Here is a 57671-nt window from a genome sequence, read left to right on the forward strand (position 1 = left end):
TCCGGCGACAAGTGCACATAGCGCAGCATGTCTTCGATGGTGTCGTGAGTCTCGATCCCGGCGCTGTACACCGAACCGTCTTCACGCTGGTAGATGTTCACCGAGTCGGTGTCACCGAACAGGTTGTGCATGTCGCCCAGGATTTCCTGATAGGCGCCGACCAGGAAGATACCCAACAGGTAGTCCTCGCCTTCGTTCAAGCCGTGAACCGGCAGGCTGGTTTCGATGCTCTGCTCATCGACGTATTGCTTGATCTTGCCGTCGGAGTCGCAGGTCAGGTCTTGCAGCACGGCGCGGCGCAGCGGCTCTTCGTCGAGGCGGTGCAGCGGCAGGATCGGCAAGACCTGGCCGATGGCCCACGTATCCGGCAAGCTCTGGAATACCGAGAAGTTGCAGATGTATTTGTCGGCCAGCTTGTCGTTGAGTTCGTCCAACACCTGGCGGTGCGAGCGCTGGCGGGCTTTCAACGAGTTGTGCAGGCGGCGGCACACCGCGAAGTAGCACTGTTCGGCCAGGGCTTTTTCGGCCAGGGTCAGCTTGCCGTCGGCGTACTGGGTGGCCACGTCGCTCATGTAGTGGGTGGCGCGCCAGTAGGTTTCGGTGACCATCTCGATGTCGGTCGGGCCCAGCAGGTCCACCAGCCATTGCACGGTTTCCGGCAGGCTTTCCTTGTTTTCGATGGTTGGGATTTCGTCGTTGTGCTTCTCGACGTCCGTCACCTGCACCACCAGCATGGCGTGGTGAGCGGTCAGGGAGCGGCCGCTTTCGGAGAAGATGTTCGGGTGCGGCAGGCTCTGCGCGTCGCAGAATTCCTTGAGCATGCCCACTACCACGCCGGCGTAGTCGTCCATGTCGTAGTTGATCGAACTGGCGTTGCGCGAGTGCGTGCCGTCGTAGTCCACGCCCAGGCCACCGCCGACGTCGATGTGGTCCACCGGCAGGCCGAGGTTGCGCAGTTCGCCGTAGTAACGAATGGCTTCCTTGAACCCGTGCTGGTAGTCGGCCAGGTTGGCAATCTGCGAGCCCATGTGGAAGTGCAGCAGGCGGATTCCCTGGTCCAGGCCGGCTGCGCGGAAGCGCTCGACCACCGACAGCAACTGGGCTGCCGACAGACCGAATTTGGATTTCTCGCCACCGGTGTCCGCCCACTTGCTCGATGCCAGGGACGACAGGCGCACACGCAGGCCCACCTGCGGCTTGACCTTGAGGCTCGCTGCCTCTTCGATCACCAGCCCCACCTCGGACTCTTTCTCGATCACGATGAACACGTTGTGGCCGAGCTTCTGGCCCATCAGCGCCAGGCGGATGAACTCACGGTCTTTATAACCGTTGCAGACGATGGTGCCGCCCTTCGGCGCCAGGGCCAGCACGGCCAGCAGCTCAGGCTTGGAGCCGGCTTCCAGGCCGATGGAAACGTTCTGGGTGGCAATGATGTTCTCGATCACCGCTTCCTGCTGGTTCACCTTGATCGGGTACAGCGCGGTGTACTTGCTCTGGTATTCCAGGCGCTCGATGTTGGCATCGAAGGCACCGGTCAATTGGCGCACGCGGTCTTGCAGGATATCGGGGAAGCGCACCAGCAGCGGCAACGACAGGCCGCTTTTGCGCAACTCATCGACTTGCTCGTACAGGTCGACGGGCGTGCTGTTCGGGCCGTTCGGACGGACTTCTACGCGACCGGCTTCATTGATCGCGAAATACCCGGCCCCCCAATGGCGAATGCCGTAAACACTGCGGCTGTCCGCAACTGTCCATTGGCTGCCATCGTCTTTGCGTGTGCGTCGTACGGACATCGAAGTCCCCTATAAATAAGTCAAATAGCCCAGCCTGAAAGCAGGCTGGCGCAGTCTAAGGCGTGAATATGAAGATTCGTCTGTAAAGGGGTAGACCCTGACAACAGCACGGAGTTTAGAAACCTGCGGTAACAGGCTCTGTGAAAACCATGGCCAGCCGTGGCTGTCAGCCTTCAGAGGGGGCGACAGCCGGGCTTAACGGTGGTTTTCACAGAGGCTGCTAGCCGCCGGACTTCTTGGCCTTGAACCCACGCTTGACCAGCTCTGCCAGCAACAGCTCGACGTGGTCGCCCTGGATCTCGATGATGCCGTCTTTCAGCGCACCGCCTGTACCACAGCGTTTTTTCAACGCCGTGGCCAGTTCCTTGAGCGCGTCTTCAGCCAGCGGCACGCCGGTGATCGTGGTCACCGTCTTGCCGCCGCGGCCTTTGCTTTCGCGACGCACGCGCGCAATGCCGTCACCTTCAGGGATCAGGGTTTGTTTGCAGGTACAGGCGTCTACAGGCTGACGACAGTCCGGACAGTGACGACCTGCGTCGGTGGAAAATACCAGGCCACCGAGGGCGGCGAAGGATGCGGCTTTTTTGGCCACCGGCAATCCTCAAATGGAGGACAATAAACTGGCCGGTGCATGGCGCGCATGCGCCACGATGAACCGACCGCGAAGCCCCACTCTGGCAGGGGCAGCGCAACTCAGGCGGGCAAACCGCTTGAGCCTGAAAAAGGTCGCGCAGTGTAACGACAAATTCGCTGCATCCCAATAGCCAATCGGCGCAAAAATCAACGCAAACGTAGTAGCCGTGTCGAAGGAACGCTGCTAGACCTCAATCCCGGGTCAAACAGGGGCACCGCATCATGCCGGACGTAGCCTCGCAAGGCTCGTTACCGATTACAGGCCAGGTAACGCCTCAGCGCATCCAGCGAATCCGGGCAAAAAGGCTGCTGTTCACTCAGGTGCAAGGCTTCGGCCACCGGCATGAACTGCGCACGCTGGACTTCTTCGGGCTGAACCTGCAAAGGGCCATCCCAGACACCTGAAAACACCCCGCACCACAGGTGGTTCTGCGGCCCTTCAAAGTAAAAACGTTCATGGGCGGTCAACTCGATACCGCTGACGCCCAATTCCTCTGCCAGCTCTCGCGCTGCAGATTCGGCGTAAGTTTCTGCCGCGCTCACCATGCCGCCGGCCGCCACGTCCCAGTAACCCGGGTACAGCGCTTTGCTCATGGTGCGCTGATGCACACACAACTCACCCGCCGAATTGAACAGAAGGATAAAGGTGCCGCGCCCGATCAGGCCGCGTTCGCGCAGTTCATGGCGGGGCAAACTGCCCAGCAACACGTCCTGACGGTCGACCCAGGCCACCCGCTCGACGTCAGAGGCCGCCCGGTGGGCGGCCTCTTGGGCTGAAATAGCCATCGCTTAGCCTTGCGACAACAGTTGGCGCAAGTCCATCACCGCCGCATTCGCGCGGGAAATGTAGTTGGCCATGACCAGCGAGTGGTTGGCCAGCATGCCGTAGCCGCTGCCATTGAGAATCATCGGGCTCCACACCGGTTCCTGGGCCGCTTCCAGCTCACGAATGATCTGGCGCACGCTGACCGTGGCGTTCTTTTTCGCCAGAACATCGGCAAAGTCGACTTCAATGGCGCGCAGCAAGTGCGACAGCGCCCAAGCCTGACCACGGGCTTCGTAGAACACGTTGTCGATCTGCATCCACGGGGTTTCGACGATTTCTTCTTCCACCACCGGCACCTGGCCCGGCTGCAGGCTCTCGGTTTTCAGCGCGCTGTTGAGCTTGACCCGGCCCACGCTGGCGGACAAGCGCTGGGACAACGAGCCCAAACGGGTACCCACATCGCCCAGCCAGTTGTTCAGGTTGTCGGCACGGGCGTAGAACAAGGCGTTTTTCTGGCTGGGATCACTCAGGCGGGCCTGGTAGCGGCTCAATGAGTTGATGCCCTCCTGATACTCAGACTCACTGGAAGGCAGCATCCAGCTCTTGTTGTCAAAGTTGAAACGCGGCTCGGCCTTGGCCAGGTCCGCATCTTCGGCCGATTGCGACTGGGAACGGGCGAAGTCTTTGCGCAGGGCGCGTGTCAGGTCACGCACCTGGACCAGCACGCCGTATTCCCAGCTGGGGATATTGTCGAGCAGCACACCCGGCGGGAAACGGTCATTGGACAGGTAGCCCCCCGGCTTGTCGAGCAACGTGCCGGCAACGGTTTTGAGGGTTTCGACAGTGGTAAAGCCAGGCACCATTTGCTTGCCGTCTTTCTCGGCCGCCAATTGGGCGTTCTGCTGCACCGGGAAAAGGTCAGGCTCCTGGCTCCAGTACCAGCCCAGCCCCAGGCACACCAGTGCATAAACACCCAGCAGCACGGCAATCGAACGGCTCAGCAAGATGCTTTTGAAATAGCCACGCGGCGCGGCGTGGGTCTCTTTGGCCGATTCGCGGGGGCTGCCCTCTCGTTTCTTCCAGTCCAGCATGGCTATGTCCTTTTAAATACTTGGTTCAACGATTCGACCTCAACCCTACCTCATCGTGCTGGCGAGCACATTTTATAATCGAGGCGACGTTGGCCGGCGAAATCGAGGAGGTCACATTTGCCGGGCACTATAGAACATGCGCGCCGCCACGCCTATGTGCAGGGATCGCACCCCAAACATGCAGCTCATCTGTTTATTTGAAGACGAAACACATTCAGTCGAAGGGGAGGTGCTAGCATAGAGCCACCAGTCGACCTCAGCATGCCCCTTTACCCAGCAGCCAGGATATGACCGAGCACGAAGACCTCAGCCACGAGCGCCTCAAAAACCACTTTGCTCAGCGCGTCACCCATCAGGCACGACAAATCCTTGAGATTTGGCAACGCTTGCAAGGCAATGAATGGTCCAGCGCGGATCTCACTGAACTCAGCGAAGCAAATCTGCGTCTGCTGCGCTTTGCCGAGCGGTTCGAGCAACCCGAGCACACCGAACTGGCGCAGTCCATCGAGGCTGCGCTCAAGCGGGTGGTCGCCAACCGCAACCGCCTGAACAGTTCGTCCATCACCGAGCTCAACCGTTTGATGCAGCGCCTGTCGCGCACCGGCCTGCGCCACAGTGACCAGTTGGCCCACACCTTCCTGCCGCCCCTGCGCAAGCCCGTCTTTATCTTGCTGCAAGACCTTGAGCGCGCAGACCGCCTGGCCAAGCAGTTGGCGTTTTTCGAACTCAGCGTGCAAACCTTCGACAGCCCCGTTGCATTCCGGCGCGCCATGGCAGAACGTCATCCTGCGGCCATTGTGATGGACGTCGACTTCGACGGCGCGGGCAAAGGCCTGGTGCTGGCCGCCGAAGCTCAGGTCGGCCTTGAGCAAAAACTGCCGCTGCTGTTTTTCAGCCTGCATGAAACGGACACACCCACGCGCCTGGCCGCTGTGCGCGCAGGGGGGCAAGCATTTTTGACCGGCACCCTCGAAGCCTCCGGCCTGATGGAAAAGATCGAGGTGCTGACCTGCGTGGCGCAGTACGAACCCTACAAAGTGCTGGTCATTGACGACTCACGCGCCCAGGCACTGCACACCGAGCGCCTGCTCAACAGCGCCGGCATTGTTACCCGCACCCTGATTGACCCGATTCAAACCATGGGCGAGTTGGCGGAGTTCCAACCCGATCTGGTTATCCTGGACATGTACATGCCGGGCTGCACAGGCACGGAACTGGCCAAGGTGATTCGCCACAATGACCGCTACGTGAGCGTGCCGATCATTTATCTGTCGGCCGAAGATGACATGGACAAACAACTCGACGCCATGAGTGAAGGCGGCGATGACTTTTTGACCAAGCCCATCAAACCGCGCCAGTTAATCACCACCGTGCGTAACCGCGCGGCCCGGGCACGCCATCTCAAGGCACGCATGGTGCGTGACAGCCTGACCGGGCTGTACAACCACACGCATATCCTGCAGTTGCTCGAAGACTGCACCTTTCGCGCCCGCCGCGAAAAGCGCCCGCTGAGCTTTGCCATGCTCGACATCGACCACTTCAAACGGGTCAACGACTGCTATGGCCACCCCATGGGCGACCGCGTGATCAAAAGCCTGGCGCTGTTTCTCAAGCAACGCCTGCGCAAAACCGACTTTATCGGGCGCTACGGCGGCGAAGAGTTTGCCATTGTGATGCCGGACACCGACCAAGACGCCGCCTACAAGGTGCTTAACCTGATTCGCCAACGCTTTTGCGACCTTCATTACCCCGCGCTGCCCAATGACTTGCAGTGCTCGTTCAGTGCCGGCGTGGTGCAAATGCAAGGCGAATCAGACAGCCTGATCATGGCCTCCCAGGCCGACGAGGCGCTGTACCGCGCCAAGCACTATGGTCGCAATCAAGTGCAGTTCTTCAATCATCCAGGGCAAAATGCCATCACTTCATTGGAATTGACCGAGCCCGTCATACCGCTGTAACAAAAAAGCAATAACTTCTGCCGCTTCTTACCGCGTTATAGGCAAAACCCTACATGCGCCTGAAGCTGCTCACTAACCTCAATACCCTGTTGCTGGTCGCCGTGTGCCTGGCACTGGGCATCACCCTGTGGTGGTCACAAAAAGCGCTGGAACGCCCCTTCGTGCTGATGGAGCGTTACCTCAGCCTGTCGCAGCAGTTTCAGAACCACGTGGCCCGCAATATCGAGGACTACCTGGCCAGCGGCGATGCCGTACGCCTGAGCCAGGCCAATAGCGCCCTTGAAACCCTGAATGACGAACTCGCCCCACTGCCACCGGCCCTGACCGAGGCCGTGCGCCCCAGCCTTGAGGGCCTGAGCGCCTTTAGCAACACTGACCTGCTGGCCGCCGGCAAACTCGCCGGTGACCCACAAGCCCTGCTGTTACAAGCCGAGCGTGAATTGGCCGCCAGCCTGGAACAACTCAGCCAGTACGCCAGCAATGCCAACACCCCTGAAGCCCGCCCTTACCTGCCGCTGCTGATGACCGCCTCACTGCACCTGGCCAAGTTATCAATGAGCCGCGACAAGTTGGTCAGCAGCGGGCGCAGCGAATTGGCCGGTGATGTGGAACGTGAACTGGCCGCCATCCAGGCCGTGGCACAGCAACTCGATGCCTTGCCACTGTTGGGTGTCAGCAGCAAAAACACCTCTGACAGCGACGACTTTGCTTCGTTGATGGGGCTTGAAGCCCAACAGGCCACACAGGTCGAAGACGCGGGCGTGGGCCTGAAACGTGAGCTCAACAACCTGCTAAGCCGCTACCCGGCCGAACTCAAGCGCACCCAACTGCAAATCGAGCAACGGACTCAACTGAGCACCACCACCCACCTCAAACTGGAAGCCGTGCAACACGCCATCGCAGCACTGGAGCCGCAGGTACGCGCCGAGCACGGCCAGATTCAGAGCGAAGTCCGGCTGATCCAGGGCCTGATGATCGGGTTGATTCTGTTGATCGCGCTGCTGATCGACACCCTGCAACGCAAGCTGGCCCGCGTGCTGACCCACCTGGCACCGTTACTGTCCACCTGGGCTGAAGGCGACTTCAGCCGCGATATTCAACTGGGCAAGACCAACCGCGAGTTACATGACATCGAAGCATCCCTCAATCGCCTGCGCGACTACCTGGTGAACCTGGTGGGCACGTTGCGCCTGAACGCCGAGCAAGTGGCGGGCAGCAGCCAGACACTGGCCGAACTCAGCAGCGGTTTACACAGCGGCGCTGAACGCCAGGCTGGCGACACGGCGCAAATCCGTGATGCGCTGGGCGAACTGGAAGCGACGATTACCCAAGTGGCAGGCGACGCCAGCCATGCGGCCGATGCCAGCCGCAGTGCTGGTTTGGCCGTCGCTCAAGGCCAGCAGGTGATTGGCCAGAGCCTCACCGGGCTGCACGCGTTGGTTGGTGAAGTTCAGGGCAACGCGCAGACCGTCGAGCGCCTGGCCGAAGAGTCGGCCACCATCGGCGGCGTGCTCACGGTCATTCGTTCCATTGCCGAGCAAACCAATCTATTGGCGCTAAACGCCGCCATTGAAGCCGCACGGGCCGGTGAAATGGGCCGGGGCTTTGCCGTGGTCGCTGAAGAAGTGCGCTCGTTGGCGCAACGTACGGCAGGGGCCACCCGCGAGATCCAGACCCTGATCGCCGGGCTGCAACTGGCGGCGCGCCAATCGGTTGAAGGCATGCGTGTTCAAGTGGAGCACGCCCAGGCCACCGCCCAGAAGGCTCAGGATGCCGACGGCGCGCTGGACGAAATTGTCGAGGCCATTACCACCATTTCAGACACGGCCATCCGCATCGCAGACGTGACCGCCCAGCAAAGCGCCGCGGTCAGCGAGATTCGTGACCACAGTGAGCGTATTCACCACTTGGGCGACGACAACCTGCAACGCATCGCCATTGCACGGGATCAAAGCCAGCAACTGCTCGCCCTGGGCGGCAAGCTGAATGCGTCGGTGCAAGCGTTTCGCGTTTGACAGGTTGCCGCGCGAACCCGCGCCCTGTCAGTTCTGACAGTATCCAGCGCCACCCTGACTGTTATTAACTTTGAGGCACACAGTCAACAACAGGTGGCCCCATGCGGGTGGCATTGCTTTGCATGTGCGTCCTGTACGCCCCCTATGCCGGCAGCGCCTCGCTGCAGATCGACAATCAATCGGGCTTTATCGCGGTGATCATCGAACGCCAGAACGCCCCACCCTGCAGTCACGCCACCAACGCCACCCGGCAATGCCTGGTGCCCCCGCAGACGCGCTTTGTCGACGACTTCCCCACCACCCTCGCCGCTGAAGTCTCATTGCGCCTGGTGTCCATGCCTGCTGGCCACCACGCCAGCACCGAACCGTTGCAGGCCCATGCCTTCAAGGGCCAGGCCACCGTGACCTACCAACCCATGGGGCCCTTGAAATATGAACAACTGACGTGTCATACGCCCATCAGTGAAGGGGTCAGCATCAGCCTGGGCCTGCAAGACACGGCCCCCACGGCATGCGAAGGCTCAAATGCGCGACGCATGACCTGGGTCTACAAGCGCAACGACCTCAATTTGAACGTGACCGTGAAAGACCTGCCGCCCGCCAGGCACAAGCGTCACTGATGTGCCGCCAAGGTGGGCCGTGCGGTGTATCGTCGCCCTTCTGCACGCCCCTGCTCACTCCGTTATCATGCCCGCACGTTTTATTAGCGAGACTCTTATGCGCCGCCTGTTATTCACCTTATGTGTGCTGATGGCCCTGCCCGCCCTGGGCGCGGGGCTACTGGACAACCGCCCGAGCGCAACCTTGGGCGCACTCAATAACAGCCAGGATTTCCTGCCGGTACGCGAAGCGTTCAAGCTGAACCTGATCGAGGCCACGCCCGAGACGATCAAGCTGCGGTTTGTGCCCACCGAAGGGTATTACCTGTACAAACACCGTTTTTCCTTCAAGGCCGAGCCGGCCGATAGGGCGCTGGAGGCCGTGCAACTGCCGCCCGGCGAGCAAAAGCACGATGAGTTCTTCGGCGATGTCGAGGTCTATCACGGCATTATCGACGTCGATATCCCGCGCCCGGCCAACGACCCGCGCCCGTTTACCCTCGTGGTGGGCTACCAGGGCTGTGCCGACAAAGGGCTGTGCTACCCGCCGGAAATCGAGCGGCTGGCCATTGAGGGCACCGCCGCGACGGTGGCCATTACCCCGCCCGAGCCGACTGCGGCCTCGTCGTGGAACTGGCGCGACCTGGCCTTGTTCTTTCTCGCCGGGCTGGGCCTGACCTTTACCCCGTGCGTGCTGCCCATGTTGCCGATTTTGTCGGGCGTGGTACTGCGCGGCCAGGTCGGCGGCCTGCGCGGTTTTAGCCTGTCGCTGGCGTATGTGCTGCCCATGGCCGTGTGCTTTGCCGTGCTGGGCGCGTTAATGGGCCTGTTTGGCGCGCAGCTCAATCTGCAGGCACGCCTGCAATCGGTGTGGGTGCTGGTGCCCTTTGCGCTGTTCTTTGCGGTGTTTGCGCTGGCGATGTTCGGCGCATTCGAACTGAAAATGCCACAGGCCATCAGCACCCGTCTGGACCGTATCGCGAGCCGCACCCAAGGCGGCTCACTGTGGGGCGCGGCCGTGCTGGGCGTGGTCTCCAGCCTGCTGGTGTCGCCGTGTGTCTCAGCCCCGCTGGCCGGTGCGCTGCTGTATATCAGTGCCAGCGGCGATGCGTTGGGCGGCGGCCTCAAACTGTTTGCCCTGGGCCTGGGCATGGGCGCGCCGCTGTTGCTGGTGGCCACCGGCGGTGCCGCCTGGCTGCCGAAAAGCGGCCCATGGCTGGTCAGCGTCAAAAATGCCATTGGCGTGTTGCTGCTCGGGCTGGCCATCGGCTTGCTCAGCCGCGTGCTACCGGGGCCGGTCACGTTGCTGCTGATCGGCGCATTGGCCGCCGGGGTCAGTGTGTTTCTGGGCACCCTTGAGCTGGTCAGCAAACCCCCGCGCCAGCGTCTGGCGCAACTACTGGGCCTGTTTTTGCTCGTGTATGCGCTGACGTGCTGGTTCGGGGCCCTGAGCGGGCGCAGCGACCCGTTCAACCCCATCGGCCCGCCTCAGGGCACGGGCAGCCCGGCGGCTCTCAACGTGCAACCCGCCAGTGACTGGCTCACCGTGAGCACCCCGCAGGCACTGGACGCCGCGCTGGCCGACGCCAAAGCGGCCGGCCAACCGGTGTTGCTGGACTGGTACGCCGACTGGTGCATCAGTTGCAAAGTGATCGAGCATGAAGTGCTCAACAACCCCCGCGTCATAGCGCTGCTCAAGGGCTACCGGCTGGTGCGGTTTGATATCACCGCCAGCAACCCTGAGCAACGCGCCCTGCTCGACCGCTACCGGCTGTTCGGCCCGCCCGCACTGATGTTTTTCGGTAAAAACGGCCTCGAAATAAGTGACCAACGGGTCATCGGCGAGATCACCGCAGCGGACTTCGCCGAACGTGTCGTCATCGCGAATGACCGGATCTAGAGCGCCGGTCATAAACTTTTCGCGAACATCGGTCATCGTGCTGGCTATTGCAGACAACTGGACACTGATTCCTCTTTTCGGCATAGTCGCCCGGCACCGATAACGGCATATGAATAACAAGGAACAGCAGATGGCGACTTTTCTGGTTCTGCACGGCCCCAACCTGAACTTGCTGGGCACCCGTGAACCGGGCGTCTACGGGGCGACTACCCTGGCGCAAATCAATCAGGACCTGGAGCAACGTGCCCGAGCAGCCGGCCACCATTTGCTCTACCTGCAAAGCAATGCCGAGTATGAGTTGATCGACCGGATTCACGCGGCACGCGATGAAGGCGTGGACTTTATCCTGATCAACCCGGCGGCTTTTACCCACACCAGCGTGGCATTACGTGACGCGCTGCTGGCGGTGAGCATCCCATTTATCGAAGTTCACTTATCGAACGTGCATAAACGCGAACCTTTCCGCCATCACTCCTACTTCTCCGACGTTGCGGTAGGGGTGATCTGCGGCCTTGGCGCCAGCGGTTATCGACTGGCCTTGGAGGCCGCCCTGGAACAGCTTGAACTACAAGCTAAACGCCCCTGACAGACCTATTGGGAGTTGACGATTCATGGATATCCGTAAAGTTAAGAAATTGATCGAATTGCTGGAAGAGTCCGGCATCGACGAGCTGGAAATTAAAGAAGGCGAAGAGTCTGTACGCATTAGCCGTCACAGCAAAACGCCCGCTCAGCAGTTCTACGCACAGGCTCCGATGCAAGCTCCGGCGGCCGCTGCGCCTGTCGCAACCACGCCAGTGGCGACCATCACTGAAGCGCCTGCTGCCCCTAAACTGAACGGTTTTGTGGTCAAGTCGCCGATGGTGGGTACGTTCTACCGCACCCCGTCCCCGACCTCGCCAGCCTTCGTTGAAGTGGGCCAGACCGTTAAAGTCGGCGACACCATCTGCATCGTCGAAGCGATGAAAATGATGAACCACATCCAGGCAGAAAAAGCCGGTGTTATCGAATCCATCCTGGTAGAGAACGGTCAGCCGGTTGAGTTCGACCAACCGCTGTTCACCATCGTTTGAACCACGGGGAGCCCATGATGCTGAAGCCTCAGAAGCTGGAAAAAGTCCTGATCGCCAACCGCGGCGAGATCGCCCTGCGTATCCTGCGGGCGTGCAAGGAGCTGGGCATCAAGACTGTCGCGGTGTACTCCACTGCCGACAAGGAACTGATGCACCTGGGTCTGGCAGACGAAACCGTCTGCATCGGTCCGGCACCCGCCAACCTGTCTTACCTGCACATTCCGGCCATCATCGCAGCGGCCGAAGTCACAGGTGCCACGGCGATTCACCCCGGCTACGGCTTCTTGGCTGAAAACGCCGACTTTGCCGAACAAGTCGAGAAATCCGGCTTTGCCTTTATCGGCCCGAAAGCTGACACCATTCGCCTGATGGGCGACAAGGTATCGGCCAAGCACGCCATGATCGCCGCCGGCGTTCCGACCGTTCCAGGCTCTGACGGCCCGCTGCCCGAAGACCCGGAAACCGCGTTGCGCATCGGCCGTGAAGTCGGCTACCCGGTGATCATCAAAGCCGCTGGCGGCGGTGGTGGTCGCGGCATGCGTGTGGTCAACCGTGAAGAAGACCTGATCGAAGCGGCCAAGCAAACCCGTGAAGAAGCGGGTGCCTGGTTCAGCAACCCGATGGTCTACCTCGAAAAGTACCTGACCAACCCACGTCACGTGGAAGTGCAGGTGCTGTCCGATGGCCAGGGTCACGCCATCCATTTGGGCGACCGCGACTGCTCGCTGCAACGTCGTCACCAAAAGGTACTGGAAGAAGCACCGGCACCGGGCATCGATGAAACGGCCCGCCAGGAAGTACTGGCGCGCTGCGTTCAGGCGTGTATCGATATCAACTACCGTGGCGCGGGCACTTTCGAGTTCCTGTACGAAAACGGTCGTTTCTACTTTATCGAGATGAACACGCGCGTACAGGTTGAGCACCCGGTATCGGAAATGGTCACCGGCATCGACATCCTGAAAGAGATGTTGAGCATCGCCGCTGGCAACACGCTGTCGTTTACCCAGGATGACGTGAAGATTCACGGCCATTCGCTGGAGTGCCGGATCAACGCAGAAGACCCGGCGACGTTCATGCCGAGCCCTGGCATGGTCAAGCACTTCCACGCACCGGGCGGCAACGGCGTTCGCGTCGACTCGCACCTGTACAGCGGCTACAAGGTTCCGTCCAACTACGACTCCCTGATCGGCAAGCTGATCACCTGGGGCTCGACCCGTGACGAAGCCATGGCCCGCATGCGCAATGCACTCGACGAAATCGTGGTCGACGGGATCAAAACCAACATCCCGCTGCACCGCGACCTGGTGAATGACGAAGGCTTCTGCAAAGGCGGCGTCAACATTCACTACCTGGAACACAAACTGGCTAACCAGTAAGTTTGTATTCTGATCAACAAAGCCGCTTTCGAGCGGCTTTGTTGTGTCTGGGGTGCCGAGTTTTTGGGTACCCGGCTACAAAATTGATTCAGGCCGCGTAGAAGCGATTGGTGGAAACATGGCTTTCATTGCTTGCGCCTTGTTTTTCCGGGTACATCACCGATGCAGTCAGGCAGGTTAGGGCCAATATCAATCAAACCTGCCATAACATGACCTGAGCCTTCACCCCAACTCAACCTACCTCCTGCCGACTCCAGATCATAAATTTTCGTTTCTGAAATCAATTCATCTTTGCGGTGGTCGAACAGCCGGTAAAACCCAGGATATCCCCACCATGGAAACCACTCTGGCGATTGGTCCTCATTAGGGTCTGAACGTCGATGAAAGGTGTTGGGCAACACCCAAAAAGGCTTGAAACTCTCAACTCGGTAACAACCATTTGGACTGACTATTGGGGCAATAAGTCTTGTGGCAAAACCCTTTTCCCACCATTGCGAAGCAGCCCACAACCCGCCCGCGATGGTTACATAGGTCACAAAGAAAGCAATTCGCCGTGAGGCGGGCTTCACGACCAATTTCCCAGATCAATGATCTGCCCAGACTTTTTCCACAGTACATCGGAATAAATGATGAAGTCACCGCCCTTGCCCGTCATATCGCGATAGTCGCGAAAGTCGCCATTGGTGACTGCGGCAAAAGGCCCCTCTTTAAGACGCAGTACAACTTGCCCATGAAGGCTTAGCGTAAAAGCAGTCTCAGCCTTGGTCAGCACCCGATCTTCGGTCCAGGTGCCCAAGTATTGCAGGCCATTGAAATCGTAATGATCGCGAATATAGAAGCCCATATGCGCGACATGAAACAAAACACGAACTTGATTTGTCTCTGGGTTTACTTCAGTAAATGCTTCGCCTACTACTCCGATTTTTAGGCTTGCACTGCCTAAAGCTCCATACATGTCATCCAGAATATCCCACGCGCTACCAAATACTGCGAAGTTCACCTGAGAGACAGCTTCCATTTGTAAAGCCGCCATAGGGTACTTACCCAATAGTTGCGAACCTCTTCCCGACCATCCGGCTTTTTTTAATAGATCTATCAAACGTTTAACGCCATTCGGCGTAGTCAATCTTGACTCTGCTACCTCCACAGCCTTGCGACAGCGCTCAAACCCCATAGCCCACTCCATTTTTACAATATTTTCATCGCGCTGCATGGGCTTGATACTCAAAGGATCTGGCTGAGTTTCTTCTTGCTTCCACGCCTCCGGCATCGCCCAAGCTGGGCTGTCAAACCAACGCTGCATCAGCGCCGCTGCCGTGTTCCATCCCATCTTGCGCATGGCACCCGGCAAACGGCTGAGTGCCAGGGTTTGGATCACAACTTTTTTCGGAGGTGTCTGCGTCGGGGCGTAGGTCTGTGAGGCCGCTTGTGGCAGGGCGAACATCACGTCAGGCCCCACGGCATCGGTACGCTGAAAATCATTCAAAGACATGTTGATCACTCCAGAACGGGGGACGGGGCGCTGAAGACGATGTTCAGCGGTGTCGGGCTGGCACTTTTGCAGATACAGCTTTGGCCTTGGGCGTCCAGCGAGCCGCGCGCAACGCACTGGCCGTTTTGCAGCACGGCGTAACCCAGCAAGCCGAGCGGCACGCCACGGTGATTGAGCAAGCGAAAGCGTTCGTCGAATCCGCCACTTTGTGTGACGTGACTCTGGGTCGATACCTGTGAGAAAGGCTCCGTTTCACTAAGCGTAGGCGTGGATTGATTGCGATAAGTGGCCGTGAGAACCGAGGGTATCAACCGGGCTTTGCAGCCACAGCCGCTGATGCTGTCCAACGTGCCAGCGACGCGCCTGCCATGACTGACAACATGCGAAAGCCCTCCGAGGACTTGATACATTTTGCCGTCACGGCCGCAGGACACCGCGTCGCCTTCACGCGCATGAGGGATGCCAAACATCATGATGCGATGATCCCCCTCCAATACCGTGCCGTTGCAGGTGGTTTTGTCACCCACACCAATGAAATACCCGATAGCCATTGCGCTTCCTTTTGTCTGCCCCCTTAACCCGGAGGTCGCCGCTGATAATCCTGGCAGGCACCCGCAAGAATGCGTTTGCCGTGCGCAGTAACCGGGAAGAGAGTGGACAGAATGGCGTCGAAGGTATGTAGGAGCGCTCTGCAAAAAATCACGGATGGATATCAAAGCCATGTGCGTAATGGGCCGTACAACACCTCACTCGCCATGCGTCCTGGCGACAGGGTTCGAACGTTTCATCGCTTTTTGATTACCCGCCGCCTGCACGCTCGCGTAAACTGGCGCGCTTCTCGCAACCCTCCCGTTGCACACTCCTCATTTTCAAAGGTGCCCGCCATGCCTTGGCTGCAAGTACGCCTCGCCATCAGCCCGGAACAAGCCGAAACCTACGAAGACGCGTTCCTCGAAGTCGGTGCCGTTTCGGTCACGTTTATGGATGCCGAAGACCAACCGATCTTCGAGCCCGAACTCAATACCACCCCGCTGTGGTCGCACACCCATTTGCTGGCGCTGTTCGAAGGCGGTACCGAAGCGGAGCTGGTGCTCTCTCACCTGGAACTGCTGACCGGCGCGCCGCTGCCGGAACATCACGCCGAAGTCATCGAAGACCAGGACTGGGAACGCAGCTGGATGGACAACTTTGAGCCGATGCGTTTCGGCCAGCGCCTGTGGATCGTACCCAGCTGGCACGCCGCTCCGCAGCCTGAAGCGGTCAACCTGCTGCTCGACCCGGGCCTGGCCTTTGGTACCGGCACTCACCCGACCACCGCGCTGTGTCTGGAGTGGCTGGACGGTCAGGACCTTAAAGACTGCAATGTGCTGGACTTCGGTTGCGGCTCGGGCATTTTGGCCATCGCGGCCTTGTTGCTGGGTGCCCAGCAAGCCGTAGGCACCGATATTGACGTGCAGGCGCTGGAAGCTTCGCGTGACAACGCCGGGCGCAATCACATTGCTCCCGAGTTGTTCCCGCTGTACTTGCCCGAAGATCTGCCGCAGGTTCAGGCCGATGTGCTGGTTGCCAACATCCTGGCCGGGCCGCTGGTTGCACTCGCACCACAATTATCGAGCCTGGTCAAACCAGGTGGTCGCCTGGCACTGTCGGGCATCCTGGCCGAACAAGGCGAGGACGTTGCCGCCGCCTATGCCAACGACTTCGACCTGGACCCCATCGCCAATCGCGACGGCTGGGTGCGTATCAGTGGCCGTCGGCGCTAGAATGCACGCCTGCCTAATCCGGATGGCCGCATGAGCGATAGCTTCGTTACCCAGTGCCCACATTGCCACACCAGTTTCCGCGTCAACTCCGCTCAACTGAGCGCGGCACGCGGCGTGGTGCGCTGTGGTTCTTGCCTGCAAGTGTTCAATGCCGCACAGCAACTGCTGAACAAGCGCACTGAAAACGAGCAATTGCCTACGCAAGTAGTGCCGGAAGTCGTACCGCCAGCGGTCACCGAACCGCCGGTTATGGCCAAGGCCGCCGACCCGGCACCTTGGCCAGCGAACGATCTGGACCTCGACCATCTGGACCTGGACGAAGAACTCGCCAGGCTTGAAGAGCGTGAAATCCAGCCCAGCCAGAGTTTCGGCCAGCCGCACAAGGCCAAAAACACCGCGCTGAGCGCCCGTCGTGACGCCTCTGAGGCCGAGGAAAGCGGGTGGTCTGACAGCCTGTTCAGCGACTCTGCCGCCGAACGCGCCGAAACCTCAGCGCTCGCGGCAAAGGCGCAAGAACCCGAGGTCGAGCCAGCCAACACCGGGCGGACCGAGCCGTCACTGTCCCTGGACCTCGATGAGCCCGACGACACCCCGCCACTCCAGTTAGGGCCGGACGAAGAGCCAGAACCGCCGCTGATGAAATTGTCTGCTGTGGATGACGATGACGAGCCTCTCGCAGCACCGCCACTCGCCAAGGACAAACGCAAATCGCGGGCACGCAGCGAGCCCGGCCTGCGTGAGGACGTCCTGCAAGACCTGGTGGATGACCCGTTGCAACTGGACTGGCAAAAACGCCGTACCCCGTGGGGCAAACGCTTGCTGTGGGGGTTGCTGGTGCTTCTGGCCGCCGCGGCGCTGGCCGGGCAATACATTGCCAGCCACTTCGAAGAACTGGCGCGCCAGGATCAATACCGCCCGCTGTTTCAACAACTGTGCCCGCACATCGGCTGCACCGTGCCGTCAAAAGTCGACATCGACCGCATCAAAAGCAGCAACCTGGTGGTGCGCAGCCACCCTGAGTTCGCCGGTGCGCTGGTGGTAGATGCCATCCTGTACAACCGGGCACCGTTTTCTCAACCCTTTCCCCTGCTGGAACTGCGCTTTGCCGACCTCAACGGCAAAATGATTGCCAGCCGTCGCTTCAAACCCGGCGAATACCTGAGCGGGGAGATCGCAAAAGCCGAAATGCCGCCGCAAACCCCCATCCACATTGCACTGGACATCCTCGACCCGGGGCCGAAAGCAGTGAACTACAGCCTGAGTTTTCATTCTCCGGAATGAGTGCGCTGCGCTTTTAGCGATAAGCGGCAAGCCGCAAGTGAGAAGCCAAACGCAAAATGCGACGTGTTGCAGCTTGCAGCTCGAAGCTTATAGCTGGCCGAAAGCTAGCTTTCACTCCCCATTGTTCAAAAATCATCCAATTTCGTCTTTATCCGGTCATCGAGAGCGGGTATCATGCCAACCCTTTTTCGAACTCCCAAGATCCGGCCCCACAACAGGGAAGTCCTATGTCGGCGGTACGCATCGGCCCATACACATTGCACAACGGTTTGATTCTCGCCCCTATGGCGGGCGTCACCGACCAGCCCTTTCGTCAGCTTTGTCGACGCATGGGCGCGGGCCTGGTTGTGTCGGAAATGGTCACCAGTGACATGAGTCTCTGGAACAGTCGCAAATCGCGCCTGCGCATGATTCACGACGGTGATCCCGAGCCCCGCTCGGTGCAGATCGCCGGCGGTGATGCGCAAATGCTGGCAGACGCCGCCAGGGCCAATGTGGAACTGGGCGCACAGATCATTGATATCAACATGGGGTGCCCGGCCAAAAAGGTCTGCAACAAGGCCGCCGGCTCCGCATTGCTGAAAGACGAAGTCTTGGTGAACGAGATCCTGCGGGCCGTCGTGGCTGCGGTTGATGTGCCGGTCACCCTGAAGATCCGTACCGGCTGGGACCGGGACAACAAAAACGGCCTGACCGTGGCAAAAATTGCCGAACAGGCCGGGATCTGTGCCCTGGCGGTACACGGCAGAACCCGTGCCGACCTGTACACCGGCGAAGCCGAGTACGACACCATCGCCGCGATCAAGCAGGCGGTGTCGATACCGGTGTTTGCCAATGGCGACATCGTTTCACCCCAAAAGGCCCGCGACGTGCTGGACGCGACCGGAGCCGACGGGTTGTTGATTGGCCGGGCCGCTCAAGGGCAGCCCTGGATTTTCCGCGAGGTGGATCACTTTCTGCGTACCGGGCAATTATTGCCGGCACCGGAAATGAGCGAAGTGGAACGTATTCTGCTAGAGCATCTGGCCGCGTTGCATACCTTCTATGGGGAGGTGTTGGGGGTGCGAATTGCCCGCAAGCATGTCGGCTGGTATCTCGCAACCTTGCCGGGCGCCAAGGAGTTCCGCGCCCACTTCAATCGTTTGCAAGATACGGAAGCACAATGCGCCAACGTTCAGGCGTTTTTCGCCGAACGACACAAGAGCCTGGCAACAGGGGACGAGGGATGGGTGGCCGCATGACGATGATGACCGAGACTTTAGTGAGTGGAACAACGCCCGTGAGCGACAACGTCAACTTGAAACAGCACCTCAATACACCCAGCGAAGAAGGTCAGACCCTTCGCGGGAATGTCGAAAAGGCGCTGCACAATTATTTCGCCCACCTGGAAGGCGCTGAAGTCACGGACGTGTACAACCTGGTGCTTTCCGAAGTCGAGGCCCCTCTGCTTGAGTGCGTCATGAACTATGTCAAGGGCAACCAGACCAAAGCCTCCGAACTGCTGGGCCTCAACCGCGGTACCTTGCGCAAAAAGCTGAAACAATACGATCTGCTGTAAGCATTCAATCAAACCTGAAAGGCGTCCTGGTAAAACAGGTCGCCTTTTTTGCTGACTCCTTTGCTTTTGATGGAAATCGAGATGACCGATCAGACTACCCGCCTGCCGATCCGCCGCGCTTTAATCAGCGTTTCCGACAAAACCGGAATCCTTGATTTCGCCCGTGAACTGGAAGCCCTCGGCGTCGAGATCCTGTCCACCGGCGGTACGTTCAAGCTGCTGCAAGACAACGGCGTTGCCGCTGTTGAAGTCGCGGACTACACCGGTTTCGCAGAAATGATGGACGGTCGGGTGAAAACCCTGCACCCGAAAATCCACGGGGGCATTCTGGGCCGTCGCGGCATCGATGACGCCATCATGAGCGAGCACGGCATCAAGCCGATCGACCTGGTAGCGGTCAACCTCTACCCGTTCGAAGCTACCATCTCCAAGCCGGGTTGCGACCTGCCGACAGCCATCGAGAACATCGATATCGGCGGCCCGACCATGGTTCGTTCGGCAGCCAAAAACCACAAAGACGTTGCCATCGTGGTGAATGCCAGCGACTACGCCAACGTGCTGGAAAACCTCAAGGCCGGTGGCCTGACCTACGCACAGCGTTTCGACCTGATGCTCAAGGCGTTTGAACACACCGCCGCTTACGACGGCATGATCGCCAACTACCTGGGCACCGTGAACCAGGCCGCCGAGACCTTGAGCACGGAAGGCCGCAGCCAGTTCCCGCGCACCTTCAACAGCCAGTTCATCAAAGCGCAAGAAATGCGCTACGGCGAGAACCCGCACCAGAGCGCGGCGTTCTATGTTGAAACCAAGCCAGCCGAAGTCGGCATCGCCACCGCCACCCAACTGCAAGGCAAAGAGCTGTCGTTCAACAACGTGGCCGACACCGACGCCGCGCTGGAGTGCGTAAAAAGCTTCGTTAAACCGGCCTGCGTCATCGTCAAGCACGCCAACCCGTGCGGCGTGGCGGTCAGCCCGGACGCTGAGGGCGGCATCCGCCAGGCCTACGAACTGGCTTACGCCACCGACACCGAATCGGCATTCGGCGGCATCATCGCCTTCAACCGTGAACTGGACGCCGAAACGGCCAAGGCCATTGTTGAGCGCCAATTCGTTGAAGTCATCATCGCCCCGTCCGTGAGCGAAGAAGCCCGCGCCATCGTGGCCGCCAAAGCCAACGTGCGCCTGCTGGCCTGCGGCCAGTGGAGCGAAGACCGTGCCCCGGCCTGGGATTTCAAGCGGGTTAACGGTGGGCTGCTGGTACAAAGCCGCGACATCCAGATGATCGGCAGCGAAGACCTCAAAGTGGTCACTCAACGCGCTCCGACCGAGCAAGAGATCAACGACCTGATCTTCGCCTGGAAAGTGGCCAAGTACGTGAAATCCAACGCCATCGTCTACGCCAAGGGTCGTCAGACGATCGGTGTCGGCGCGGGCCAGATGAGCCGCGTAAACTCGGCACGCATTGCCGCGATCAAGGCAGAACACGCCGGCCTGCAAGTACAGGGTGCGGTAATGGCCTCGGACGCGTTCTTCCCGTTCCGTGACGGCATCGACAACGCCGCCAAGGCCGGTATCACCGCCGTGATCCAGCCGGGTGGCTCGATGCGCGACAGCGAAGTGATTGCCGCCGCTGATGAAGCCGGGATTGCGATGGTGTTCACCGGTATGCGCCACTTCCGCCACTGATTAGCGCAGCCTTCCTGTAGGAGCGAGCTTGCTCGCGAGCTTTTAAAGATCGCGAGCAAGCTGGCTCCTACCGATAAATTGAATTCAGCGTCATCCGAGGTTTTTGAAATGAATGTTTTGATCATTGGCAGCGGTGGCCGTGAACACGCACTGGCCTGGAAAGTAGCGCAGGACCCACGTGTCGCTAAAGTATTCGTTGCTCCGGGCAACGCCGGCACCGCCATTGAAGCCAAGTGCGAAAACGTCGCTATCGACGTGCTGGCCCTTGAGCAGCTGGCTGATTTTGCCGAGAAGAACGTGGCCCTGACCATCGTTGGCCCGGAAGTGCCGCTGGTTGCCGGTGTGGTGGATCTGTTCCGCTCCCGTGGCCTGGACTGCTTCGGCCCGACCGCGGGTGCCGCTCAGTTGGAAGGTTCGAAAGCGTTCACCAAGGATTTCCTGGCCCGCCACAAGATCCCGACCGCCGATTACCAGAACTTTACCGAGATCGAGCCAGCACTGGCTTACCTGCAAAAGGTTGGCGCGCCTATCGTGATCAAGGCTGACGGCCTGGCCGCGGGCAAAGGCGTGATCGTTGCCATGACCCTGACCGAAGCCGAAGACGCCGTGCGTGACATGCTGGCCGGCAATGCCTTCGGCGAAGCCGGCTCGCGCGTGGTGATCGAAGAGTTCCTCGACGGCGAAGAAGCCAGTTTCATCGTGATGGTCGATGGCAAGAACGTGCTGCCAATGGCCACCAGCCAGGACCATAAACGCGTTGGCGACGGCGACACCGGCCCCAACACCGGCGGCATGGGCGCTTACTCGCCGGCACCCGTGGTGACCGCCGAGGTTCACCAGCGCGTCATGGACCTGGTGATCTGGCCAACCGTGCGCGGCATGGCCGAAGAAGGCAACGTGTACACCGGTTTCCTGTACGCAGGCCTGATGATCGACAAGGCCGGCAACCCCAAGGTGATCGAGTTCAACTGCCGCTTTGGCGACCCGGAAACCCAGCCGGTCATGCTGCGCCTGCAATCAAGCCTGGTGCTGCTGATCGAGGCTGCTCTGGCTCAGGCGCTGGACAAGGTTGAAGCACAATGGGACCCACGCCCAAGCCTGGGCATTGTTTTGGCCGCAGGAGGCTACCCGGGCGACTACACTAAAGGCGCAGTGATCAACGGACTGGAAGCCGCCGCTGCATTGGAAGGCAAAGTGTTTCACGCCGGTACCGCGCTGAACGCGGCTGGCCAGGTCGTCACGGCGGGCGGGCGCGTACTGTGCGCAACCGCCATGGGCGACACCGTTGAGGCCGCTCAGCAACAGGCTTACGCGCTGGCGAAAACGATCGATTGGGACGGCTGTTTCTATCGCAATGACATTGGTTACCGGGCTATTGCACGCGAACGAATTGAGTCCCAGGAATAAATTATCCCTATGGACAGGCAAGGTTTTCGAATCTTGCCTAACGATTCCTACCCCGCGCATAGTGGTCCAAAGCTTCAACTTACGAAGGGATTTCACCGTGCGCTGGCTCAGGATCGCCATAAGTATCACCGTCAGTTTTCTGATCGCCTTGCTTTGCGTCATGCCGTTACAGGCGGCGCACGGCAATGGCTGGTCGGTGTTTTCAGACCCCCAGGGCGACCTGCAACTGAGTGATATCCGCTCGGCCCGGTTCGCCAGCCAGTTCAGCCCCATCGACCTCGACCATCTCAGGGCCGCAGAGCCCGGTGAAGCGTTGTGGCTGCGTTTCCAACTGCAACCCGACAAACATGAGCAAATTCTGCGCGTGTTTGCACCCGACCTGTCGCGCCTTGACCTGTTCGTGGTGGATGAGCAGACCGTCATCAACGAAGTCAGCACGGGCAATGCCGTGGGGCAAATCGCCAAGCCATTGCCCAGCAGTGACTACCTGCTGCCATTGCCACAAAGCGATCGCCCACTGGATGTTTACCTGCGCATGGTCTCTGACCATCAATTGCGCCCGCATATCACACTCAGTTCCGCCGTCACCGTCGCCGCCAATCACAGCATGCCCTTGCTGTACGGCTTGCTGATGGGGTGCCTGGCCATGCTGGTGCTGCATAACCTCATCAACTTTTTCTCCGCCCGCTCCGTCACCAGCCTGTGGCTCGCCCTCTGCGAAGCCCTGCTGTTGACCAGCTCGGCCCTGTTTTTGAACCTCCTCGGTCCCTGGCTCCCGTCATGGAACAGCGCCCAGCCTCCCGGCGCTTACCTGGCGCTGCTGCTGACGGCCCCTTGCGGGCTGATGTTTACCTACAGTTTCTTCAGGCACCGAGGCCCTCACAGGCTGCATAAACTGCTGCTCGCGGACCTGGTGATCGTCACCCTCGGCAGCCTGATCTTGCTGTTTACTGACCTGTTACCCCTCAACCTCATCACTTACGGCCTGGTCGTGCTGTCGAGCTTGAGCGTGCTGCTGGTCTCGGCGTATCACTGGCAGGCCGGCTACGGCCCTGCCCGCCTGTTCGTGGTCTCAATGCTGATATTCACGGGCGGCACCCTGCTGATTCTGCCCGCCCTGCTTGGGTTGAGCCTGATCGCACCGCAAGCGCTCATTTTGGCGCTGCTGGCGGTGGTGTGCCTCAGCGGCCTGCTGATGAGCATCGCCTTGAACGAGCGCAACCGCAGCATCACCCAAGACCAGTTCAGCATCAGCCGTGACTTGGCGGCCAGTAACGCCGAGGTCAACGCCAAGGCCGAGTTTCTGGCCAAAATCAGCCATGAAATCCGCACGCCCATGAACGGCGTGTTGGGCATGACCGAACTGCTGCTCGGCACGCCTCTGTCCGTCAAGCAACGTGACTACGTGCAAACCATCCACAGTGCTGGCAACGAACTGCTGACACTGATTAACGAAATTCTGGATATTTCCAAACTCGAATCTGGCCAGATCGAACTGGATGACGTGCAGTTCGACCTTAATGCGCTCATCGAAGACTCTCTCAATATTTTCCGCACCAAAGCCGAACAACAAAACGTAGAGCTCATCAGCTTTATCCAGCCGCAAGTGCCGCAAGTGATCAGCGGCGACCCGACACGCCTGCGCCAAACCTTGCTGAGCCTGCTCGAAAGCGCGTTGAAAAAAACCGACGAGGGCGAAATCCTGGTGGTCGTGGCACTGGAGGAACGCAGCGGCCAACCGCACCTGCGTATCGCCATCCAGGACTCCGGCCAGCCGATGGATGAGCAAGAGCGTGATGCCCTGCTGCACGCTGAACTGCACAGCAAAAACTTCCTCGCCGCCACACGCCTGGGGGGGCACCTGGGCCTGGTGATTGCGCGCCAGTTGATCACGCTGATGGGCGGCGAATTCGGCATTAAAGCCGGGCAAACCAAGGGCACCAATTTCTGGCTGACCCTGCCCCTCGACCCGAAACACCTTGAACGCACCACGTCAGACCTCGACAGCCCGCTCAAGGATGCCCGCGTGCTGGTGGTTGACGACAACGACACCTGCCGCAAGGTGTTGGTACAGCAATGCTCGGCCTGGGGTTTGAACGTCAGTGCCGCCGCTTCCGGCAAGGAAGCCCTGGCCTTGCTGCGGACCAAAGCTCACCTGCGCGACTACTTTGATATCGTTCTGCTGGACCAGAACATGCCCGGCATGACCGGCATGCAACTGGCCGCCAAAATCAAGGAAGACCCCAGCCTCAACCACGATATTTTACTGGTGATGCTGACCGGCATCAGCAATGCGCCCAGCAAGATCGTTGCGCGCAACTGCGGGATCAAACGTATCCTGGCCAAACCCGTGGCCGGCTACACCCTGAAGACGACACTGGCCGATGAGTTGGCACAGCGCAGTGACGGCCGTATCGGCACACACACCCTCACCAGCGGCCCGCCCACGCCCATAAGCGTGCCCGAAGATTTCCGCATTCTGGTGGCCGAAGACAACAACATTTCGACCAAAGTCATTCGCGGCATGCTGGGCAAGCTTAACGTGCACCCCGACACCGCCTCCAACGGCGAAGAAGCCCTGAAAGCCATGAAAGCCCAGCGTTATGACCTGGTGTTAATGGACTGCGAAATGCCGGTGCTGGATGGCTTTTCAGCGACGCAGCAATTACGCGCCTGGGAAGTCAGCCATCAGCGGGTACGCACGCCGGTGGTCGCCTTGACCGCGCATATTCTGGCCGAACACAAGGAGCGCGCCCGGCAGGCGGGCATGGACGGCCACATGGCCAAGCCCGTGGAGCTGTCGCAACTGCGCGAGCAGGTTGAATTTTGGGTGATGCAACGCGAGCAGCGGCAATCTCCGGGTATCAGGCCGACAGACAACGAACCGCCTGATAGACTTTCGCCGCCCCCTTCTGCGATGTGAGCCCAGACCATGCTGCATGTCTTGTTCAGTGTGTATTTGAAAATGCTGGTGCTCTACAGCCCGTTTTTCGTGCTGTCGTGCTTTATCAGCCTGACGCGCGGCTATTCGAGCAAGGAACGCCGCCACCTGGCCTGGAAAGTGGCCCTGGCCACGTTGATCTCAAGCGTATTGCTCTATCTGTTCGGGCGCACGATCTTCAATGTTTTCGGTATTACCGTCGACGCCTTTCGCATCGGTGCCGGTAGCGTGCTGTTTATCTCGGCCTTGGGCATGGCCCAAGGTAAATCCGTCGTGCAGACCGACAACCTGCAGCAAGATGTCACCATCGTGCCCTTGACCATCCCGCTGACGGTTGGCCCCGGCACCATCGGCGCGCTGCTGGTGATGGGGATCAGCCAGCCTCACTGGGACGACAAACTGATGGCCATTATCAGCATTGCCCTGGCCAGCCTGACCGTGGGGGTGGTGCTGTACCTGTCGAACCGGATCGAGCGCATTTTGGGGGAGCAGGGTTTGCAGATTGTCAGCCGCTTGATGGGGCTGTTTGTCTGTGCCCTGGCGGCACAAATCATCTTCACCGGTGTACGCGGTTACATGGTGCCCTGAGCGCCATGCCCCGGTGCCTGCCTTGAGTCACGCTTAGGGCTGGGCATTACCCGCCCTTAAACAACCAAGCCGATTGCAACCTCGCAGGGTGCAATCGGCTTTTGGCTGACACGACAGCACCCGAACTCAGGGCTTGGTGCCATACCAGCGTGGTGTGTACACCCACTCGCCGCCATCGGCACGGGGGAAGGTGCAGGTGGTGGACGAGCCGATCAGCACCATGGTGCGCATATCCACCTGGTCCGGCGTCAGTTCGCCCAGAGTGGTGACGCGCAAGGTCTGCCCCGGGCGACCGATGTCGCGCCCCAGCACCACAGGCGTGTGCGGGGTGCGATGGTGGGCGACGATTTTCAGGGCCACGCCCAACTGCCACGGCCGCGAGCGCGAAATCGGGTTGTAAAAGGCCAGGGCCAGGTCCGCTTCGGCGGCCAGGTCGAGACGCTTTTCAATGATGCTCCACGGCTTCAGGTTGTCGGACAGCGACATCACACAGAAGTCATGCCCCAGCGGCGCACCGGCCTGTGCGGCTGTCGCCAGCGAGGCTGAAACGCCGGGCAGCATCTCCAGGTCGACGCTGTGCCACAGCGGGTCATCGGACTCGTGCAAGGCCTCCAGCACCGCCGCCGCCATCGCGAAAACGCCCGGGTCGCCCGAAGACACCACCACCACCGACCGCCCCTGAGCCGCCAGCTCGAACGCATGCCGCGCACGCTGCATTTCTTCGCGGTTGTCGGTGCAGTGCATCACTTGGTCATCACGGAACGGCCCGGCCATGCGCACATAGGTTTCATACCCCAGCACATCGTTGGCCCGCGCCAGCTCAGCCTTGACCGCAGGCACCATCAAATCGGCAGCGCCGGGGCCCAGGCCAATCACCGCCAAACGACCACGGCCACGGCCGATTTGCCGGGTGTCCAGCGGGGCAGTCGCCACGCCCAGCGCCACGCCACCCTGAGCGTCACGCCAGGCCACAGTGCCGTCACCCACCGGTTCATCCGCGCGCACAAAACGCAGCGGTACGCCCAGTTCGGCGGCCGCCTCGTGCAGGTGCGCGCAGGCCATCAAGGTTTCGTCAGCGACCACACAGGCCAGTGATTGCTGCGCCAGCTTCGCCGCCTGCAACGCCTCGCCAATCGCCTGCGTCGTCACTTCGCCAGTCACCTGGGCCAGCACACAACGCGGGTAGATCCGCAGCTCATTGGCGTCCGGCTCCCGGGCATCAGGGCTGACCTGGATCGCTAGCCGCGCCTGCTGATCTTCAGGCAATTGCGCACGGGCCAGCCACGGCGCGTCGCCTTCGATGCGCACCGATTCGCCCGCCAGCAAGTCCGAAACGAAGCGTTTGCCCAGCTCCAGATCGCCCAGCGCATAACCCGCCGGCGGGTTGAGCAGGCAGGTGCCAAAGCGCAACTCGCCGCTGGTGGTGATGGCCGGGGCCACGCCTAAACCAGCCGCGATCACCCGCGCCATGTCATTCACCCCGCCCAGGCCACCCAGCAGCGGCACCACGGCGCTGGCGTCCTCGGCCACCGCCAGCACGGGCGGCTCGGCCCCCTTTTCCAGCAGCAGCGGTGCCAGCGTGCGAATCACAATCCCCGCCGCGCACAGCGCGATGATCGGTGTGTCCTGTTGGTACAGCTGGCGCAGGGTTTCGCCAAAATCGCGGTAGGTACGGTCGGCACCGTCCACCCGCGCGGCCAGGCCGTAAATCAGCGACGCGGGGTACAACGCCTGAATGCGCTGCGCCGTGGCGAGGCTGCCATTGCCTAGAATGACAATGGCGGGCGTCAGGCCGCTCATCCTTGCCACCGTTCGCCCGGCACGATGATCAGCGAGAAGTACGGCGACGACATCGGCTCCACCTCGCTCAGCGGTACGATTTTCTGGTTGCCCATGGTCGCGCGCTCCACGTACAGCGCTCGCTCGGCAAGGCCCAGCTCGGCCAGCACTTCGCGCACTTTAGGGAAGTTGCGGCCCAGCTTCATGATCACCGCCGCATCGGCATCGCCCAGGCGACGCTTGAGTTCGTCGTGGGGCAGCACCCCCGACAACACCGACAGGCTCTGGTTGCGGTACACCAGCGGCACCCCCAGCACTGACGCGCCACCCAGCATCGAGCACACACCCGGCACCACCTGCGCCTCGTAGCGCTCGGCCAAACGGTCGTGCAGGTACATGTAAGAGCCGTAGAACATCGGATCGCCTTCGCAGATCACCGCCACATCGCGGCCGGCATCCAGATGCGCGGCCACCTCCAACGCGGCCTGATCGTAGAAATCGCTGATGATTTGCTCATACGACAGCGGCGCGGGCAGCACTTCGGTGGTCACCGGGTACACCAGCGGCAGCAGCGTTTGCGCGTCTGTCAGGTGGGCTTCGATGATGCCGAATGCGTTGCCCTTTTTGCCCTTGGCCACGAAGTAGCCCACCACCGGTGACTCGCGCAACAGGCGCAAGGCTTTAACGGTAATCAGCTCGGGGTCACCGGGGCCCACGCCCAGGCCCAACAGACGTCCACGTTGCGTCATCATTCGATCTCCGTGGCCAGGGCGTTGACGGCCGCTGCGGCCATGGCACTGCCACCACGACGGCCCTGCATGATCACAAACGGCACACCACGGCTGTCAGCGGCAAGCATGGCCTTGGACTCAGCCGCGCCGACAAACCCCACCGGGAAGCCCAGGATGAGTGCCGGTTTCGGCGCACCGGCGTCGATCATTTCCAGCAGGTAGAACAGCGCGGTCGGCGCATTGCCGATCACCACCACACTGCCTTCCAGGTACGGGCGCCACAACTCAAGGGCCACCGCCGAGCGGGTGTTGCCCTTTTCCAGGGCCAACTCGGCCACGCCGTCTTCCTTGAGGGTGCAGATCACCGGGTTATTGGCGGGCAGACGGGTGCGGGTCACGCCTTCGAGCACCATGCGCGCATCGCACAGAATCGGCGCGCCAGAAGCCAGCGCATCGCGCCCGGCCTTGCCCGCACCCGGCGAGAAGCGCAGATCTTCAATCGCATCCACCATGCCGCAGGCATGAATCACGCGCACGGCGAGCTTTTCAAGGTCGGCCGGGATGCTGTCGAGGTTGGCTTCGGCGCGAATAATGGCGAAGGAGTTGCGATAGATCTCTTGACCGTCGCGGATGTAATCAATCATCGGTGTTGCTCCATTGGCGGGCCTCAAGCCAGGCACCTGCCGCTTCAATAGTAAGGTTGCGCTCACGCAGAACACCGAAACCGGGCTGTTCTGGCGCACGTAAATAGAGGTCGTAATGACCGGGCGACACGGCCAGTAACGTGACGGGCGCGTCATGGGCGGCCGCGCACGCACGCGGGCAGCCGGTGAGGTGAATGTTCAGCGGTTGCGACAAGCACGCCGCCAGTTGGCGGGCATCCTGTTTGGTGTCGGCCAGGCCTTTGGCACAAGCGCTGGCACCGGTGCACGCGACCAGATGCGCCAACGGGTTCGCCGCCTCGCACAGCAACCCCAAGGCCTGCAGTTGTTGCGTCACGTGCGGCGCATCGCTCGCTGCCACCTGCGCCAGCAGCACACTTTGCCACGGGGTAAAGCGCAAGGTGGCGTCACCGTAGGCCTGCGCCAGGTCCGCCAGCGCCCTCAACACCGAAGCATCGAGACGCCCCAGCGGCACCACTGCGCCGACGGCGACGTACCTCGCATCGCGCTGTGGATAAGTGCCGATATGCAGCGCCGCCGCTGAACGGCGTTGGCGTTGCCAGCCGTTCAAAGGCGTTAGCGCGACTGGTAGGCGCTGCGCCACATACTCGACGAACCGGGCCACCGGCATTTCCTTGAGCAGATGACGCAGTCGCGTGTGTTCCGGGCGGGCGACATCCAAAAATACCGTCAGCACCGCCAGCACCAGGGCATGACCGTGCTCGACCGGCACCGCCGCCAGCGCCGTATCGTGCGCCGGGCAACCCGCCAGGCCGAACGCCAGCAGCGGTTGGCCCTCCTGTTCAAAGGCCGACAGCCACAGGTCGTGATGATGTTCGAGCATCGCCAGGGCTTCGCCGCCGTCCAGTTGCACGGCGAATTTGGCCGACAACTCGGCCAGTCGCGGGGTGGTTTCAAGGCTATCGAGGATTTGCCGGGCCAGCGGCCATGTGTCGATCACGGCGTGCGCATCAAAACCGGCACTCGGGCTAAGCATCAGGTTGCGCACGTCATCGCTGGCCGCGTTACGCGGGCCCAGCCCTGCGGCCAACAAGGGCGCAACCAGCGCCGCGTGCTCAGCGCCCACGCCGCGAATCTGTAGATTGCCGCGGTTGGTGGCTTCGATCACTGCGCTGGCGTAGCGCTGTGCCACGTCCGCCACTGCCCGCGCCTGCACCGCCGTGATGACGCCGCCCGCCAGCTTGACCCGGCAGATGCCGCCATCCATGGCCTGGACAATACGCAGCAACCCCGGGCAAGCCGTTGGGCGCACGGGCGTCGTGACAGGTAACTCGGGTGGCAGGGTCAAAGGTCAGTCCAGAGAAGGCAAAGCGCTATTGCGGGTGCGCATTATGCCTGCATTGAGCAACGGCATGAAAAGCCTGCCGGACGGAATGTCGTCGGCCCGTCGGCAGCGCCCACATGCACCCCGGCATCACGACGCCAAGGCGCGTATCATATGGCCTGTATCTGCAGGCCTGTTGCGCCACCGCGCAGAAGGACGTTTATCAAGAGGATCGGCATGTCGCCCTGGCTAACAGTTGTGGGAATCGGTGAAGACGGCTTTAGCGGCTTGGGCAAAAATGCGCGCCGCGCCCTGCTCAATGCGACGCAGGTGTTCGGCGGCCAACGCCAGCTTGATTTGCTCCCCGCGTGCATCCGCGCCCACCGTCAGACCTGGCCGAGCCCGTTTTCCCTGACCCCGGTGCTCGACCTGCGCCACCAACCCGTGTGTGTGCTGGCCAGCGGCGACCCGATGCTGTTCGGCGTGGGGGCCAGCCTGGCGCGGGTGGTGCCGCGCGAAGAGTTGCAGGTGCTGTCGGCACCGTCGTCCTGCTCGTTGGCCGCAGCCCGGCTGGGCTGGGCCTTGCAGGACGTGGTCACGCTGTCAGTGGTGGCGCGCCCGGTGGCGGCCCTCAACGCGCACCTGCACAGCGGCGTGCGCTTGCTGGTGTTGAGCAACGACGGCAGCAGCCCGGCCGCCATGGCCGCGCTGCTGCGCGAACGCGGCTTCGGCCCCAGCCGCCTGTGCGTGCTGGAACACCTGGGCGGCCCCGCCGAACGCCGTCTTGAAGCCCGCGCCGATGAGTGGAATGACCCGACCGTGGCCGCACTGAACCTGGTCGCCATCGAGTGCGTGGCCGAGGCCAGCACCCGGCCGCTGTCGCGGGTGGGTGGCCTGCCGGATTCGGCGTTCAAGCATGACGGCCAATTGACCAAGCGTGACGTACGCGCCATCACCCTCGCCCGCCTTGCCCCTTTGCCCGGCGAACTGCTGTGGGACGTGGGCGCGGGCAGCGGTTCCATCGGCATCGAATGGATGCGCGCCTACCCCAGTTGCCGCACGCTGGCCATCGAGGCCGATGCCGGGCGCCAGGCGTTGATCGAGCACAACCGCGACGCCTTGGGCGTGCCCGGTTTGCACTTGATTCGCGGCAAGGCCCCGCAGGCCCTTGAAGGCCTGGAGCGCCCGGACGCGATATTTATCGGCGGCGGCGTCACCCGCGAAGGCGTGCTCGACACCTGCTGGCAGCAGCTCAAGCCCGGCGGTCGGCTGGTGGCCAACGCGGTCACGCTGCAAAGCGAAATGCACTTGATGCACTGGCGCGACCGGCACGGCGGTGAACTGACCCGCATCCATATCGCCCAGGCCCAGCCGCTGGGCGAGTTCGACACCTGGCGTCAGGCGTTGCCCATTACCCTTCTTGACGTGACCAAACCCCTCGATGCGTGACGAAACCGCCGAACAACCCGCGCCGCTGCGCAGCGGCCTGACCACCGGCAGTTGCGCCACCGCCACCAGCCTGGCCGCCGCTCGCCTGCTGCTCGGCGGTGCCAGCGACGACGCGGTGCATATCACCCTGCCCAAAGGCAAAGTCGTGACGATGCGCCTGGAGTTTTGCCGCCCATACCAAGACGGTGCCGAAGCCGGGACGATCAAAGATGCCGGCGACGACCCCGACGTCACCCATGGCGCGCTGCTGTATTCGCGGGTGCGTCTGACCCCGCTGCCCGGCATTCACTTTGTGGCGGGCCAAGGCGTGGGCACGGTGACGCGACCGGGGCTGGTGCTGGGGGTTGGTGAGCCGGCGATCAACCCGGTGCCGCGCAAAATGATGACCGAGCACCTGCTGCGCCTTGCCGATGAGCACCATTACCGCGGCGGTTTTGAAGTGACCGTCAACGTGCAGGACGGGGCCGCGCTGGCCCTGAAAACCATGAACCCCAGGCTGGGCATTCTCGGCGGGCTGTCGATTCTGGGCACCAGCGGTATCGTGCGGCCGTTCTCGTGCGCGGCCTACATCGCCTCGATCCACCAGGGCATCGACGTCGCCAAGACCAACGGTTACCTGCACATCGCTGCCTGCACCGGCAATGCCAGCGAAGACACTATGCGCCGGGTCTATGACCTGCCGGAAATTGCCCTGATCGAAATGGGCGACTTTGTCGGGGCCGTGCTCAAGCACTTGCGCAAAGTGCCTGTGGATAAGTTGAGCCTGTGCGGCGGCTTCGGCAAAATCAGCAAACTGGCCGCAGGCCATATGGACTTGCACAGCCGCCATTCCAGCATCGACCTGCCCCAACTGGCGCAGTGGGCGGCAGACATCGGTGCCAGCACCGAACTGCAAGCCGCCATCTGCGCCGCCAACACCAGCCAGCAAGCCCTGGCCATGGCCAGCACCGACGGCATCGCGCTGGGCGATGCGGTGTGCCAGCACGCGCTGGACTTCGCCCGCAGCGTGGTGCCGGCGCAGGTGCAAGTCGAAGTGTTTGCCATTGACCGTCAGGGCGGCATCGTCGGCCACGCGGGAGGGTTTACATGAAGCGAGTATTACTGCTGGGCGGTGTCACCGAGGCGCTGGCCATTGCCCGCACACTCGGGCCGCAACACGTTTACAGCCTGGCGGGCGTGGGCCGCGTGCCCACCGATTTGCGCTGCGAAGTGCGCGTCGGCGGTTACGGCGGGGCCGAGGGTTTGGCCGAGTACCTGAGCGCACAAGGTATCGACCTGCTGCTGGACGCCACCCATCCCTATGCCGCGCAAATCAGCCAGAACGCAGCGCAGGCCGCCGCCCTCAGCGGCGTTGCATGCTGGGCCTTGCACCGCCCGGCCTGGCAGCCACGCCCCGGTGATGACTGGCGCGAGGTGGCGGGCTGGGCCGAACTGGTCGAGGCGCTGGCACCCTTCAAGCGGCCGTTGTTTACCTTGGGCCGCGAGCCGCTGGCCCACCTCGATGAAATTCCCGCCCATCAACACTGGGCCCTGCGCGCCCTCGACCCTTACCCCGGCAACGCGCGCTGCGACGTCATCGGCGCACGCGGCCCGTTCCTGATCGACGACGAACGCGCACTGTTCGCCCAGCGCGACATCGACGTCCTTATCAGCAAAAACAGCGGCAGCAGCGCCACCGAGCCCAAACTCGACGTCGCCCGCGAACGCGGCGTGCCCGTGTTGATCCTTAAGCGGCCAGAGTTGCCGGCGGTAGAGCGGGTGTTTTGGACCGAGAAAGCGCTGATGGACGCGCTCCAGCAGGGTGGTTATGTGTGAATGTGTAATCACAGGCGATGAGGTATCCCCAACGATACGACTCGCCGTATGACCTATTTAAAGCACAAGGCATGACCCACCGGCCGGGGCCGCGAAAGCCTGTATAAGCCGCTGGGCAGCCTGGGCAGTCCAGAGTTCACGACGATCATCAACGTCATGAAAGCCTTAGGACTAAAGCTGCATGCAACGGCGGCATAATTGCGCTAATCCCTGATTGCCGCGACATTTCGCCACACAAATGGCCTTTTTACTTACGCGGATCCTTCAGGCTAAATAGGCGGCTTGATCGCTTCGCTCACGGAATTCGTTATGTCCCGACAACGGTTTGCATTGGCCTGGATCGCCTGCTTCGCAGTGCTGTTCAACCTGCTCGCCATGTCGTCGATGCCGCAGGCCCGTAACGCGCCGACCGAGCAGTTCATGATGAGCAGCTTTTGCACGTCCATGGGCACGCAGATGGTGAAGGTGTCGCTGGGCACGTTTGAGCCGGCCGACAGCCAACCGGATAATCACTCAACTATGCAGCACTGTTGGTGCTGCTCGGGCTCGGCACCGCTGGTAGCCTTGCCGTCCTCGGTGGCCGAACTACATTTTGCGGCCATCCGGCACGGTCACAGCCAGCTCCCCGACCACCTCAAACACCCGACCCCGCGCCAGCAATGGCCCAGCCTCAATCCTCGCGCCTCCCCTGCGGTCTGATTTCGCCTCGCAACCCCTTTGCGTTTTGAATCGTTCCGGAGAATGACCATGTTGAACCTGTCACGGGGTTTTCACGCCCTGATTGCGGCTGCCTTGTTGCTGCCTGCCTGCTTTGCCAATGCCCACGAGTACAAGAGCGGCGCACTGGAAATCGCTCACCCGTGGTCGCAAGCCCTGCCGCCCAATGCCCCCACTGTCGCGGCCTATTTCATCCTGCATAACCGCGGTGAAAGTGCCGATCGCCTGCTCGGGGCCGACACGCCGATTGCCGAAAATGCCGAGATCCATGAGCACGTCATGCAGGGTGACCTGATGAAAATGCAGCACGTGCCCACCCTCGACCTCCCGGCCGGTGCCACGGTGACGTTTGCCCCCATGGCCTACCACGTGATGCTGTTCAACTTGAAAGACCGCAGCCTCCTGCAAGACGGCAAGCGCTTCCCGCTGACCCTACACTTTGAAAAGGCTGGCGATGTAAACGTGGAAGTCGCGGTGCAAAAACAGCCCCCTAAGGCCAGCACGGAACACGCGCACAGCCACTAAACCCTCAGGTTTTTGACGCCCGTGCGCGCACCTCGCGCCAGGCCCGCCATGACGCCGATTCGCGGCAGTTGGCTGAGCCTGTTTGCCATGCTGATGATTTTTATCGGCCCGCTGATTTCGCAAGCGGTGCCGATGGATCATCACGCCGGCATGTCTATGCCCATGACGATGGACATGGGCATGTCAGCCCATGGCGATCATCACGGGCCTCAAGAACCGAGTGCCGACCACCACGCCCTCTGGGAAAAATGCGGCTATTGCACGCTGCTGTTCAGTTGCCCGGCCCTGCCCCACACCGCTGACCTGACCCTGCTGCATGCGCCACGCGTACCCGTGTATCGGGCGTCTCTGCCGCGCCTGGGCCATGCCCGCCAACCGGTCTTTCCCGGTGCTCGCTCACGCGCCCCGCCGACCTTCCATTAAGCCAACCGCACACCCTTTTCACCCGGCTCACCTGCTGGCGCTGATTGCGCCATGGCAGGCGTATGGCCGTGTTGTATTCGCTTGCTTAATGGAATGTTTATGTCCCGCTTGACTGCTAAACCCCGCTTGCCGGATGCCCCGGCGGCTTTTGGCTTTGCCCTGAGCGCGCTGTGTTGCGCATTGCTTGCACCCGCCGCGCTGGCCGCCGCCCCTGGCAACGAGCACGCTGACCACGCCCGCGAGCTAAGTCCCACCGTGGTCACCGCCGTCGCCCCCAGTTCGCCCCTGACCGTGGTCACAAACCCCAAGGATCCGCGTCAGCCGGTGCCGGCCAGTGACGGCGGCGACTACCTGAAAACCATCCCCGGCTTTGCTTTGATCCGCAACGGAGGTACCAACGGCGACCCGGTGCTGCGCGGCATGTTCGGCTCACGCCTGAATATCCTCACCAACGGCGGTGTGATGCTCGGGGCCTGCCCCGGCCGCATGGACGCGCCCACCGCCTACATCTCGCCGGAAACTTACGACACCCTCACCGTGATCAAAGGCCCGCAAACCGTGCTGTGGGGGCCGGGGGCCTCAGCGGGTACGATTCTGTTTGACCGCGAACCGGAACATTTCGGTGAACTGGGCACGCGGGTCAATGCCAGCCTGCTGGCGGGCTCCAACGGCCGTTTTGACAAAACCGTGGATGCCGCGGCCGGTGGCCCGCTGGGTTACGTGCGCGTGATCGGCAACACCGCCCGCGCCGACGACTACCGGGACGGCAACGGCGACACCGTGCCGTCGCGCTATGACAAATGGAACGGCGACATCGCCCTGGGCTGGACCCCCAGCGCCGACACCTTGCTCGAACTCACGGCGGGCAAGGGCGATGGTGAAGCCCGCTCGGCCGGGCGCGGCATGGACGGCAGCCAGTACCAACGCGAAAGCCTGGGCTTGCGCTTTAAACAATCCAACCTTGGTGAAGTGCTCGACAGCCTCGAAGCCCAGGTCTACTACAACTACGCCGACCATGTGATGGACAACTACAGCCTGCGCACACCGTCCGGCACCGGCATGATGAGCGGCCCGATGGCGTCAAACGTCGACCGGCGCACACTCGGCGCACGCATCAAGGCCACGTGGCGCTGGGCCGATTATGCGTTGATCAGCGGCATCGATGCCCAGACCAACGAACACCGCAAACGCTCCGGCATGGGCATCGACACCTACAAGGAGCAGAACTGGAGCAAAGACGCCGACTTCCACAACTACGGCGCGTTTGGTGAACTGACCTGGTACGCCGCCGAACGCGACCGGGTCATTGCCGGCGCACGGCTGGACCGCGCCTCGGCCAAGGATTACCGCGCCACGCTCGGCTCCGGCATGATGGCTAAACCTAACCCCACGCAAGATAAAACCCGCGCCGACACCTTGCCCAGCGGCTTTGTGCGCTACGAACACGACCTGCAAGACAGCCCCACCACCCTGTATGCAGGCCTGGGCCATGCCCAACGCTTCCCGGATTACTGGGAATTATTCTCCCCTTCGTCGGGTCCCGCCGGCTCCGTTAATGCGTTTGATGCACTCAAACCCGAGAAAACCACTCAGCTGGATGCGGGATTGAACTATAAGACCCAAACCCTTGAAGCATGGGCCTCGGTGTACGCCGGAGAGGTTCGCGACTACATCTTGTTTGACTACACTAAAGGAGCGTCGCAAGCACAGAATATAAACGCCCGTGTGATGGGCGGTGAGGTGGGGGCAGCGTATCAGCTCACTCCCAACTGGAAGGCCGATGCAACGTTGGCCTATGCCTGGGGCAAGAACACCAGCGATGGTGCGGCACTGCCGCAAATGCCACCGCTGGACACTCGCCTCGGGCTGACTTACAGCGAAGACAACTGGAGCGCCGGTGCGCTGTGGCGTGTTGTGGCCCAACAGGACCGCATTGATCGCAACAAGGGCAACGTGGTCGGCAAGGACTTCTCCAAAAGCGCCGGGTTTGGCGTGTTTTCACTCAATGGTGCGTACCGCGTCAACAGCAACCTCAAGGTCAGCGCCGGGGTCGATAACCTGCTGGGTAAAAACTACAGCGAACACCTGAACATGGCGGGCAACGCGGGCTATGGCTACCCGGCCAATGACCCGACCCCCATCAACGAGCCGGGCCGCACGCTGTGGACCAAGGTTGATGTGAGCTTCTAAACCCTGACTGTTCCCTGTAGGCGCGAGTGTGTCTGCGATTCTTTAACGATTCAAAAGATCGCAAGCACGTTCGCTCCTACAGGCTCTTAAAATCCTTGTGGAGCCGCTCATATGAGCCAACCAACACCGTCTTTCTACAACCTGGCCTGGCGCTGGCATTTTTATGCCGGGTTGTTTGTAGCACCGTTCATGATTCTGCTAGCCCTGACCGGCATCATTTACTTGTTCAAGCCTCAGCTTGACCCGCTGATGTATGACCACCTGATCAACGTCAAACCCGGGCATCACAGCCTCAGCGCCGATGAGTTGCTTAACCGCACACAAGCCGCCTACCCGCAAGGCCATATCAGCCAGTACCTGCCGCCGATAAGCCCTGAGCGTAGCGGGCAATTCGTGGTCGGCAATGGCGGTCGCGAATTAAATGTCTTTATCAACCCGTACAGCGGCGAGGTATTGGGCGAGCAAGACGCCAAACTCAACCTGCAAGCCGTGGCCCGCGCCCTGCACAGCGAGTTGATGATCGGCACCCTGGGCGACCGGTTGATCGAACTGGCCGCCGGTTGGGGCATTGTGTTGATGGTGTCCGGTTTGTACCTGTGGTGGCCACGCGGGCAATCGGCCGCAGGCATCCTGTGGCCACGCCTGAGCCGTCGCGGCCGGGTGTTATGGCGCGACCTGCACGCCGTCACCGGGTTCTGGGGGGCCGCGCTGTTGCTGTTCATGCTGCTCAGCGGCATGACCTGGACCGGGTTCTGGGGCAAGCAATACGCCCAATTGTGGAACCAGTTCCCGGCAGCCATGTGGACCACCGTGCCCACGTCCGATGTAGAAGCCCGCAGCCTCAACACCGCCGCTCGCCAGACCGTGCCCTGGGCGATGGAAAACACGCCAATGCCGGTGTCCGGTGCCCATGCCGAACACATGAACCACGGTGCCTCTTCAAGCGGCCCGGCCGCACCGGGCATCCGCCTGCAACAGGTGGTCGACACCGCCACCGCACGCAAGGTCGAGCCCGGTTACAGCATCACCTTGCCCACCACCGCCGAAGGCGTGTTCACCATCGCTGTGTTTGCCGACGACCCGCGCAACGACGCGACCCTGCATGTCGATCAATACACCGGCGACGTGCTGGCCGACGTGCGCTGGCAACACTATGGCAACGTGGCCCGCGCCACAGAAATGAGCGTGATGCTGCACGAAGGCAAGCTCTTCGGCCCGCTGAACCAGATTGCCATTTTGCTGGTGTGCCTGATGATCCTGCTCAGCGCGGTCAGCGGCCTGGTGATTTGGTGGAAGCGCCGCCCGCAGGGCCAGCTCGGGGTACCGCCCTTGCGCCATGAACTGCCCACCTGGAAAACCGGTGTGGTCATCATGCTTGCGCTGGCCGTGGTGTTCCCACTGGTGGGGGCGTCGTTGCTGGCCGTTTGGGTGCTGGATCGCGTGCTGATGCTGACGCGGGCCAAGCCGCAACATGAGGGACTTTCATAACCAACGCGAGTCATTCGAGAGGCGCGCACCCGAGGCGGCAGACTACAATGGCGTGCCGCTATCACGCCTGAAGACGTGAAAGGCACTGCTCACCCTATTCGTGCCAGCACCCGCCGCCTCAAGGCGGCGGGTACACCTCTTGAAATAAGCGACTCACTGCCCCGATGAACACGTACCTGTTTTCCAGCCTTTGCCTGTTGGCGATCAACAGCGCGCACGCGGCTGACGCCGCTCCGTCCCTGATGCTGCCCGCCGCCCAAATCACCGCCCCCGAGGTAGAGGCTGAAGCCATCGACCTCAAGACCGCGACCCGCGCCGGTTCGCGCCTGAACCTCAATGGCCTGCAAACCCCGGCCAGTGTCGAAAGCCTGAGCGGTGAGCGAATGCGCGCCCGCGGCGACCGCAGCGTACAAAGCGCTGTCACTCGCACCACCGGCATCAGTTACACCGGCAGCCCCGGCAACGGCGGCGCGGCCTACTCAGCCCGTGGTTTTGTCGGTGAAGGGTCGGTCATGCAGTTGTACGACGGCACCCGCCTGTACAGCGGCGCGGGCACGGTGACCTTTCCAGTGGACGACTGGTCGGTGGAACGTATCGACGTGCTGCGCGGCCCGGCCTCGGTGCTGTACGGCGAAGGCGCGACCGGCGCGGTGATCAACGTGATCCCGAAAAAACCGTTCAGCGGCGACATCGAAAACCACCTGCGCCTGGGCTACGGCTCGTATGACACCCGGCAACAGGCGCTGGACAGCGGCGGCTCGCTGACCGACACCCTGAGCTACCGCCTGAATATCAACCACACCCAAAGCAATGGCTGGATCGACCGTGGCGACTCAGAAAACACCTTTATCAGCGCCGCCCTGCGTTGGCAGGCCAGCGACGACCTGGCGTTTACCCTGAGCCACGACTATGGCGACCAAGCGCCGCAGAACGACTTCGGCGCACCGCTGATCAAGGGCCGTTATCACAAAAGCCTGCGGGACAAGAACTACAACGTGCGCGACGCCAAACTGCATTACAACGACCAGTGGACGCGCCTGAACACCGAATGGCAGATCAACGACACCCTGAGCGCCAGCAACGAGCTGTATTACCTCAAGGCCCAACGCCGTTGGCAGAACGCCGAAAACCATGCCTGGGATGAAGGCCAGCAATCGTTGCTGCGCGGTGGCTACTTCAGCATCAAGCACAACCAGGAACAAACCGGCGACCGCCAGACCTTCACCCTCAACCACAACCTGTTCGGCCTGAACAGCCGAACCCTGGTCGGCGCGGACTACAACCGCATCCACTTCAACCTGCACAGCAACTCGCCTTATGACGATGTGGTCGGCAGTGGCGAGCCCATTGACCTGAACGCTCCAGCGCGTGACTACTGGCACAGTGTCTCGCCTTACCGCAACCAATTCACCACCACCACGCAACAGGTGTCGCTGTTCGCGGAAAACCGCACCGAACTGACGGAGCAACTGTCGCTGGTCACCGGCGTGCGCCGCGACATCGTGCACCTGGACCGCAATGACTTCGCCCTCGACGGCACCACCGCGCGCAGTGACCGCAGCTTCTCGGCCAATAGCTGGAAAGCCGGCCTGGTGTATGAGCTGACACCCGACATGTCGGTGTATGCCCAACAAGCCACCAGCGTCGATGCCGTGGGCGGCTTGATCAGCCTCAGCGCGGGCCAACAGTCTTACGGCCTGGCCCATGCCCGCCAGACCGAAGTGGGCTTTAAGCAGATGTTCTGGGACCAGCGCGGCGAATGGACCCTGGCGGCGTACCACATCATCAAGAAAGACTTGCTGACCCCGGACCCGAACATCCCGGGCAAATCGCTGCAAGTGGGCGAGCAATCGTCCAACGGGCTGGAAGCCACCCTGGACCTGCAACTGCCGAACCGCTGGCAAGTGCAGGCCAATGCCGCCGTGGTGCGGGCGCAATACGACACGTTTGATGACCGGGGCATCTCGCGCGAAGGCAACCGCCCGGCCGAGGCACCGCGCCGCACGGCGAACCTGTGGGTGAGCAAGGGCATCAGCGACACGGTCAATGCCGGGGCCGGCGTGCGTTATGTGGACGCCCGCTACGCCGACATCGCCAACACCGTGCAGTTGCCGAGCTACACCGTGGTCGACGCCACCGCCAGCTGGAAAGTATTGCCGGACACCACACTGGGCCTGCGTCTGAATAACGTTTTCAATCGCCAATACGCCGCCAGCCAATACAATGACGGCCAACAATGGATCATGGGTGAGCCGCGCTCGTTCTTCGTAACCGCCGATTACACCTTTTAAGCCCCTCTAAACCCCTGTAGGCGCGATCTTTTAAAGATCAAAAGATCGCGAGCAAGCTCGCTCCTACGGGTTAACACCGGAATGCCATGACTCAGTTGACCCTCACCAAACTCGCTTGGACGCCCTTGGGCCACGGCCATTGTCATCACCAGTTCCAGTTGCGTGAGGCCGACCTGTACGTGGCCGCCGGTGAGTTTGTGGGCCTGATCGGGCCCAATGGCAGCGGCAAGACCAGCCTGTTGCGCTGCGCCTACCGTTTCAGTAAACCCCAGGCCGGCCAGGTTCAACTCGGCCCGCACAACCTCTGGCAACAGTCACCGCGCTGGTGCGCGCAGCGCATTGCCGTGGTGCTGCAAGAATTTCCCGATGCCTTTGGCCTGACCGTCAACGAAGTGGTGGCCATGGGCCGCACGCCACACAAAGGCCTGTTCGACGGCGACACCGATGCCGACCGTGAACTGATCCGGCAGGCCCTGGAAGCCGTGGGCCTGCACGGGTTTGAAGACCACGCCTTCGCCACCCTCTCGGGCGGTGAAAAACAACGGGTGATTCTGGCCCGCGCGCTCACTCAACAACCCGAACTGCTGATCCTCGACGAACCCACCAACCACCTCGACCCACGCTATCAGTTGGGGTTGCTGCAATTGGTCAAACGCCTGAAGATCGCGACCCTGGCCAGCATCCATGACCTCAACCTGGCCGCCGCCTTTTGCGACCGGCTGTACGTGATCGACCACGGCAAAATCATCGCCAGCGGCACCCCGCGCGAGGTGCTGACCGTCGAATTGTTGCGTGAGGTATTTGGCGTTGAAGCCTTGATCGACGACCATCCTCTTTCTGGCTACCCGCGCATTACCTGGATAACCCAACCATGAACCTGACCCGCTTCGCACTCGGCCTTTGCGTATTACTCAGCGCGCAATGGGCGCAGGCTGACGCCACGCAATACCCGCTGACGATTAAAAGCTGCAACCGTGACGTGACCTTCAATGCAGCACCCCAGCACGCCGTCAGCCATGACATCAACATGACGCAGATGATGCTCGCACTGGGGCTCAAGCCGCACATGGCGGGCTACAGCGGCATCAGTGGCTGGAAATCCGTCACGCCCGAGATGAAGGCCATCCTCGACGGCTTGCCAGAACTGGCCAGCAAGTACCCATCGGTGGAAACCTTGCTCAACGCCAACGTCGACTTTTTCTTCGCCGGGTGGGATTACGGCATGCGCGTGGGCGGCGACCTGACGCCCGCCACCCTGACGCCACTGGGCATCAATGTGTACGAGCTGACGGAGTCCTGCGCCTTTGTGATGAAACGCCCGCCCGCCAGCATGGAAGACACCTACAACGACCTGCGCAACCTCGGCAAAATTTTCGACGTACAAGACCGCGCCAACGCCTTGATCGCCCAGATGCAGGCAAAAATCGCCAACGTGCAAAAGACCCTTCCGGCGTCAAAACCCCGAGTGTTTTTGTATGACAGCGGTGAAGACCGTGCAATGACGTCCGGCAAGCTGGGCATTCCCCACGCGCTGATCGAAGCCGCAGGCGGCAACGATATCCTCAGTGATATCGACGCCAGCTGGACCCGCATCAATTGGGAAACCGTGGTGGAGCGCAACCCCGAAGTGATCGTGATCGTCGACTACAGCGAAGTCAGCGCCGAGCAAAAACAGCAGTTCCTGGAAACCCACCCGGCCCTGCAATCGGTGGCCGCCATCCGCAACCAACGCTTTATCGTCATCCCCTACGTGCAGGCCACGCCGGGCATCGACAATGTATTGGCCATTGAAACCCTCGCCAAAGGCTTCCACCCACAATGATGGCTCGCCGCTACGCCCTCTTGCTGCTTACGCTGGGCGCACTGTTGCTGGTGTCGTGCGTGGTGTCGCTGGGGTTTGGCCCAGCGCGGGTGCCAGTGGATGTGGTGTGGCACATTGTGTTGTACAAACTGTTCGGCCTCGGTGACGTGAACTGGAGCGCTGGCCAGGAACATATTGTGTGGCTGATCCGCGTGCCACGCATGCTGCTCGGTGCCTTGGTGGGGGCCGGGCTGGCGTTGATCGGTGCGGTGTTGCAAGCCGTGACGCGCAACCCGCTGGCCGACCCGCACTTGTTGGGCGTGACCAGTGGCGCGACGTTGGGCGCGGTGATTGTGGTGCTGCATGTGGGCGAAATCATCGGCCTGCTGACCTTGCCGATCGCGGCCTTTATTGGCGCGCTGCTGAGCATGCTGCTGGTGCTGGTCATCGCCAGCCGTCAGGGCCGACTGGACAGCGACCGGCTGTTGTTATGCGGCGTGGCGGTGTCGTTTGTGATGATGGCCGTGGCCAACACCCTGCTGTTTATGGGCGACCACCGCGCCAGCTCGGCCGTGCTGTTCTGGATGCTCGGCGGGCTCGGGCTGGCACGCTGGGAACTGCTGGCCGTGCCCAGCGCCGTCGTGCTGCTGGGCCTGGGGTTGTTGCTCGGCATGGCCCGCCCGCTCAACGCCTTGATGGCCGGCGAGCAAACCGCCGTGACCCTGGGCCTGAATGCGCGCAACGTGCGGCTCAAGGTGTTTCTGATCGCCTCGCTGATGACCGGCGTGCTGGTGGCCATCAGTGGCTCCATCGGCTTTGTCGGCCTGATGATCCCGCACATCGCCCGCCGCCTGGTGGGCGCTGAACACCGGCGTTTATTGCCGGTGTCCGCGCTGCTGGGCAGCGTGTTTCTGGTGTGGGTCGACGTCGCCGCCCGCACCCTGATCGCCCCCGAAGACCTGCCCATCGGCGTGGCCACGGCCGCCATCGGCGGGTTGTTCTTTATTGGTTTGATGCGCAAGCGTTAAAGCTCATCGCGCAATATTCCGGGTTTGGGGGTGACGGTGGGTTGCAAGGGGCTGGGCGTGGTCCACTCAAAGCCCCCCTCAGGTTCACGTTCAACGTAAGCGGCCCGGTACAACCCGAGGCCAGGCCAGGCCGGGCTCACGACCAACACAATCAGTTGCCCGGCCTTGGCGATGTCAGTGAGCATTTGGCTGGAAGTTTTGGGCACAGACGATGCCTGAGCGTTCTCGACAAAATAGCCCGCCTCGGTACGCGCAAACGCCTTTTTCGGCCCACACAGTTGGACCTCCCGCGCTTCCTCCCCCGCTGAGTACAACAGCAGGGCTCCGTCGTTGGTCGACACATATACGTTGACCTCATAGTGCTCATCGCCAGCGCGGTTGGCCATGTGTTCCATGGCCACCGACGCGTAACAGAGGTCCACCGGCCAAGGCAGGTTCTGCACGCGTTTTTTCTGCGTTTCGCTCTGCGCGGTCACGTACCTGACGTCGCGCGCGAAGTGCAGGCGCTGCACCGAATACCCGGTGGGTAAAATCGGGCGCAAGGGGTCCTCACTGGGTTTGTACCGATGGCTGATCACAATCAGCTCCGCGACATTGGCCTGCAAGCCGCTGCTCACCTCAGGCTCCAGCGCCACCCAACTGTCGCGCGCCGGGTTACTCAGCACAGCCCCCATGGTATTGAGGGTGTGGGGCCGTTTGAGTTGCCGATGCATCGCACGCGCAGCGTCATCGGGATGAGCGTAAACCGGGCCCAATGACACAACCCGCGGATGATTGTGCTCAGCCAACAACTCTTTGACACTGGGCTTCCACGTCGCCGGCACAGGGCCGGGATTCACCCACACGCCACCGGTCTTGATGACGCTTAGCCCGCCACTCTGTGCCACCTCGCGAACATAGGCCACCGCAGTCTGCGCCAGGGTTGTCAGTTGCCCCATCATCCAGTTGCCGGAGTTTCGGAAAATGCCCACAGAAATCAGCCTTGAAAGCGTGCTTGGCAAGTAGCTCAACAACGCCCCCGAGGCAGTCGAGAGGTACAGCACCGGGTTCAGTGTCTGGGGGTGGTGTTGGTCTTCAAGGACCGAAAGGGTCACCAGCGCAATGGCGATATCGCAGGGGGAAATAAACTGTGGGTACACCGCGTCAGCGAGCGCAACGGCTGGCGTTTCAGGGGCAGCAAGGTACATCGCACAGGCGATAAAACCGTCGGGCCACTGGTAGCGCAGGGTCACAGGGTCATAAGGAAACACCTTGGCCAGGCTCAAATAGCTGTCGGTGCAAGGCAGCGTCGCGACATAGGCGTCAGCCTGCGTGTTTTTCAAGATAAAGCCGTACTGCACGGCGTTGCGTGCGCCCATCTGGGTATGGGCAAACCGCACGGCATCCTGCTCTTGAGTGAAGATCGGGCTGCACGCTGGGAGTCGCGTGTTCCCCTCGGCCAAAGGCAACACCGAGCGGGTAGCCACCACCCCCGGTGCCCCCCAACAGGCGCTACCCTTGAGCACTTCCAGCGTTCCGGTAGCGGCTATTCCCGAAATATACTCGCTGGGTTTCAGCCTGTTGGCGCGCAAACGCTGTTGAATCTGGTTTTTGCGCACGCTCCATGAGTCAGCAACAGAGGGCGATAACAGGCCCAATACATGCTGCTCGCTCTGCGAGCCGCTAGGGGAATACTTGAGCAATGCGCCCTCTTGTGTCGAAAAATAGCGCGTCTTGATTTCGTTACGGTCATTAATGGCCGCACTGACTTCATGAGGTTCAAGCATGTTTCGGTATAACTGCTCCTCTTGTGCTGAGCGCCATAGTTGCAAAGGCGACACACGATGAGTGTGATACATCGCCACCCGCGTACAGCCCGGCGGCACAAATGATTGAAGCTCGGGCGGTATAACGGTTTTTACATCAAAGGTTTCAGTGCTGACCGCCAAGGGTTCGGTCGCGACAAAACGCTTGTCTGCACGTTGATAAATCACACCGCCATAAACTTTTCTATCCCGGCCCGCAATGCGGCCGTGAACATACAACGCGGCATCATCGGCACTGATAAAAGCCGGGCTCAATGCCCGTCGCAAGAAATGTTTATACGGCTGCCACAGGTGAGTGACACGCCCCGCAGTACTCCATAAATCGCTGGTGTTCAGCACACTCAACTCACCAGCCGTGGCCATGTCCTGAACATAGAACCGGGTTTTATAAAGGCCCAGGCGCAGGTCGCCTGCCACCCTGATCCAGCCCCGGTCATGGAGAGGGTTCAGGAACTGCTGCTCCTGCGCCGAGAATGTCGACACATACTCCAGCACAGCACCATCGCGAACCAGAATATAGAGTGGTATCGCTCGGGTACTGTCGGCATGCTTGAGCCGGGTCGTTGACCGGGCCGCCGTGATCCCCGTCGCCATAAACATGGGGTCAATAAAGTGCTTAAAGACGGTAGGTTCCTCTGCCGGCAAGCTGCTCGGCGGGCGGTACTGATTTTCGCCGCAATACACACCGACGATGTCATACCCTTGCGGCACTGCAACTTCACCCTGTGCGTTTGTGGAAAACACCGGTGTCCTGGAGAAGACTGACGCCGCCAACTCAGTATCGGCAGACGCTTGCAAGCCTATCGTTTCAAGCGTCAGGGGCATGGGTTCAGTGGCAATAAACGTTCCTGATCCCTTGTTTTCAAGAACAAACCCGTAATGACTGTCGACCACTCGCTCTGCGCGGTTGCGTACATGGTTGATCAACGCTTTCAACGAGGGACACACCGGGCTGAATGCCGGGCGTTGAATCGCACTCGGCACCCCATCGAGGGTATTGCCCGGGGTGTAGAGTTTGAATGTGCTTTCTACTTTCCCCACGTTCCAGCCCCAGACTTCAGAAGACTGGATCACACTTAACAGGCCCGCTTTGGCCACAGCCTGTATAGCGTCTTCAATCGACTCGAAGGTCAGCCTGTGCGCTTGTGTATCGATAAAGAGGCGACTCGCCAAATCAGCTTCGAAAGCGGAACCACTGGCCTCGTACTTCAAAAGCACGCCATTGACAGCAGACAAATAGTGCACCGGGGCGAAGTAGGCATTAAATGCATTCAAGCCTATGTCGTAAGAGGAAAAGAACTGCACCGCCGTATTGATTTCAGCGCGGCTCCACCCAGGCAACAAACGTTGCAATACATCGTAATTATTGGGGTGCGAATGATAGAGGGCGTAGCAGGTATAACCCGGCGGGTGAATAAACTTGCCTTGCGCATTGCTTGAGGCCACGAGCGCCGGGTCAAAGGTGTTGGTTTTACCCCGCACGGGTCGGGTTGCAACGTAATGCCCTTGGGCATCTTTCAAAATCATGCCGCCATATTCAACTTCGCGAAAATCACCGATCAGCTCATGAGCAAATCGTGCAGCATCATCCGGATTAATAAAGGCGGGACTCAGATCAGGCAACTGAACGGTTTGATTCGGTAACTGGCGTTTTTGGCGGCCACCTTCGCCCTTGACACTCTTCATGATTGGCACCCTTGTCTGAAAAAGTGACCGTGCGACTGCACGATCACTGTCCATCTTTCACGGGAGGCCAGGCTTGAGGGGGCTATTTAGTTATCGATTTGCCGCCCGGTGCAGGCATCACAGCTCATCGCGCTCCGGCCCCGACCGCCACGGCGGTAGCACGCCGGTCCAATCGAACACATCGTCAGGTATCGGCTCAAACACCGGCTCAAAAAGTCGGCCAGGCTCCGGCCAGGTTTGGCTGGTGATCAACACATACAGCGTGCCCGAAGCCGTGACCTCCTTGAGAATCTGCTCGGTCTTTTTGCCGGTGCCGGTGGCATGCACCCGCTCGGCAAAATATTCCTGCGACGTGCTGAGAAGCCTGTACGCGGGGCCACACAGCGTGTCCGTTGCCCCATCATTGCCCAGACTTTGGTACAACAGCAGTGCACCATCATCGGTGGACACATACGCACTGGGGTAGGTCGTGGTCAGCGGCAAATGGACCGACAGCTCATCCTGCACACGTTCGGCATAACAGAGATCCGTGGGCCACGGTGTGTTTTTCAACCGTGATGTTTCCCCCACACTGCTCGCCTTCACAGCCCTCATATCGCGGGAAAAGTGCAGGCGGCGGATTTCATAACCCGCTGGAAAAGTTGGCCCCGACCATCGTTCTTGAGGCCTGCTGCGGTGCGTTCTCAAGACCTGCTCCGCGACATTGGCGTACAGGCTGCTGCTGACCTCGGGCTCCAGTGCCACATGGGAATCGGTACTCAAGTGGCTCAGCACACCGCCCATGACGTTGAAGGTGTGGGGCGTTTTAAGCTGACGATGGACATAACGGGCCGCATCGTCTGCAAACGCAAACACGGGGGACAAGGCATACCGGGAGGGATTAAGGTTAACCGGCTCTTGCGCATATGGCTGCCATGCCACCGACACCGGGCCCACGTTGCGCCACACATCACTGACGTTCAGCACGCTCAGGTCTCCGCTTGCCGCCACCTTGCGCACATAACTCATCGCCGTGAGCTCCAGGCGCGCAAGTTTGTTGAGCATCCCTCTGCCTGCGTCGCGAAAAGTATCCAACAACAGGGCTTTTGAAATACTGCTCGGTTTATAGCTCAAGAGGGCACCGCTCGCCGTTGACAGGTACATCGATGGGTTGAGTGCCAACGGGTAACGCAAGTCCCTGAGCGACGACAGTGTCACCAACGCAATGGCAATATCCTCGGGCGAGATGAAGTCTTGATACACCGCATCCTTCTCCAGCAGCCGTGATTTTTTGATCGACCCAAGGTACATCGCACACAGATGGAACCCTTCAGGCAAAACGTAAGACGACGTAGAACTCACATAGGGAAAGACCCGTCTTAGGGTCATGTACCCATTTGGCACCGGCCGGGTCGCCACGTACTCTTCATTCACGTCGCTTTTAAGAACAAAGCCGAACTGCACGCTGTCACGGCCACCCATTTGTGCGTGGGCATACCGAATGGCGTCCTGTTCCTGTGTGAAGACCGGGCCACAGGCGGGTTGCACAATGGCATCCTCAGAGGCCGCGCCCACGCGCGGAAACACGGTGTCGCCCTTGATCACACCTGCTGGCCCCCATACCGGGCTGGGCTCAATAACCTGCAAATCGCCTGTACGAGCGACGTCAGTAATAAACCCCTGGGGTTTGAGCGAACTGGAGAACAACGCCAATTCAGTTTCACTGCGATGGATTTTTTCAGGGGTACTCACGGGCGGCTTTACACGTGCCAGCAATTGGCCCTCACCCACTGAACCGCTGGGTGAATACTTGATAAGCGAGCCGTCAAAGCAGGACAGGTAACGGGCGGGAAACTGCACTCGATTTTCAATGGCTTCGAAGATTTCGCCAGGGGAAAACATGGCGCGGTAGTGTTGGTTTTCGGTGTCGGTCCACGTCAGTTGAAGGGGTCTGGCACGGTGCGTGAAATACACCCCAACCACTGTGCACCCCACTGGCGCAAGAGCCGACATCGGGCCGGGCAATACACCATCAGCCTCAAAAAACTCGGTCTCCACTTTCAGGGGCTCGGTGATAAAAAAACGCTGATCCTGACGCTGGTAAATCAGCCCGCCCAACACGGACTTGTGTCGCCTGTCGATTTTTTTATGGGCATAACGGGCGGCATCATCGGCCGATTTAAACAGCGGGCCATGGGTACGCCGCTGGAAGTCGCGATAGGCTTTCCACTGCCCGGTTACCGGCCCCGGCCCCCCCCAGAGGTCGCTGCCGTACAGCACACTCAACTGACCGGCACCCGCCAACCCGCGAATGTACTCGGCAGGGCTGACATGACCGGCCAATACATCGCGCGCCATGATCACAGCCTCACTGCCAGGCTCCTGCGCTAGGTACGGGCCCTCGGCGGATGACAGCAACGAGTTGTACTGCAGCAGTGCACCGTCGCGGCTCGCAATATAAATCGGTAACGCAGCTGCCCGCGAGCTCGTTCTGGCCAGCCTCGCCAGATTCAGCGCTCCCCTCATGGACTCTGGCGGAATAAAGCTTTTGAAAATTCTTTTTTCGTCAGCGGGTACCTTGCTGGGGTCGTAGTAAGTGGCGCAGCCATAGTAAATGCCAAAAATATCGAAGTCCGGCTCTACGTAATAAGAAAGATCATCGGTCCCCCCCTTCAAGAACATATGGTCCATCGGCGACGTGAAGGCTTTGCCCACCACAGGTTCTGTGAGCACATACTCATCTTTAGTCTGGTGTTTGAGTATCACCCCGTACTGATGCTCAGTCATGGAGAGCACACGCTGGCGCATGCGCCTCAACGCTGTCTTGAGGCTTGAATACACTTGGCTATACGCGGGAATGTTGAGCACCTTCTCGGGAAGGTCCAACCGCGCTTCTGCCTTGTAGATCGTGAAGCTCTGATCGACCCTGCCGGTTTTCCCGCCCCAGATTTCGCTGGTTTGCAGCACAGTCAATTGGCCAATGCTCGCGACTTTCAGAATGTAGTCCTGCATTTTCTTGACCGGATAGGGCGTATTCGGGTCGGTCAAATTCGTCAACTTCGGGTAATACTCCGCCTCTTCGCGAGAACCACTGCTGACATATTTGATCAGCGAACCATTGAGGCCCGACAGATAATGGGTTTTCGTGAAATAACGATGTTGAATCGTAAAGGCGATATCACCCGGAGAGAAAAAGCTCAGCGACGTCACCGCATCTTCTTTTGTCCAATCGGTAAAGTACCCCTTGATCTCCGCATAGTTCAGCGGGTGCGAATGGTAAAACCCGACGCACACAAACCCCGGCGGCGAAATAAAGTAACCCTGGGCATCGGTTGAAATCACCGTCTCAGGTTCGAATAAACGGCTCTGGCCCTTGGTCGGCTTGGTGGCGTAAAACTTGCCATTGGCACGCCGCAAAATAATCCCCCCATATTCAGCGTCACGTTGCTCGCCAATCAGATCATGGGCGTAACGAGCAGCATCATCGGCCGTTAAAAACGCGGGGCTCAACTCGGGCAAAGGCACAGTGGAAGCCCTTGTGTTGCGTTGAACGCGTCTGGTTATAAAGTCGATCATTTTAATGTCCCTATTCAAAACTCTGACCGGGATAACAAGGTCGCGGCCAGTGCAGCCACGCTGCACCCGTTTATCTTCAGCAACCCCCGCTCTGCGGCGGTGGTACTTAATTAACCAATCAGCACCAAGGCTGGGCACAGCCGTGCACGCACGCCCTTGCGCGGTCCCCTTGTGGTGCGCTCGCATCAAACAGACCGATTAAAAGCCCCGTAACAGACGCTTTGCACCACTTCGGCACAGCCCTTGCTAAAGACCTTCCCCGTGTTCGCATCGACCCATTAAAAAAACGAGACCCCTGGAGATCGCACCATGAAGCGTCGTAGCTTGATCAAGGCATTCACCCTGAGCGCATCCCTTGTCGCGATGGGCCTGACCTGGACGGTGCAAGCCGCCGAGACCATCAAAGTAGGCATCCTGCATTCACTGTCCGGCACGATGGCAATCTCCGAAACCTCGCTCAAAGACATGGCGCTGATGACCATTGACGAGATCAACGCCAAGGGCGGGGTCAACGGTAAGATGCTTGAAGCCGTGGTCGTCGACCCGGCCTCTAACTGGCCGCTGTTCGCGGAAAAGGGTCGCCAGTTGCTGACTCAGGACAAGGTCGCGGTGGTGTTTGGTTGCTGGACGTCGGTGTCGCGCAAATCAGTGCTACCGGTATTTGAAGAACTCAACGGTTTGCTGTTCTACCCGGTGCAGTACGAAGGCGAAGAGATGTCGCCCAACGTGTTCTACACCGGTGCCGCGCCAAACCAACAAGCCATTCCGGCGGTTGAATACCTGATGAGCGAAGACGGCGGCAGCGCCAAACGCTTCGTGCTACTGGGCACCGACTACGTGTACCCGCGCACCACCAACAAGATCCTGCGGGCGTTCCTGCACTCCAAAGGCGTGGCCGACAAAGACATCGACGAGGTCTACACCCCGTTTGGCCACAGCGATTACCAGACCATCGTGTCCAACATCAAAAAGTTCTCGGCGGGCGGCAAGACCGCAGTGATCTCCACCGTCAACGGCGACTCCAACGTGCCCTTCTATAAAGAGCTGGCCAACCAGGGCCTCAAAGCCACCGACGTACCGGTGATTGCCTTCTCGGTGGGCGAAGAAGAACTGCGCGGCATCGACACCAAGCCGCTGGTGGGCAACCTCGCGGCCTGGAACTACTTCCAGTCGGTGGAGAACCCGGTCAACGAGAAATTTGTGGCGGACTGGAAGGCCTACGCCAAGGCCAAAAACCTGCCCGGCGCGGACAAGGCTGTGACCAACGACCCGATGGAAGCCACCTATGTGGGCATTCACATGTGGGCGCAAGCGGCGGAAAAAGCCAAGTCCACCGACGTCGACAAAGTGCGCGAAGCACTGGCGGGCCAGACCTTCGCCGCACCGTCCGGCTACACCCTGACCATGGACAAGACCAACCACCACCTGCACAAGCCGGTGATGATTGGCGAAATCCAGCCTGACGGTCAGTTCAGCGTGGTGTGGCAGACCGAAGGCCCGATCCGTGCCCAGCCGTGGAGCCCTTACATTCCGGGCAACGACAAAAAGCCGGACCACGCGGTTAAAAGCAACTAACCCCCGTAATTCCCTGTAGGCGCGAGCTGGCTCACGATCGTTTGATCGGCCTGAAAGATCGCGAGCACGCTCGCTCCTACAGATTGCGCAAGGCTAAAACCATGCCCACTGCCCTTTTTCGTTTTATTTGCGCACTCCTGGTGCTGCTGCCACTGGGCGCTTATGCCGATGACGCCAGCGACTTTGCCGCTGCCAACCTTCCTCAACAGGTCAAACTCCTCGAACGCTGGGCCGCTCAACCCGAGCCCGTACGCATCGAACTGATCAATAACCTGCAACAAGGCCAGATCACCGTCGACGGCCACACTAAAACCGTTCGCCTGAACAACCGCCTTCGCAGTCTGATTGACACGGCGCTGGCCAGCCATCAACTGCTCGCTGCGGACCCAACGCTGCGCCTGAACGCCGCGCAACAGTTGCAAAAAACCGCCACACCGGCGCAACTGGCCTTCCTCGACCGGCAACTGGCCGGCGAAACCGACACCGATGTGCACAGCGCCCTGAGCCTGGCGCTGGCCAACCTGCAATTGGTCGACCCCGACCCCGCCGTGCGCCTGGCCGCTGTGCGCTTGCTCGGTGAAACCGGCGAGCCGCTGGCCCGCACCCGCCTCGAAGCCCTGCTGCAACCGGGCGTTGAAACCGATGCCACGGTGCGCACCGCCGCCGAAACCAGCTTGAGCCAGGTCAAACGCAAACTGCTGATCGGTGACCTGCTGGGCCAAGCCTTCAGTGGTTTGTCGCTGGGCTCGATCCTGTTGCTGGCCGCCTTGGGGCTGGCGATTACGTTCGGCCTGCTGGGCGTGATCAATATGGCCCACGGCGAAATGCTGATGCTCGGCGCGTATTCCACCTACTGCGTGCAGTTGCTCTTCCAGCGATTCGCCCCCGGTGCCATTGAGTATTACCCGCTGCTGGCCCTGCCGGTGGCGTTCTTTGTGACCGCTGCCGTGGGCATGATTCTGGAGCGCACCATCATTCGCCACCTGTACGGCCGCCCGCTGGAAACCTTGCTGGCGACGTGGGGCATCAGCCTGATCCTGATTCAACTGGTGCGCGTACTGTTCGGCGCGCAAAACGTCGAAGTGGCCAACCCGGCCTGGCTCTCGGGCGGGCTGCACGTGCTGCCCAACCTGGTGCTGCCGTACAACCGGCTGGTGATCATCGTGTTCGCACTGGCTGTGGTGTTCCTGACCTGGGTGCTGCTGAACAAAACCCGGTTGGGCCTCAACGTGCGCGCCGTCACCCAGAACCGCAACATGGCCGCCTGCTGCGGCGTGCCCACCGGGCGCGTGGACATGCTCGCCTTCGGCCTGGGCTCGGGCATTGCCGGGTTGGGCGGCGTGGCGCTGAGCCAGGTCGGCAACGTCGGCCCCGACCTGGGCCAGGGCTACATCATCGACTCATTTCTGGTGGTGGTGCTGGGCGGTGTCGGCCAGCTCGCGGGCACCGTGTACGCCGCCCTGGGCCTGGGCATCGCCAACAAGATTCTTGAACCGCAGATCGGTGCCGTGCTCGGCAAAATCCTGATCCTGGGGCTGATCATTCTGTTTATCCAGAAGCGTCCGCAAGGGCTCTTCGCGCTCAAAGGAAGGGTGATCGACTGATGAATCAGCCTCTGATGGTAACCGCTGCACAAAAAGCCGGGCCGACCGTCACCGCCGTGGTCGGCGCACTGGTGCTGCTGGTATTGCTGGCCTTGCCGCTGCTGTCGCTGCTGCCGGCCGACAGCCCGTTTCAGGTCTCGGCGTACACCCTGACGCTGGTGGGTAAAATTCTCTGCTACGCCATCGTCGCACTGGCGCTGGACCTGGTGTGGGGCTACGCCGGGCTGTTGTCGCTGGGCCATGGCTTGTTCTTCGCCCTGGGCGGCTACGCAATGGGCATGTACCTGATGCGTCAGGCCTCGGGCGATGAACTGCCCGCGTTCATGACTTTTTTATCGTGGACCGAATTGCCGTGGTACTGGGTGGGCACCGAGCACTTCGGGTGGGCACTGTGCCTGGTGGTGCTGGCCCCCGGTTTACTGGCGCTGGTGTTCGGGTTTTTCGCCTTCCGCTCGCGGATCAAGGGCGTGTATTTCTCGATCATGACCCAAGCCCTGACCTTCGCCGGCATGCTGTTGTTCTTTCGCAACGAAACCGGCTTTGGCGGCAACAACGGCTTCACTAACTTCCGCACCATTCTGGGCTTCGGCATCACAGAACCGGGCACCCGCGCGGCTCTGTTTCTGGCCACCGTGCTGTTGCTGATTACCAGCCTGTGGGTGGGCTGGCGCTTGGCGCGCAGCAAGTTTGGCCGTGTGCTGACCGCCCTGCGGGACGCCGAAAACCGCCTGATGTTTTGCGGCTACGACCCGCGCGGCTTCAAGCTGTTTGTGTGGGTGCTGAGCGCCGTGCTGTGCGGCCTGGCCGGGGCGTTGTACGTGCCGCAAGTGGGCATTATCAACCCGGGCGAAATGTCACCGACCAACTCCATCGAAGCCGCCGTGTGGGTCGCCCTGGGCGGGCGCGGCACCTTGATCGGCCCATTACTAGGCGCGGGCGTGGTTAACGGCATGAAAAGCTGGTTCACCGTGGCCTTCCCCGAATACTGGCTGTTCTTCCTCGGCGCGCTGTTTATCGTCGTGACCCTGTACCTGCCCAAAGGCGTGATCGGCCTGTTGAAAAAACGGGATGAACCATGAGGAATGTCATGCTCGAACCTATTCTGGACCCCAACAAAGATGCGGGCAGCAGCCGCGACGCCATCGGCCTGGGCCAAACCGCCGGGCCGGGCCTGAACACCCGCCACGGCACGATCCTGACCCTGGAAGATATCAGCGTCAGCTTCGATGGCTTCAAGGCCTTGAACAACCTCAACCTGTACATCGGCGTGGGCGAGCTGCGCTGCATCATCGGCCCCAACGGGGCCGGCAAGACCACGCTGATGGACGTCATCACCGGCAAGACCCGCCCCACCGAAGGCCAGGCCTGGTTCGGTGAAACCCTGGACTTGCGCCATATGAGCGAAGTGCAAATCGCCCAGGCGGGCATTGGCCGCAAGTTTCAAAAGCCCACGGTGTTTGAGGCCTTGAGCGTGTTTGAAAACCTGGAACTGGCGCAAAAAACCGATAAATCGGTGTGGGCCAGTTTGCGTGCCACCCTCACCGGCGAGCAGAAAGACCGCATTGGCGAAGTGCTCGACACCCTGCGCCTGAACCACTCGACCCACCGCCCGGCGGGGTTGCTGTCCCACGGCCAGAAGCAGTTTCTGGAGATCGGCATGCTGCTGGTGCAAGACCCGCAACTGTTGCTGCTGGACGAACCGGTGGCGGGCATGACCGACGCCGAAACCGAGTTCACCGCCGAACTGTTCAAACGCTTGGCGGGCAAGCATTCGCTGATGGTGGTGGAACACGACATGGGCTTTGTCGGCGCCATTGCCGACCACGTCACCGTGTTGCACCAGGGCAGCGTGCTGGCCGAAGGCTCGCTGGAGCAGGTGCAGGCGGATGAACGCGTGATCGAAGTCTACCTCGGTCGATAAATCGCTGGTTTTGTGTAGGAGCGAGCTTGCTCGCGATCTTTTGATTTTTTAAAAAGATCGCGAGCAAGCTCGCTCCTACAAGGAATGTGGGGAATCTGAACATGCTTCAAGTCGAAAAGCTGCACCAGTATTACGGCGGTAGCCACATCCTGCGTGGGCTGTCATTTGAGGTCAAAGTAGGCGAAGTCACCTGCCTGCTGGGCCGCAATGGTGTGGGTAAAACCACGCTACTTAAATGCCTGATGGGCTTGCTGCCGATCAAAGAAGGCCAGGTGCACTGGGAAGGCAACGCCATTACCACGCTCAGGCCCCATCAACGGGTGCAGGCCGGTATCGCTTATGTGCCCCAGGGGCGGGAAATCTTCGGCCGGCTCACGGTGGAGGAAAACCTGCTGATGGGCTTGTCGCGCTTTCCCGGTTCCGAAGCCCGCGAAGTGCCTGCGTTTATCTACGAACTGTTCCCGGTGCTGCTGCAAATGAAACACCGACGCGGCGGCGATTTGTCCGGTGGGCAGCAGCAACAGTTGGCCATTGGTCGCGCCCTGGCCAGCCGACCACGGTTGCTGATTCTGGATGAGCCCACCGAAGGCATTCAGCCCTCGGTGATCAAAGAAATCGGGGCGGTGATCAAGATGCTGGCCGCACGCGGTGACATGGCCATTTTGCTGGTGGAGCAGTTTTATGACTTTGCCGAAGCACTGGCCGACCAGTACCTGGTGATGTCGCGGGGCGAAATCGTGCAACAGGGGCGCGGTGAAAATATGCAAACAGAGGGTGTACGCGGGCTGGTGACGATTTAATCTGTGAGCCATTTCAGCGAAAAGTCCTACCCATGAACCTCCCCGCCCACACTGCGTTGTTCACGCCCAACTGGCACGCCGAGCTGGAGTTGGCCTACGGTCGTTTTGGCGACAGCACGCGCCCGACCCTGCGCCGCCACCTCGGCCCATTGCGGGTGCAAAAGCACCTGTACGCCGAAGGGCCCCAGGTGTGCCAACACATCATCGTCCACCCGCCCGGCGGCATCGCGGGCGGCGACCGGCTGAACATATGCGCCAGCGTTGGCCCCGGTGCCTGGGCACAACTCACCAGCCCCGGTGCGGCCAAGTGGTACCGCGCCGCCGGCCCGGCGTACCAGCGTGTTGAGCTGAACGTGGCGGCGGGCGCAACCCTGGAATGGCTGCCGCAAGAAACCATCGTGTTCAGCGCGGCCCAGGCCGAACTCACCACCTGCATTCAGCTTGAGGGCGATGCGCGGGTGTTTTACTGGGACATGGTTGCCTTGGGCCGACTGGCCAGCGGTGAACGTTTTGAGCAGGGGTATTTTCAATCACACCTGGATATTCGCCGCGATGGCCAATTGCTCTGGCATGAGCGCCAGCGCATTGTGGGCAACGACGGGTTACTGGATTCACCCA

46 protein-coding genes and 1 pseudogene (1 of these 47 running past the window's edge) are annotated in these 57671 nt (G+C 60.8%); 34 read left to right on the forward strand and 13 right to left on the reverse strand.

Translation table 11 applies throughout. The features are described from left to right. From speA to Q1W15_RS06265, 4 genes are all read right to left on the reverse strand, one after another. On the reverse strand, positions 1-1793 hold a 1793-nt coding region (gene speA / locus Q1W15_RS06250; protein WP_300725176.1), incomplete at its 3' end, for an arginine decarboxylase. A gap of 220 nt (positions 1794-2013) precedes the next feature. Then, positions 2014-2385 (reverse strand): translation initiation factor Sui1, encoded by a 372-nt coding sequence (locus tag Q1W15_RS06255; RefSeq protein WP_300725178.1) that lies wholly within the window; start codon positions 2383-2385, stop codon positions 2014-2016. A 290-nt stretch (positions 2386-2675) separates the two neighbouring features. Then, positions 2676-3212 carry an NUDIX hydrolase gene (locus tag Q1W15_RS06260; protein ID WP_300725180.1) on the reverse strand — a complete coding sequence of 179 codons (537 nt, stop codon included), beginning with the start codon at positions 3210-3212 and terminating at the stop codon, positions 2676-2678. 3 nt (positions 3213-3215) lie between these two features. Next, positions 3216-4283 (reverse strand): DUF2333 family protein, encoded by a 1068-nt coding sequence (locus Q1W15_RS06265; RefSeq protein WP_300725182.1) that lies wholly within the window; start codon positions 4281-4283, stop codon positions 3216-3218. Between the two features lie 287 nt (positions 4284-4570). On the opposite strand from Q1W15_RS06265, the gene Q1W15_RS06270 reads away from it, so the two are divergent. The 7 genes from Q1W15_RS06270 (at position 4571) to accC (ending at position 13204) form a co-directional block, all read left to right on the forward strand. Next, a complete protein-coding gene (locus Q1W15_RS06270) occupies positions 4571-6241 on the forward strand; it encodes a diguanylate cyclase (protein WP_300725184.1) in 1671 nt (556 codons plus the stop codon). 53 nt (positions 6242-6294) lie between these two features. Next, on the forward strand, positions 6295-8256 hold the full coding sequence (locus Q1W15_RS06275; RefSeq protein ID WP_300725186.1) for a methyl-accepting chemotaxis protein: 1962 nt from the start codon (positions 6295-6297) through the stop codon (positions 8254-8256). Between the two features lie 101 nt (positions 8257-8357). Beyond that, a complete protein-coding gene (locus tag Q1W15_RS06280) occupies positions 8358-8876 on the forward strand; it encodes a hypothetical protein (protein WP_300725188.1) in 519 nt (172 codons plus the stop codon). A gap of 97 nt (positions 8877-8973) precedes the next feature. Continuing rightward, entirely contained in the window at positions 8974-10755 is a 1782-nt protein-coding gene (locus tag Q1W15_RS06285; protein ID WP_300725190.1) for a protein-disulfide reductase DsbD, read from the forward strand. Positions 10756-10885: 130 nt separating this feature from the next. Next, positions 10886-11341: a type II 3-dehydroquinate dehydratase gene (aroQ, locus tag Q1W15_RS06290; protein WP_300725192.1), complete on the forward strand. Its 456-nt coding sequence runs from the start codon at positions 10886-10888 to the stop codon at positions 11339-11341. Between the two features lie 25 nt (positions 11342-11366). Then, a complete protein-coding gene (gene accB / locus Q1W15_RS06295) occupies positions 11367-11828 on the forward strand; it encodes an acetyl-CoA carboxylase biotin carboxyl carrier protein (protein WP_300725193.1) in 462 nt (153 codons plus the stop codon). A 17-nt stretch (positions 11829-11845) separates the two neighbouring features. Then, positions 11846-13204 carry an acetyl-CoA carboxylase biotin carboxylase subunit gene (gene accC / locus Q1W15_RS06300; RefSeq protein ID WP_300725195.1) on the forward strand — a complete coding sequence of 453 codons (1359 nt, stop codon included), beginning with the start codon at positions 11846-11848 and terminating at the stop codon, positions 13202-13204. Between the two features lie 125 nt (positions 13205-13329). Here accC and Q1W15_RS06305 read toward each other — a convergent pair whose 3' ends face one another. From Q1W15_RS06305 to Q1W15_RS24530, 3 genes are read right to left on the reverse strand one after another with little or no spacing between them, the layout of a single operon-like run. Continuing rightward, positions 13330-13773 carry a hypothetical protein gene (locus Q1W15_RS06305; protein ID WP_300725197.1) on the reverse strand — a complete coding sequence of 148 codons (444 nt, stop codon included), beginning with the start codon at positions 13771-13773 and terminating at the stop codon, positions 13330-13332. Further along, positions 13770-14696 (reverse strand): DUF6402 family protein, encoded by a 927-nt coding sequence (locus Q1W15_RS06310; RefSeq protein WP_300725199.1) that lies wholly within the window; start codon positions 14694-14696, stop codon positions 13770-13772. Before Q1W15_RS06310 ends, Q1W15_RS06305 begins: the two co-directional genes overlap by 4 nt. Positions 14697-14701: 5 nt before the next feature. Next, positions 14702-15247 (reverse strand): PAAR domain-containing protein, encoded by a 546-nt coding sequence (locus tag Q1W15_RS24530; protein WP_367280621.1) that lies wholly within the window; start codon positions 15245-15247, stop codon positions 14702-14704. Between the two features lie 333 nt (positions 15248-15580). On the opposite strand from Q1W15_RS24530, the gene prmA reads away from it, so the two are divergent. From prmA to Q1W15_RS06355, 8 genes are all read left to right on the forward strand, one after another. Next, positions 15581-16459 carry a 50S ribosomal protein L11 methyltransferase gene (prmA, locus tag Q1W15_RS06320; protein WP_300725201.1) on the forward strand — a complete coding sequence of 293 codons (879 nt, stop codon included), beginning with the start codon at positions 15581-15583 and terminating at the stop codon, positions 16457-16459. A 30-nt stretch (positions 16460-16489) separates the two neighbouring features. Continuing rightward, a complete protein-coding gene (locus Q1W15_RS06325; protein WP_300725203.1) occupies positions 16490-17740 on the forward strand; it encodes a DUF3426 domain-containing protein in 1251 nt (416 codons plus the stop codon). 227 nt (positions 17741-17967) lie between these two features. Continuing rightward, positions 17968-18981 (forward strand): tRNA dihydrouridine synthase DusB, encoded by a 1014-nt coding sequence (gene dusB / locus Q1W15_RS06330; protein WP_300725205.1) that lies wholly within the window; start codon positions 17968-17970, stop codon positions 18979-18981. Next, a complete protein-coding gene (gene fis, locus Q1W15_RS06335; protein ID WP_300725207.1) occupies positions 18978-19298 on the forward strand; it encodes a DNA-binding transcriptional regulator Fis in 321 nt (106 codons plus the stop codon). The genes dusB and fis overlap by 4 nt, the downstream gene beginning before the upstream one ends. A gap of 81 nt (positions 19299-19379) precedes the next feature. Next, complete coding sequence (gene purH, locus Q1W15_RS06340; protein ID WP_300725209.1) at positions 19380-20987, forward strand: bifunctional phosphoribosylaminoimidazolecarboxamide formyltransferase/IMP cyclohydrolase; 1608 nt, start codon at positions 19380-19382, stop codon at positions 20985-20987. 108 nt (positions 20988-21095) lie between these two features. After that, entirely contained in the window at positions 21096-22394 is a 1299-nt protein-coding gene (gene purD / locus Q1W15_RS06345) for a phosphoribosylamine--glycine ligase (protein ID WP_300725211.1), read from the forward strand. Positions 22395-22491: 97 nt separating this feature from the next. Beyond that, positions 22492-25317 carry a hybrid sensor histidine kinase/response regulator gene (locus tag Q1W15_RS06350; RefSeq protein ID WP_300725213.1) on the forward strand — a complete coding sequence of 942 codons (2826 nt, stop codon included), beginning with the start codon at positions 22492-22494 and terminating at the stop codon, positions 25315-25317. A gap of 9 nt (positions 25318-25326) precedes the next feature. After that, the gene (locus Q1W15_RS06355; protein WP_300725215.1) at positions 25327-25923 is read left to right on the forward strand and encodes a MarC family protein; all 597 of its coding nucleotides are present in this window, start codon (positions 25327-25329) and stop codon (positions 25921-25923) included. Between the two features lie 126 nt (positions 25924-26049). Here the strand turns inward: Q1W15_RS06355 and cobJ are convergent, their stop codons facing one another. The 4 genes from cobJ to cobG are packed head-to-tail and all read right to left on the reverse strand — an operon-like array spanning position 26050 to position 30404. Next, entirely contained in the window at positions 26050-27723 is a 1674-nt protein-coding gene (gene cobJ / locus Q1W15_RS06360; protein WP_300725218.1) for a precorrin-3B C(17)-methyltransferase, read from the reverse strand. Beyond that, positions 27720-28451, reverse strand: coding sequence for a precorrin-2 C(20)-methyltransferase (locus Q1W15_RS06365; protein WP_300725323.1), 732 nt, complete (start codon positions 28449-28451; stop codon positions 27720-27722). The genes cobJ and Q1W15_RS06365 overlap by 4 nt, the downstream gene beginning before the upstream one ends. Beyond that, on the reverse strand, positions 28451-29077 hold the full coding sequence (locus Q1W15_RS06370) for a precorrin-8X methylmutase (RefSeq protein ID WP_300725220.1): 627 nt from the start codon (positions 29075-29077) through the stop codon (positions 28451-28453). Before Q1W15_RS06370 ends, Q1W15_RS06365 begins: the two co-directional genes overlap by 1 nt. Next, the gene (gene cobG, locus Q1W15_RS06375; RefSeq protein WP_300725222.1) at positions 29070-30404 is read right to left on the reverse strand and encodes a precorrin-3B synthase; all 1335 of its coding nucleotides are present in this window, start codon (positions 30402-30404) and stop codon (positions 29070-29072) included. Before cobG ends, Q1W15_RS06370 begins: the two co-directional genes overlap by 8 nt. A 213-nt stretch (positions 30405-30617) precedes the next feature. On the opposite strand from cobG, the gene cbiE reads away from it, so the two are divergent. The 13 genes and pseudogenes from cbiE to Q1W15_RS06440 all read left to right on the forward strand — a co-directional run bounded on the left by cbiE (position 30618) and on the right by Q1W15_RS06440 (position 44107). Beyond that, on the forward strand, positions 30618-31829 hold the full coding sequence (gene cbiE, locus Q1W15_RS06380) for a precorrin-6y C5,15-methyltransferase (decarboxylating) subunit CbiE (protein WP_300725224.1): 1212 nt from the start codon (positions 30618-30620) through the stop codon (positions 31827-31829). Beyond that, complete coding sequence (locus Q1W15_RS06385; RefSeq protein ID WP_300725226.1) at positions 31822-32919, forward strand: cobalt-precorrin-5B (C(1))-methyltransferase; 1098 nt, start codon at positions 31822-31824, stop codon at positions 32917-32919. Before cbiE ends, Q1W15_RS06385 begins: the two co-directional genes overlap by 8 nt. Further along, positions 32916-33644: a cobalt-precorrin-6A reductase gene (locus tag Q1W15_RS06390; protein ID WP_300725228.1), complete on the forward strand. Its 729-nt coding sequence runs from the start codon at positions 32916-32918 to the stop codon at positions 33642-33644. The genes Q1W15_RS06385 and Q1W15_RS06390 overlap by 4 nt, the downstream gene beginning before the upstream one ends. A 78-nt stretch (positions 33645-33722) precedes the next feature. Then, a pseudogene (locus Q1W15_RS06395) lies at positions 33723-33842 on the forward strand (transcriptional regulator); the annotation flags it as partial. Between the two features lie 111 nt (positions 33843-33953). Then, positions 33954-34343 carry a DUF2946 domain-containing protein gene (locus Q1W15_RS06400; protein WP_300725230.1) on the forward strand — a complete coding sequence of 130 codons (390 nt, stop codon included), beginning with the start codon at positions 33954-33956 and terminating at the stop codon, positions 34341-34343. Positions 34344-34391: 48 nt separating this feature from the next. Then, on the forward strand, positions 34392-34886 hold the full coding sequence (locus tag Q1W15_RS06405) for a copper chaperone PCu(A)C (RefSeq protein WP_300725232.1): 495 nt from the start codon (positions 34392-34394) through the stop codon (positions 34884-34886). Positions 34887-34934: 48 nt separating this feature from the next. After that, the gene (locus Q1W15_RS06410) at positions 34935-35309 is read left to right on the forward strand and encodes a DUF2946 domain-containing protein (RefSeq protein WP_300725325.1); all 375 of its coding nucleotides are present in this window, start codon (positions 34935-34937) and stop codon (positions 35307-35309) included. Between the two features lie 99 nt (positions 35310-35408). After that, positions 35409-37499: a TonB-dependent copper receptor gene (locus Q1W15_RS06415; protein ID WP_300725234.1), complete on the forward strand. Its 2091-nt coding sequence runs from the start codon at positions 35409-35411 to the stop codon at positions 37497-37499. Positions 37500-37610: 111 nt separating this feature from the next. Continuing rightward, the gene (locus Q1W15_RS06420) at positions 37611-38987 is read left to right on the forward strand and encodes a PepSY domain-containing protein (protein ID WP_300725236.1); all 1377 of its coding nucleotides are present in this window, start codon (positions 37611-37613) and stop codon (positions 38985-38987) included. 164 nt (positions 38988-39151) lie between these two features. Beyond that, a complete protein-coding gene (locus Q1W15_RS06425; protein ID WP_300725238.1) occupies positions 39152-41278 on the forward strand; it encodes a TonB-dependent receptor in 2127 nt (708 codons plus the stop codon). Positions 41279-41364: 86 nt separating this feature from the next. Next, a complete protein-coding gene (locus Q1W15_RS06430; protein ID WP_300725240.1) occupies positions 41365-42153 on the forward strand; it encodes an ABC transporter ATP-binding protein in 789 nt (262 codons plus the stop codon). Then, the gene (locus Q1W15_RS06435; protein ID WP_300725241.1) at positions 42150-43100 is read left to right on the forward strand and encodes an ABC transporter substrate-binding protein; all 951 of its coding nucleotides are present in this window, start codon (positions 42150-42152) and stop codon (positions 43098-43100) included. Before Q1W15_RS06430 ends, Q1W15_RS06435 begins: the two co-directional genes overlap by 4 nt. Further along, positions 43097-44107, forward strand: coding sequence for an iron ABC transporter permease (locus Q1W15_RS06440; protein ID WP_300725243.1), 1011 nt, complete (start codon positions 43097-43099; stop codon positions 44105-44107). The genes Q1W15_RS06435 and Q1W15_RS06440 overlap by 4 nt, the downstream gene beginning before the upstream one ends. On the opposite strand, the gene Q1W15_RS06445 is transcribed toward Q1W15_RS06440, so the two are convergent. After that, complete coding sequence (locus tag Q1W15_RS06445) at positions 44104-47598, reverse strand: DUF4329 domain-containing protein (protein ID WP_300725245.1); 3495 nt, start codon at positions 47596-47598, stop codon at positions 44104-44106. The two genes, Q1W15_RS06440 and Q1W15_RS06445, sit on opposite strands and share 4 nt — an antisense overlap. Before the next feature lie 117 nt (positions 47599-47715). Further along, the gene (locus tag Q1W15_RS06450; protein ID WP_300725247.1) at positions 47716-51102 is read right to left on the reverse strand and encodes a DUF4329 domain-containing protein; all 3387 of its coding nucleotides are present in this window, start codon (positions 51100-51102) and stop codon (positions 47716-47718) included. 360 nt (positions 51103-51462) lie between these two features. Here Q1W15_RS06450 and urtA point away from each other — a divergent pair, with 360 nt between their 5' ends. From urtA to Q1W15_RS06480, 6 genes are all read left to right on the forward strand, one after another. Beyond that, a complete protein-coding gene (gene urtA / locus Q1W15_RS06455; RefSeq protein WP_300725249.1) occupies positions 51463-52728 on the forward strand; it encodes an urea ABC transporter substrate-binding protein in 1266 nt (421 codons plus the stop codon). Positions 52729-52829: 101 nt separating this feature from the next. Beyond that, positions 52830-54332, forward strand: a complete 1503-nt coding sequence (gene urtB, locus Q1W15_RS06460; protein ID WP_300725251.1) for an urea ABC transporter permease subunit UrtB — start codon at positions 52830-52832, stop codon at positions 54330-54332. After that, entirely contained in the window at positions 54332-55411 is a 1080-nt protein-coding gene (gene urtC / locus Q1W15_RS06465) for an urea ABC transporter permease subunit UrtC (RefSeq protein WP_300725253.1), read from the forward strand. Before urtB ends, urtC begins: the two co-directional genes overlap by 1 nt. Further along, complete coding sequence (gene urtD / locus Q1W15_RS06470; protein ID WP_300725255.1) at positions 55408-56253, forward strand: urea ABC transporter ATP-binding protein UrtD; 846 nt, start codon at positions 55408-55410, stop codon at positions 56251-56253. Before urtC ends, urtD begins: the two co-directional genes overlap by 4 nt. 101 nt (positions 56254-56354) lie before the next feature. Further along, entirely contained in the window at positions 56355-57053 is a 699-nt protein-coding gene (gene urtE, locus Q1W15_RS06475) for an urea ABC transporter ATP-binding subunit UrtE (protein WP_300725257.1), read from the forward strand. A 32-nt stretch (positions 57054-57085) separates the two neighbouring features. Next, positions 57086-57671 carry the 5' portion of an urease accessory protein UreD gene (locus Q1W15_RS06480; protein ID WP_300725259.1) on the forward strand. Its footprint extends 254 nt past the window's final position, so the window shows 586 of its 840 coding nt (coding positions 1-586); its start codon is at positions 57086-57088; its stop codon lies off the right edge, out of view.

Origin of the sequence: Pseudomonas sp., assembly GCF_030150285.1 — a bacterium.
Lineage (GTDB): Bacteria > Pseudomonadota > Gammaproteobacteria > Pseudomonadales > Pseudomonadaceae > Aquipseudomonas.

Coding starts and splice junctions, on each gene's coding strand:
- Q1W15_RS06260 (WP_300725180.1), bottom strand. CDS start 3,212: ATGGCTATTTCAGCCCAAGAGGCCGCCCACCGGGCGGCCTCTGACGTC.
- Q1W15_RS06265 (WP_300725182.1), bottom strand. CDS start 4,283: ATGCTGGACTGGAAGAAACGAGAGGGCAGCCCCCGCGAATCGGCCAAA.
- Q1W15_RS06270 (WP_300725184.1), top strand. CDS start 4,571: ATGACCGAGCACGAAGACCTCAGCCACGAGCGCCTCAAAAACCACTTT.
- Q1W15_RS06275 (WP_300725186.1), top strand. CDS start 6,295: ATGCGCCTGAAGCTGCTCACTAACCTCAATACCCTGTTGCTGGTCGCC.
- Q1W15_RS06280 (WP_300725188.1), top strand. CDS start 8,358: ATGCGGGTGGCATTGCTTTGCATGTGCGTCCTGTACGCCCCCTATGCC.
- Q1W15_RS06285 (WP_300725190.1), top strand. CDS start 8,974: ATGCGCCGCCTGTTATTCACCTTATGTGTGCTGATGGCCCTGCCCGCC.
- aroQ (WP_300725192.1), top strand. CDS start 10,886: ATGGCGACTTTTCTGGTTCTGCACGGCCCCAACCTGAACTTGCTGGGC.
- accB (WP_300725193.1), top strand. CDS start 11,367: ATGGATATCCGTAAAGTTAAGAAATTGATCGAATTGCTGGAAGAGTCC.
- accC (WP_300725195.1), top strand. CDS start 11,846: ATGCTGAAGCCTCAGAAGCTGGAAAAAGTCCTGATCGCCAACCGCGGC.
- Q1W15_RS06310 (WP_300725199.1), bottom strand. CDS start 14,696: ATGTCTTTGAATGATTTTCAGCGTACCGATGCCGTGGGGCCTGACGTG.
- Q1W15_RS24530 (WP_367280621.1), bottom strand. CDS start 15,247: ATGGCTATCGGGTATTTCATTGGTGTGGGTGACAAAACCACCTGCAAC.
- prmA (WP_300725201.1), top strand. CDS start 15,581: ATGCCTTGGCTGCAAGTACGCCTCGCCATCAGCCCGGAACAAGCCGAA.
- Q1W15_RS06325 (WP_300725203.1), top strand. CDS start 16,490: ATGAGCGATAGCTTCGTTACCCAGTGCCCACATTGCCACACCAGTTTC.
- dusB (WP_300725205.1), top strand. CDS start 17,968: ATGTCGGCGGTACGCATCGGCCCATACACATTGCACAACGGTTTGATT.
- fis (WP_300725207.1), top strand. CDS start 18,978: ATGACGATGATGACCGAGACTTTAGTGAGTGGAACAACGCCCGTGAGC.
- purH (WP_300725209.1), top strand. CDS start 19,380: ATGACCGATCAGACTACCCGCCTGCCGATCCGCCGCGCTTTAATCAGC.
- purD (WP_300725211.1), top strand. CDS start 21,096: ATGAATGTTTTGATCATTGGCAGCGGTGGCCGTGAACACGCACTGGCC.
- Q1W15_RS06355 (WP_300725215.1), top strand. CDS start 25,327: ATGCTGCATGTCTTGTTCAGTGTGTATTTGAAAATGCTGGTGCTCTAC.
- cobJ (WP_300725218.1), bottom strand. CDS start 27,723: ATGAGCGGCCTGACGCCCGCCATTGTCATTCTAGGCAATGGCAGCCTC.
- Q1W15_RS06365 (WP_300725323.1), bottom strand. CDS start 28,451: ATGACGCAACGTGGACGTCTGTTGGGCCTGGGCGTGGGCCCCGGTGAC.
- Q1W15_RS06370 (WP_300725220.1), bottom strand. CDS start 29,077: ATGATTGATTACATCCGCGACGGTCAAGAGATCTATCGCAACTCCTTC.
- cbiE (WP_300725224.1), top strand. CDS start 30,618: ATGTCGCCCTGGCTAACAGTTGTGGGAATCGGTGAAGACGGCTTTAGC.
- Q1W15_RS06385 (WP_300725226.1), top strand. CDS start 31,822: ATGCGTGACGAAACCGCCGAACAACCCGCGCCGCTGCGCAGCGGCCTG.
- Q1W15_RS06390 (WP_300725228.1), top strand. CDS start 32,916: ATGAAGCGAGTATTACTGCTGGGCGGTGTCACCGAGGCGCTGGCCATT.
- Q1W15_RS06400 (WP_300725230.1), top strand. CDS start 33,954: ATGTCCCGACAACGGTTTGCATTGGCCTGGATCGCCTGCTTCGCAGTG.
- Q1W15_RS06405 (WP_300725232.1), top strand. CDS start 34,392: ATGTTGAACCTGTCACGGGGTTTTCACGCCCTGATTGCGGCTGCCTTG.
- Q1W15_RS06410 (WP_300725325.1), top strand. CDS start 34,935: ATGACGCCGATTCGCGGCAGTTGGCTGAGCCTGTTTGCCATGCTGATG.
- Q1W15_RS06415 (WP_300725234.1), top strand. CDS start 35,409: ATGTCCCGCTTGACTGCTAAACCCCGCTTGCCGGATGCCCCGGCGGCT.
- Q1W15_RS06420 (WP_300725236.1), top strand. CDS start 37,611: ATGAGCCAACCAACACCGTCTTTCTACAACCTGGCCTGGCGCTGGCAT.
- Q1W15_RS06425 (WP_300725238.1), top strand. CDS start 39,152: ATGAACACGTACCTGTTTTCCAGCCTTTGCCTGTTGGCGATCAACAGC.
- Q1W15_RS06430 (WP_300725240.1), top strand. CDS start 41,365: ATGACTCAGTTGACCCTCACCAAACTCGCTTGGACGCCCTTGGGCCAC.
- Q1W15_RS06435 (WP_300725241.1), top strand. CDS start 42,150: ATGAACCTGACCCGCTTCGCACTCGGCCTTTGCGTATTACTCAGCGCG.
- Q1W15_RS06440 (WP_300725243.1), top strand. CDS start 43,097: ATGATGGCTCGCCGCTACGCCCTCTTGCTGCTTACGCTGGGCGCACTG.
- Q1W15_RS06445 (WP_300725245.1), bottom strand. CDS start 47,598: ATGAAGAGTGTCAAGGGCGAAGGTGGCCGCCAAAAACGCCAGTTACCG.
- urtA (WP_300725249.1), top strand. CDS start 51,463: ATGAAGCGTCGTAGCTTGATCAAGGCATTCACCCTGAGCGCATCCCTT.
- urtB (WP_300725251.1), top strand. CDS start 52,830: ATGCCCACTGCCCTTTTTCGTTTTATTTGCGCACTCCTGGTGCTGCTG.
- urtC (WP_300725253.1), top strand. CDS start 54,332: ATGAATCAGCCTCTGATGGTAACCGCTGCACAAAAAGCCGGGCCGACC.
- urtD (WP_300725255.1), top strand. CDS start 55,408: ATGAGGAATGTCATGCTCGAACCTATTCTGGACCCCAACAAAGATGCG.
- urtE (WP_300725257.1), top strand. CDS start 56,355: ATGCTTCAAGTCGAAAAGCTGCACCAGTATTACGGCGGTAGCCACATC.